Annotated in this window: 57 protein-coding genes, 2 tRNA genes and 1 pseudogene (1 of these 60 running past the window's edge); 35 read left to right on the top strand and 25 right to left on the bottom strand. The window is 34.7% G+C overall.

What is annotated here, in order from left to right; genetic code table 11:
- From D9R05_RS13160 to D9R05_RS13125, 8 genes are all read left to right on the top strand, one after another.
- Nucleotides 1–222 carry the 3' portion of a four helix bundle protein gene (locus D9R05_RS13160; protein ID WP_121667691.1) on the top strand. It extends 147 nt beyond the left edge of the window, so 222 of the gene's 369 nt are visible here — the last part of the coding sequence; the start codon falls outside the window, past its left edge; the stop codon is at nt 220–222.
- 73 nt (nt 223–295) lie between these two features.
- A complete protein-coding gene (locus D9R05_RS13155; protein ID WP_121667690.1) occupies nt 296–1,456 on the top strand; it encodes a 3-hydroxyacyl-CoA dehydrogenase NAD-binding domain-containing protein in 1,161 nt (386 codons plus the stop codon).
- A 1-nt stretch (nt 1,457) separates the two neighbouring features.
- A complete protein-coding gene (locus tag D9R05_RS13150; protein WP_121667689.1) occupies nt 1,458–1,868 on the top strand; it encodes a hypothetical protein in 411 nt (136 codons plus the stop codon).
- A gap of 27 nt (nt 1,869–1,895) precedes the next feature.
- Nucleotides 1,896–2,321 (top strand): hotdog fold thioesterase, encoded by a 426-nt coding sequence (locus tag D9R05_RS13145; protein ID WP_121667688.1) that lies wholly within the window; start codon nt 1,896–1,898, stop codon nt 2,319–2,321.
- 289 nt (nt 2,322–2,610) lie between these two features.
- Entirely contained in the window at nt 2,611–3,816 is a 1,206-nt protein-coding gene (gene pcaF, locus D9R05_RS13140) for a 3-oxoadipyl-CoA thiolase (RefSeq protein WP_121667687.1), read from the top strand.
- 11 nt (nt 3,817–3,827) lie between these two features.
- A complete protein-coding gene (gene paaZ / locus D9R05_RS13135; RefSeq protein ID WP_121667686.1) occupies nt 3,828–6,365 on the top strand; it encodes a phenylacetic acid degradation bifunctional protein PaaZ in 2,538 nt (845 codons plus the stop codon).
- 253 nt (nt 6,366–6,618) lie between these two features.
- The gene (locus tag D9R05_RS13130; RefSeq protein ID WP_121667685.1) at nt 6,619–9,816 is read left to right on the top strand and encodes a T9SS type A sorting domain-containing protein; all 3,198 of its coding nucleotides are present in this window, start codon (nt 6,619–6,621) and stop codon (nt 9,814–9,816) included.
- Nucleotides 9,817–9,825: 9 nt separating this feature from the next.
- Complete coding sequence (locus tag D9R05_RS13125) at nt 9,826–10,068, top strand: PID-CTERM protein-sorting domain-containing protein (RefSeq protein WP_162984989.1); 243 nt, start codon at nt 9,826–9,828, stop codon at nt 10,066–10,068.
- Between the two features lie 29 nt (nt 10,069–10,097).
- Here D9R05_RS13125 and D9R05_RS13120 read toward each other — a convergent pair whose 3' ends face one another.
- On the bottom strand, nt 10,098–11,240 hold the full coding sequence (locus D9R05_RS13120) for an acyl-CoA dehydrogenase (protein WP_121667683.1): 1,143 nt from the start codon (nt 11,238–11,240) through the stop codon (nt 10,098–10,100).
- A 96-nt stretch (nt 11,241–11,336) separates the two neighbouring features.
- Here D9R05_RS13120 and D9R05_RS13115 point away from each other — a divergent pair, with 96 nt between their 5' ends.
- The 13 genes from D9R05_RS13115 to D9R05_RS13055 all read left to right on the top strand — a co-directional run bounded on the left by D9R05_RS13115 (nt 11,337) and on the right by D9R05_RS13055 (nt 20,347).
- On the top strand, nt 11,337–12,401 hold the full coding sequence (locus D9R05_RS13115) for an anhydro-N-acetylmuramic acid kinase (protein WP_121667682.1): 1,065 nt from the start codon (nt 11,337–11,339) through the stop codon (nt 12,399–12,401).
- 84 nt (nt 12,402–12,485) lie between these two features.
- Nucleotides 12,486–13,712: a Glu/Leu/Phe/Val dehydrogenase dimerization domain-containing protein gene (locus D9R05_RS13110; protein ID WP_121667681.1), complete on the top strand. Its 1,227-nt coding sequence runs from the start codon at nt 12,486–12,488 to the stop codon at nt 13,710–13,712.
- A gap of 40 nt (nt 13,713–13,752) precedes the next feature.
- On the top strand, nt 13,753–15,222 hold the full coding sequence (gene nhaB / locus D9R05_RS13105; protein ID WP_121667680.1) for a sodium/proton antiporter NhaB: 1,470 nt from the start codon (nt 13,753–13,755) through the stop codon (nt 15,220–15,222).
- 84 nt (nt 15,223–15,306) lie between these two features.
- On the top strand, nt 15,307–16,008 hold the full coding sequence (locus D9R05_RS13100) for a MotA/TolQ/ExbB proton channel family protein (protein ID WP_121667679.1): 702 nt from the start codon (nt 15,307–15,309) through the stop codon (nt 16,006–16,008).
- Between the two features lies 1 nt (nt 16,009).
- Nucleotides 16,010–16,402, top strand: a complete 393-nt coding sequence (locus D9R05_RS13095; RefSeq protein WP_121667678.1) for an ExbD/TolR family protein — start codon at nt 16,010–16,012, stop codon at nt 16,400–16,402.
- Nucleotides 16,403–16,415: 13 nt separating this feature from the next.
- Nucleotides 16,416–17,282, top strand: coding sequence for an energy transducer TonB (locus D9R05_RS13090; RefSeq protein ID WP_121667677.1), 867 nt, complete (start codon nt 16,416–16,418; stop codon nt 17,280–17,282).
- 8 nt (nt 17,283–17,290) lie between these two features.
- Entirely contained in the window at nt 17,291–18,511 is a 1,221-nt protein-coding gene (locus D9R05_RS13085; protein ID WP_121667676.1) for a bifunctional folylpolyglutamate synthase/dihydrofolate synthase, read from the top strand.
- Nucleotides 18,512–18,579: 68 nt separating this feature from the next.
- Nucleotides 18,580–18,654, top strand: a tRNA-Val gene (locus tag D9R05_RS13080).
- A 57-nt stretch (nt 18,655–18,711) separates the two neighbouring features.
- Nucleotides 18,712–18,786 (top strand) — tRNA-Val (locus D9R05_RS13075).
- 28 nt (nt 18,787–18,814) lie between these two features.
- Nucleotides 18,815–19,258, top strand: a complete 444-nt coding sequence (locus D9R05_RS13070) for a hypothetical protein (protein ID WP_121667675.1) — start codon at nt 18,815–18,817, stop codon at nt 19,256–19,258.
- A gap of 58 nt (nt 19,259–19,316) precedes the next feature.
- Nucleotides 19,317–19,736: a DoxX family protein gene (locus tag D9R05_RS13065; RefSeq protein ID WP_121667674.1), complete on the top strand. Its 420-nt coding sequence runs from the start codon at nt 19,317–19,319 to the stop codon at nt 19,734–19,736.
- Between the two features lie 70 nt (nt 19,737–19,806).
- Nucleotides 19,807–20,100, top strand: coding sequence for a Bor family protein (locus D9R05_RS13060; RefSeq protein WP_121667673.1), 294 nt, complete (start codon nt 19,807–19,809; stop codon nt 20,098–20,100).
- Between the two features lie 49 nt (nt 20,101–20,149).
- On the top strand, nt 20,150–20,347 hold the full coding sequence (locus D9R05_RS13055) for a hypothetical protein (protein WP_121667672.1): 198 nt from the start codon (nt 20,150–20,152) through the stop codon (nt 20,345–20,347).
- Between the two features lie 52 nt (nt 20,348–20,399).
- Here the strand turns inward: D9R05_RS13055 and D9R05_RS13050 are convergent, their stop codons facing one another.
- From D9R05_RS13050 to D9R05_RS13040, 3 genes are read right to left on the bottom strand one after another with little or no spacing between them, the layout of a single operon-like run.
- The gene (locus tag D9R05_RS13050; protein WP_121667671.1) at nt 20,400–21,467 is read right to left on the bottom strand and encodes a flavin-containing monooxygenase; all 1,068 of its coding nucleotides are present in this window, start codon (nt 21,465–21,467) and stop codon (nt 20,400–20,402) included.
- Nucleotides 21,468–21,527: 60 nt separating this feature from the next.
- Entirely contained in the window at nt 21,528–22,676 is a 1,149-nt protein-coding gene (alr, locus tag D9R05_RS13045) for an alanine racemase (protein ID WP_205589294.1), read from the bottom strand.
- Entirely contained in the window at nt 22,673–23,797 is a 1,125-nt protein-coding gene (locus tag D9R05_RS13040; protein ID WP_121667670.1) for an amidohydrolase, read from the bottom strand. Before D9R05_RS13040 ends, alr begins: the two co-directional genes overlap by 4 nt.
- 96 nt (nt 23,798–23,893) lie before the next feature.
- Between D9R05_RS13040 and D9R05_RS13035 the strand changes: the two genes are divergently transcribed.
- The gene (locus D9R05_RS13035; RefSeq protein WP_121667669.1) at nt 23,894–24,718 is read left to right on the top strand and encodes a zinc-dependent peptidase; all 825 of its coding nucleotides are present in this window, start codon (nt 23,894–23,896) and stop codon (nt 24,716–24,718) included.
- Here the strand turns inward: D9R05_RS13035 and D9R05_RS13030 are convergent, their stop codons facing one another.
- The 5 genes from D9R05_RS13030 to D9R05_RS13010 form a co-directional block, all read right to left on the bottom strand.
- Complete coding sequence (locus D9R05_RS13030) at nt 24,719–25,117, bottom strand: GlcG/HbpS family heme-binding protein (RefSeq protein ID WP_121667668.1); 399 nt, start codon at nt 25,115–25,117, stop codon at nt 24,719–24,721.
- 73 nt (nt 25,118–25,190) lie between these two features.
- Entirely contained in the window at nt 25,191–25,919 is a 729-nt protein-coding gene (locus D9R05_RS13025; protein ID WP_121667667.1) for an NYN domain-containing protein, read from the bottom strand.
- 134 nt (nt 25,920–26,053) lie between these two features.
- A complete protein-coding gene (locus tag D9R05_RS13020; RefSeq protein ID WP_121667666.1) occupies nt 26,054–27,040 on the bottom strand; it encodes a YpdA family putative bacillithiol disulfide reductase in 987 nt (328 codons plus the stop codon).
- Nucleotides 27,027–27,686, bottom strand: a complete 660-nt coding sequence (gene rpe / locus D9R05_RS13015) for a ribulose-phosphate 3-epimerase (protein WP_121667665.1) — start codon at nt 27,684–27,686, stop codon at nt 27,027–27,029. Before rpe ends, D9R05_RS13020 begins: the two co-directional genes overlap by 14 nt.
- A 47-nt stretch (nt 27,687–27,733) precedes the next feature.
- Entirely contained in the window at nt 27,734–28,138 is a 405-nt protein-coding gene (locus D9R05_RS13010) for a BLUF domain-containing protein (RefSeq protein WP_121667664.1), read from the bottom strand.
- 132 nt (nt 28,139–28,270) lie between these two features.
- Between D9R05_RS13010 and D9R05_RS13005 the strand changes: the two genes are divergently transcribed.
- Nucleotides 28,271–29,275 (top strand): lipoate--protein ligase, encoded by a 1,005-nt coding sequence (locus tag D9R05_RS13005; RefSeq protein WP_121667663.1) that lies wholly within the window; start codon nt 28,271–28,273, stop codon nt 29,273–29,275.
- A 98-nt stretch (nt 29,276–29,373) separates the two neighbouring features.
- On the opposite strand, the gene D9R05_RS13000 is transcribed toward D9R05_RS13005, so the two are convergent.
- Nucleotides 29,374–30,237: a sigma-70 family RNA polymerase sigma factor gene (locus D9R05_RS13000; RefSeq protein WP_121667662.1), complete on the bottom strand. Its 864-nt coding sequence runs from the start codon at nt 30,235–30,237 to the stop codon at nt 29,374–29,376.
- A gap of 171 nt (nt 30,238–30,408) precedes the next feature.
- On the opposite strand from D9R05_RS13000, the gene ffh reads away from it, so the two are divergent.
- Together ffh and D9R05_RS12990 are read left to right on the top strand one after the other, a co-directional pair.
- Nucleotides 30,409–31,737: a signal recognition particle protein gene (ffh, locus tag D9R05_RS12995; RefSeq protein WP_121667661.1), complete on the top strand. Its 1,329-nt coding sequence runs from the start codon at nt 30,409–30,411 to the stop codon at nt 31,735–31,737.
- 144 nt (nt 31,738–31,881) lie between these two features.
- Nucleotides 31,882–32,775 (top strand): bifunctional 5,10-methylenetetrahydrofolate dehydrogenase/5,10-methenyltetrahydrofolate cyclohydrolase, encoded by an 894-nt coding sequence (locus tag D9R05_RS12990; protein WP_121667660.1) that lies wholly within the window; start codon nt 31,882–31,884, stop codon nt 32,773–32,775.
- Between the two features lie 53 nt (nt 32,776–32,828).
- Here the strand turns inward: D9R05_RS12990 and D9R05_RS12985 are convergent, their stop codons facing one another.
- The 9 genes from D9R05_RS12985 to D9R05_RS12945 all read right to left on the bottom strand — a co-directional run bounded on the left by D9R05_RS12985 (nt 32,829) and on the right by D9R05_RS12945 (nt 38,308).
- Nucleotides 32,829–33,227, bottom strand: a complete 399-nt coding sequence (locus D9R05_RS12985) for a YkvA family protein (protein ID WP_121667659.1) — start codon at nt 33,225–33,227, stop codon at nt 32,829–32,831.
- Nucleotides 33,228–33,236: 9 nt separating this feature from the next.
- Entirely contained in the window at nt 33,237–34,265 is a 1,029-nt protein-coding gene (locus D9R05_RS12980; RefSeq protein WP_121667658.1) for an AI-2E family transporter, read from the bottom strand.
- A 6-nt stretch (nt 34,266–34,271) separates the two neighbouring features.
- Nucleotides 34,272–34,697 carry a VOC family protein gene (locus tag D9R05_RS12975; RefSeq protein WP_121667657.1) on the bottom strand — a complete coding sequence of 142 codons (426 nt, stop codon included), beginning with the start codon at nt 34,695–34,697 and terminating at the stop codon, nt 34,272–34,274.
- Between the two features lie 6 nt (nt 34,698–34,703).
- Nucleotides 34,704–34,943, bottom strand: coding sequence for a DUF7218 family protein (locus D9R05_RS12970; RefSeq protein ID WP_121667656.1), 240 nt, complete (start codon nt 34,941–34,943; stop codon nt 34,704–34,706).
- A gap of 54 nt (nt 34,944–34,997) precedes the next feature.
- Nucleotides 34,998–35,813 carry a 23S rRNA pseudouridine(2604) synthase RluF gene (rluF, locus tag D9R05_RS12965; RefSeq protein ID WP_121667655.1) on the bottom strand — a complete coding sequence of 272 codons (816 nt, stop codon included), beginning with the start codon at nt 35,811–35,813 and terminating at the stop codon, nt 34,998–35,000.
- A 5-nt stretch (nt 35,814–35,818) separates the two neighbouring features.
- Entirely contained in the window at nt 35,819–36,658 is an 840-nt protein-coding gene (locus D9R05_RS12960; protein ID WP_121667654.1) for an alpha/beta hydrolase, read from the bottom strand.
- Between the two features lie 12 nt (nt 36,659–36,670).
- A complete protein-coding gene (locus tag D9R05_RS12955) occupies nt 36,671–36,853 on the bottom strand; it encodes a hypothetical protein (protein ID WP_121667653.1) in 183 nt (60 codons plus the stop codon).
- An 83-nt stretch (nt 36,854–36,936) separates the two neighbouring features.
- Nucleotides 36,937–37,560 (bottom strand): inorganic diphosphatase, encoded by a 624-nt coding sequence (locus tag D9R05_RS12950; protein WP_240463074.1) that lies wholly within the window; start codon nt 37,558–37,560, stop codon nt 36,937–36,939.
- A gap of 190 nt (nt 37,561–37,750) precedes the next feature.
- Nucleotides 37,751–38,308, bottom strand: a complete 558-nt coding sequence (locus D9R05_RS12945) for a hypothetical protein (protein ID WP_121667651.1) — start codon at nt 38,306–38,308, stop codon at nt 37,751–37,753.
- A 131-nt stretch (nt 38,309–38,439) separates the two neighbouring features.
- Between D9R05_RS12945 and D9R05_RS12940 the strand changes: the two genes are divergently transcribed.
- From D9R05_RS12940 to D9R05_RS12920, 5 genes are all read left to right on the top strand, one after another.
- Nucleotides 38,440–39,072: a 7-carboxy-7-deazaguanine synthase QueE gene (locus tag D9R05_RS12940; RefSeq protein WP_121667749.1), complete on the top strand. Its 633-nt coding sequence runs from the start codon at nt 38,440–38,442 to the stop codon at nt 39,070–39,072.
- 71 nt (nt 39,073–39,143) lie between these two features.
- Nucleotides 39,144–39,473, top strand: coding sequence for an ArsR/SmtB family transcription factor (locus D9R05_RS12935; protein ID WP_121667650.1), 330 nt, complete (start codon nt 39,144–39,146; stop codon nt 39,471–39,473).
- 55 nt (nt 39,474–39,528) lie between these two features.
- Nucleotides 39,529–40,041, top strand: coding sequence for a DUF6428 family protein (locus D9R05_RS12930; RefSeq protein WP_121667649.1), 513 nt, complete (start codon nt 39,529–39,531; stop codon nt 40,039–40,041).
- A 10-nt stretch (nt 40,042–40,051) separates the two neighbouring features.
- Nucleotides 40,052–41,092, top strand: a complete 1,041-nt coding sequence (gene arsB / locus D9R05_RS12925) for an ACR3 family arsenite efflux transporter (protein WP_121667648.1) — start codon at nt 40,052–40,054, stop codon at nt 41,090–41,092.
- A gap of 8 nt (nt 41,093–41,100) precedes the next feature.
- Nucleotides 41,101–41,730 carry a low molecular weight phosphatase family protein gene (locus D9R05_RS12920; RefSeq protein WP_240463072.1) on the top strand — a complete coding sequence of 210 codons (630 nt, stop codon included), beginning with the start codon at nt 41,101–41,103 and terminating at the stop codon, nt 41,728–41,730.
- 168 nt (nt 41,731–41,898) lie between these two features.
- Here D9R05_RS12920 and D9R05_RS12915 read toward each other — a convergent pair whose 3' ends face one another.
- Nucleotides 41,899–42,441 (bottom strand): DUF2911 domain-containing protein, encoded by a 543-nt coding sequence (locus D9R05_RS12915; RefSeq protein ID WP_121667647.1) that lies wholly within the window; start codon nt 42,439–42,441, stop codon nt 41,899–41,901.
- Between the two features lie 232 nt (nt 42,442–42,673).
- Between D9R05_RS12915 and gyrB the strand changes: the two genes are divergently transcribed.
- From gyrB to secDF, 4 genes and pseudogenes are all read left to right on the top strand, one after another.
- A complete protein-coding gene (gene gyrB, locus D9R05_RS12910; RefSeq protein WP_121667646.1) occupies nt 42,674–44,611 on the top strand; it encodes a DNA topoisomerase (ATP-hydrolyzing) subunit B in 1,938 nt (645 codons plus the stop codon).
- 118 nt (nt 44,612–44,729) lie between these two features.
- Nucleotides 44,730–45,710 (top strand): annotated as a pseudogene (locus D9R05_RS12905) (DUF6588 family protein); the annotation flags it as partial.
- 136 nt (nt 45,711–45,846) lie between these two features.
- Complete coding sequence (gene mdh / locus D9R05_RS12900) at nt 45,847–46,773, top strand: malate dehydrogenase (protein ID WP_121667644.1); 927 nt, start codon at nt 45,847–45,849, stop codon at nt 46,771–46,773.
- A gap of 240 nt (nt 46,774–47,013) precedes the next feature.
- Nucleotides 47,014–50,028 (top strand): protein translocase subunit SecDF, encoded by a 3,015-nt coding sequence (gene secDF / locus D9R05_RS12895; RefSeq protein WP_121667643.1) that lies wholly within the window; start codon nt 47,014–47,016, stop codon nt 50,026–50,028.
- 411 nt (nt 50,029–50,439) lie between these two features.
- Here the strand turns inward: secDF and D9R05_RS12890 are convergent, their stop codons facing one another.
- The 5 genes from D9R05_RS12890 to folE all read right to left on the bottom strand — a co-directional run bounded on the left by D9R05_RS12890 (nt 50,440) and on the right by folE (nt 54,286).
- Complete coding sequence (locus D9R05_RS12890; protein WP_121667642.1) at nt 50,440–50,943, bottom strand: DUF192 domain-containing protein; 504 nt, start codon at nt 50,941–50,943, stop codon at nt 50,440–50,442.
- The gene (gene lgt, locus D9R05_RS12885; protein WP_121667641.1) at nt 50,936–51,769 is read right to left on the bottom strand and encodes a prolipoprotein diacylglyceryl transferase; all 834 of its coding nucleotides are present in this window, start codon (nt 51,767–51,769) and stop codon (nt 50,936–50,938) included. The genes D9R05_RS12890 and lgt overlap by 8 nt, the downstream gene beginning before the upstream one ends.
- An 80-nt stretch (nt 51,770–51,849) precedes the next feature.
- Nucleotides 51,850–52,086 (bottom strand): membrane protein insertion efficiency factor YidD, encoded by a 237-nt coding sequence (yidD, locus tag D9R05_RS12880; protein ID WP_121667640.1) that lies wholly within the window; start codon nt 52,084–52,086, stop codon nt 51,850–51,852.
- A 1-nt stretch (nt 52,087) separates the two neighbouring features.
- A complete protein-coding gene (cysS, locus tag D9R05_RS12875) occupies nt 52,088–53,572 on the bottom strand; it encodes a cysteine--tRNA ligase (RefSeq protein WP_121667639.1) in 1,485 nt (494 codons plus the stop codon).
- A 36-nt stretch (nt 53,573–53,608) separates the two neighbouring features.
- Complete coding sequence (gene folE, locus D9R05_RS12870) at nt 53,609–54,286, bottom strand: GTP cyclohydrolase I FolE (protein WP_121667638.1); 678 nt, start codon at nt 54,284–54,286, stop codon at nt 53,609–53,611.
- Nucleotides 54,287–54,544: 258 nt separating this feature from the next.
- Here folE and D9R05_RS12865 point away from each other — a divergent pair.
- The coding region (locus tag D9R05_RS12865) for a choice-of-anchor L domain-containing protein (RefSeq protein WP_162984988.1) at nt 54,545–57,671 on the top strand (3,127 nt) is incomplete at its 3' end.

Here is a 57,671-nt window from a genome sequence, read left to right as displayed (position 1 = left end):
GAAGCTATTGCTGCTCAATCAGCAAGGGATTATATTCATAAGATGCAAATTTGTCTGAAGGAACTAAGAGAGTCTAAAACAAATTTAAGAATTCAAAAAGGAGCAAGTCTACTGAAACAGATTGAGAAATTAGATGAATTAATAGATGAGTCTAATCAACTTATTTTAATATTTTCTAAAAGTATTTCTACCTCAAAAAAGAAAAATAAATTAATAAATTAAAAGACATAAAAATTCGGTTTAGAACAAAGCTAAAATTGAATTTTGAAATGAAACCTTAAAAATTTGAAATAATATGAACGTAGGAATAATAGGTTGCGGAACAATGGGAAGCGGAATTGCACAAGTAGCAGCTACTGCCGATTGTTCTGTAATGGTTTACGACACAAAGCAAGAAGCCTTAGATACAAGCAAAGCGAAACTCGAAAAAGTTTTATCGCGTTTAATTGAAAAAGGAAGAATTGATGAAGCCGAAAAAAACAGAATTCAAGGCAATATCTCTTATGTAAATTCATTAAAAGATCTCGCAAATGCGAATTTAACGATTGAAGCTATTGTTGAAAACTTAGAAATTAAAAGAAAAGTTTTTCAAGAATTAGAAAGCTATCAATCACAGGATGCAATCATCGCATCCAACACTTCTTCATTATCGATTGCTTCTATTGCAGCTTCTTTAGAAAATTCTGAACGCGTAATTGGCGTTCACTTTTTTAATCCGGCTCCATTAATGCCGCTAGTTGAAATTATTCCGGCAATTCAAACTTCAGAAGAAGTCAAAAATAAAGTAGTTCAAATTATTTCCGATTGGAAAAAAGTAGGCGTGTTGGCAAAAGATACACCAGGTTTTATCGTAAATCGCGTAGCGCGACCTTTTTATGGGGAAGCACTCCGAATTTATGAAGAAGGAAAAGCAGATTTTGCCACTATCGATTGGGCGTTAGAAGAATTAGGCGGCTTTCGAATGGGGCCTTTTCAATTAATGGATTTTATTGGGAACGATGTCAATTACACGGTTACTGAAACCGTTTTTAAAGAGTTTTATTACGATCCGCGTTATAAACCATCGTTCACTCAAAAGCGTTTAGCCGAAGCCGGTTATCTCGGTAGAAAATCCGGAAAAGGGTTTTACGATTATGGAGAAGATTCGAAAAAAGCCACGCCAAAAAAAGACGAGGAATTAGGACAAGAAATTTTAGATCGTGTACTGGTGATGCTTATTAATGAAGCAGCCGATGCACTTTTTTTGAACATAGCTACCGCAAAAGATATCGATTTGGCGATGACCAAAGGAGTAAATTATCCAAAAGGTCTTTTAGCTTGGGCAAACGAAAAAGGAATCGATTGGTGTGTGAATAAAATGGATGCACTTTATAACGAATATCATGAAGATCGTTACCGTTGCAGTCCGTTGCTAAGAAAAATGAATAAAGAAGAAGCTATCTTTAATTTATCATAAAATGAGCGTTGTATTAAGAAATATCATAGCGGTAATTGTTGGAGCTGTCATTGGCGGGATTGTTAATATGGGAATTATTTCTATCAGCGGTTCTATAATTCCTCCGCCAGAGGGAGCAGATTTATCAACTACCGAAGGTATAAATGCAGCTGCAGATTTGATGCAACCTAAGCATTTTATTTTTCCTTTTTTAGCACATGCTTTGGGAACCCTTGTAGGTGGATTGGTTGCTGCCGCTATAGGAAAAAGTAGTCAATTAGTATTAGCTTTAATAGTAGGGTTCTTGTTTTTAATAGGGGGAATCTCTATGACTTTTATGGTTCCCGCCCCAACTTGGTTTATAGCGCTCGATTTAATTGTGGCATATATTCCTATGGCTTGGTTAGGCTACAAAATTAAACAATCAATTTAAGATTCATTTATTCAAATATAGACCCGAATGAAAGATATAAATGCATTTTCACCCACAGAAATCCCACATTATATGTTGGAAAATGACGCGTTTAGTCAATGGTTAGGGATTGAAATTGTGGAAGTGCGCGAAGGCTATTGCAAAGTAAAAATGACACTCAAGAAAGAGATGTTGAATAGCATGAAAAAAGCACACGGCGGTATCACGTATTCATTGGCAGATACTGCTTTTGGCTTTGCTTGTAACACTTACGGAAAAAAAGCAGTGTCAATAGAAACCTCGATTAATCATATTGAAGCTTTAGAAGAAGGCGATGTAATTACAGCAGAATCTGATGTAAAAAGTCAAAAAAATAAACTAGGATTTTATATTGTAGAAGTAAAAAAAGAAGATCAACTGGTAGCGCTTTTTAAAGGAGTTACCTATAGAACAAGTGTAGACTGGGAAAAGTAAACAAGTGATTTGGGCACAACCCTAACGGGTCGGGCTCTGGCAAGTCGCTTTTTTAATTCCTGCTTAGGCAGGAATCTCAAAAGAGCTCCAACAAATTGCTCCATCCCTTGCGCAATACGTGAAAACCGAAAAATTTAAAATGTACAAGTGAAAACTAATCGCTATAACCTAATAGTTTCACTGCTCATTTAATATTGAAATTTATAATTGAATAACCGATAATGTAAAAATCATAATACTAAGGTTTTATAACTTTAAACTTTTACATTTATCATTTAAAATTTATACTTTGAAAAATACATATATCATAGACGGCATTAGAACGCCCATCGGAAATTACAAAGGAACTTTATCTCCTGTGAGAGCAGATGATTTAGGAGCTTTAGTTATCAAAGAAATTCTAAAGCGAAACCCGAACATTCCTAAAGAAGCATTTGATGATGTTATTTTAGGCTGTGCTAATCAAGCCGGAGAAGATAATAGAAACGTTGCGAGAATGTGTTCATTGTTAGCAGGTTTACCGCATTCAGTTCCAGGAGAAACCGTAAACCGATTATGCAGTAGTGGTCTTTCAGCAATTATTCATGCAAATCGTGCCATTAAAGCCGGCGACGGAGATCTATTTATTTCCGGAGGAGTTGAGCACATGACTCGCGGACCTTACGCAATAGCTAAACCATCCAGTGCATTTGGAAACGATGCTAAAATGTACGATACCAGTTTTGGTTGGCGTTTTGTCAACCCAAAAATGCACGAAATGTACGGTACCGATGGAATGGGGGTAACCGCAGAAAATTTAGTTGATAAATATAAAATTTCAAGAGAAGATCAAGATGCCTTTGCGTATTGGAGTCAGATGAAAGCTACCAAAGCACAAGAAAACGGAAGATTAGATAAAGAAATCGTTACGGTAGAAATTCCACAGCGGAAAAAGGATCCAATACAATTCAGTAAAGATGAATTCATAAAACCGACCAGTACAAAAGAGATTTTAGCGAAGTTGCGTCCGGCTTTCCGTAAGGACGGAAGCGTAACTGCAGGAAATTCTTCGGGCTTAAACGATGGCGCAGCTGCTACGATTATAGCTTCAGAAACTGCTGTAGAAAAATACGGTTTAAAACCTATGGCAAAAATTTTAAGTTCAGCGGTAGTTGGGGTTGAACCTAGAATTATGGGAATCGGTCCGGTGGAAGCTTCTAACAAAGCTTTGAAAAAAGCCGGATTAACGATGGACGATATGGATGTAATTGAATTAAACGAAGCTTTCGCCGCACAATCTTTAGCGTGTACAAGAGCTTGGGGCATAAAAGATGACGATCCCAGATTAAATCCAAATGGAGGAGCAATTGCTATTGGTCACCCGCTTGGCGTAACCGGAGCAAGATTAGCAAATTCAGCTGCCTTAGAATTACAATTGACCGGAAAAAAATATGCTTTGGTGACCATGTGTGTGGGTGTAGGACAAGGCTATGCTGCTGTAATTGAACGTGTTTAAAAAATTAAGAGATGCAAAAAGTACAACATTATATACAAGGACAATGGATTGATGGTAAAGGAGAAGGAAACCCTATTTTTGACTCGGTTACCGGAGAACATTTCACCAACATCACTACCGAAGGAATAGACGTTCCAGAAGTATTACAATACGGAAGAACAAAAGGAGATACGCTTCGGAAAATGACTTTTATCGAGCGTGGAAATATGCTTAAAAAATTAGCTTTTCACCTTCAAAAACATAAGCGAACTTTTTATGATATTAGTTTTAAAACCGGCGCTACAAAAATAGATAGTTGGGTTGATATCGAAGGAGGTTTCGGAAACCTTTTTGCGAATGCTTCTTTACGAAAATTATTCCCTAATCAGCCGTACCACGTGGAAGGAGAACCGATTGATTTATCACGTGGTGGACGCTTTATGGCGCATCATATTATGGTTCCAAAAACAGGAGTTGCGGTTCATATTAATGCTTTTAATTTTCCGGTTTGGGGAATGTTAGAAAAATGTGCGGTAAACTGGATGGCGGGCGTTCCTGCTGTAGTTTTACCGGCACCACAAAGTGCTTATTTAACAGAAGCAGTAGTAAAAGTTATTATTGAATCTGGAATTTTACCGGAAGGCGCGTTACAATTAATTAGCGGAACGCGAAAAGATATTTTAGATACGGTAGAATCGCAAGACATTGTCACTTTTACCGGTTCGGCTTCAACCGGACGCAAATTAAAAACACATCCGCGTTTAATTGAAGAATCTGTTCCGTTTACGATGGAAGCCGATTCGTTGAATGCTTCTGTTTTAGGAGAAGATGCAAAGCCAGGAACACCTGAGTTTGATCTTTTCATTAAAGAAGTTCGTAATGAAATGACTTCAAAATGCGGTCAAAAGTGTACTGCAATCCGAAGAATTATTGTTCCGGAAAATATAATGGAAGATGTTCAAATTGCACTTGGGAAAGCCTTGGATAAAGTGACTTATGGAGATCCTCGTCTAAAGGAAGTCCGTATGGGAACGTTAATTGACAAAAAACAAGTAGAAGCCGTAAAAAATAGTGTAAAAGAAATCGCGAAGACCGCCGATATTGTATATGGCGATTTTGAAAACGGAGAAGCTGTTGGCGCTGATTTTGAAAAAGGTTCATTTATCAAGCCAATTTTATTACGTGAAAATGATCCGTTTACCAATGAGGCTGCGCACGTAACTGAAGCTTTTGGGCCGGTAAGTACGTTAATGCCTTATGAAAGCTTAGATCAAGCGGTCGAATTATCCAGAATGGGTAGAGGTTCTTTGGTGAGTTCTATTGCTACAAACGACGATAAAGTTGCTAAAGATTATACTGTTAGAGCCGCAACGCACCATGGAAGAATTTTGGTTTTAAATCGTGAAAGTGCTAAACAAAGTACCGGTCACGGTTCACCATTACCCAACCTTATTCACGGTGGTCCTGGACGTGCCGGAGGTGGTGAAGAAATGGGCGGTGTTCGCGGAATTAAACACTATTTACAGCGTTGTGCGGTACAAGGTTCACCAACAACCTTGACAGAAGTTACCGGGATTTATCAACCAAATGCCGATTATAAAGAAGCAGAAAAGCATCCGTTTGCATATCATTGGGAAGATATAGAACCGGGAATGTCCTTAAAAACACATAGCCGAACCCTTACCGATACCGATATTATCAATTTCGGGAATTTAACCTGGGATCATTTTTACGCGCATACCGATATTACTTCGCTGGAAGGAAGTATTTTTGAGCAACGTACAGCGCACGGTTATTTTATTATTTCTGCAGCAGCAGGATTATTTGTATATCCAAATAAAGGACCGGTTGCTGCAAATTATGGATTAGAAGAAATTAGATTCTTACGTCCGCTTTACCATAATGATACCATTCACGTTAGATTAACCTGTAAACAAAAAATAGATCGCGATCAAAAAGGAAAAGAATTACCAAGCGGAATTGTAAAGTGGTATGTAGAGGTTTTTGATACCGATGTCACCAAAGGAAATATCCCTGAAAGTGAAGAGGAAGAGAAAGAAGCTTTAGTTGCCATCGCCACTATTTTAACGATGGTTCAGAAAAAGCAAACGACCTTTAAAGAAATTACCGATGAGGTTTTTGAAAAGGCGTTACATAATTTAAAAGAAGATACAAAACCAGCATGGGGAATGATGACGCCGCAGCATATGGTTGAGCATTTGGAGGATAGCTATCGAATTGCTTCCGGCGAAATTCAGGATTTTGAAATCGCTACGCCTGAAAAATATATAGATGAGGTTAAGGAAACTCTATATAACTATGAACCAATGCCTAAAAACTATAATTTTCCCTTTTATAAAGAAGGAGAGTTATTCAGCTTGAAGCACGAAGACTTAGCAACAGCAAAACAAAAATTAAAGGAAGCCAAAAAGCAATACACAAACTTTTTTGTTGAAAACCCCGATGCGGTTACTAAAAATGCAGTATTTGGAGAACTAAGCAAATTTGAGTGGAAATTGATGCATAGAAAGCATATTAATCATCACTTTAAGCAATTCGGTATTATATAATCGCTTATTTCAAAAGGTGAAAAAAGGAGAGTTTTTAAAAGACTCTCCTTTTTTATTTAAAATGAACTACGCTATACAAACGTTATGATTTTGCAGTTTATCGTTAATAATGGAGTTCTTACCTAAGAATTGCAAAAAAGCTTTTTGTCAGTTTCATTTCTATATAATTTAACACCCTGAAACACAATGTGGGGGAGCTTACAATTGAATTATTTGTAAGTACATTGTTTTAAGAACTTAATAAATTATTGGAATGAAATTTATAAGACCAACTTTAAAAACAGTTGTACTTTTGGCTACGCTGTTGCTTTTTTTTGGTGAAGGTTTTTGCCAAACAAATGCTTGGATAAATGAGCTGCATTATCAGAATACAGGGATTGATGATAATGAGGCAATAGAAATTGTTATAGAAAGTCCTGGAACACTTCAAGATTATGAAGTTTTACTATACGATGCCAGTGGGAATATCTACGATTCACAAACGGTAGATCAATTTACAGAAGGAGCTACTTCCGGAAATTTCACTTTGTTTTTTTGGGAGCCGACCTCAATACAAAATGGTACAGGAGGAATTGCGTTAACCTATTTAGGTAGTTTAATTTCCGGTCAGTTTTTAAGCTATGGAGGAGTTGTTACGGCTGTTTCCGGTGCTGCTATTGGAGAAACTTCAATTGATATCGGTTCTTCAGAGGATGCTTCAACCGGTGTGACAAGTTCACTTCAATTATTGGGTTCAGGTGGAACTTATCAAGATTTTATATGGTTTTCTTTCAATACACAAACTTTTGGAGCAAATAATATGGTCCAAACGTTTACAGGTTCAGCAAATGGAAGCCCTTATATAGAAAGTATTACTCAAAATCCTATCGCAAATAATGTAACATCTTCAAATAGTGTAAGTGTTACAGCTCGAGTTTTAGATAGTGATGGATTGGCTTCAGTTGTTTTAAAGTGGGGACTTACCAGTGGAAGTTTGTCAAATCAAATAACCATGTATTTTACGTCAGCCCATAAGTATGTAACTGGAACTTCTATTCCTGCCCAGAGTGAGAACACGAGTGTTTATTATAGAATTGAAGCTACGGATAATAATGGTCAGAAAACGACAAGTTCTCTAAGAAACTATACTGTTTTACCGGATAACCCGTTAGGCTTAGCTTTAAATACAACTAACCAGCGCTTTTTAATCAATTTTGATATTACTATTCCAAATGTCAATAATGGAAAATTCACCGGAAATGGGTTGAAAAGTAATCCTGCTACAGGAGCATTAGATAGTGATACTTTTAAGATTGAAGGTTTTTCTAGCAGTCCAATTCCATTTGGAGGAGATTATACAACTTTACCTAAATTATCAAGTGGTGTTTCTTCGGGGGGAGTAAGTGAGGCCAATTCAGGTTTGTATGCGTTTACGGTTAGTAACGGAAATAATGCTTTAGGGGTTCAGTCAAGTGGAGGAACTGATGATTTTAATCCCGGAAAAATAATTTTCAGGTTTCAAAATATTACCGGATCGACCATTACTTCATTATCAATTTCGTATAAAGTATATGTATATAATGATCAGGCAAGATCTACACGTGTTGATTTTTATCACGGTGATGCAGAAAATAATTTAACGCAAGAAGCTAATTTAGAATTTGCAACACCAGAAAATGCGGATGCTGATGTGCAGTGGAAAAGTACTTACTTAAAAACTGATTTAGAAAACTTATCCATCCAAGATGATGAAGTGTATTACCTAGTTTGGAATTCTGAAGATAATTTAGTTAGTGGAAGTGGTGCTAGAGATGAATTTGCTATTGATGATATTGAGTTAATTGCAAACCCTACCTCTTTGACTAGTCAAATAGAAGGCGTGGTTAGCGATATGCGTATTGATGGAAATGTGTCGGTTAAAACTCCGACGCAATTAACAGGAAAACTTTCTATAATTAGCGGAACGTTAACGACTAATAATATATTAACTTTTAAGAGTTCAGCAGATAAAACAGCAACTGTAGGAGATTTAAGTAATGGTAATATTTCAGGTCAAGTAATAACAGAGCGTTATTTTTCTGCAAAACGCGCCTTTCGCTTTTTTTCAAGTCCGGTAAACTCAATCGGCTCTATTCAAGAAAACTGGCAAGAGGGAGGCATAGATAAAGACGATAATCCTACACCCGGCTTTGGAACTCATATTACAGGTTCAATAACAGGGGGAAATGGATTTGATGCAACACCAACGGGAAACCCTTCGTTGTTTGGTTATGATAATTCAACTCAACAGTGGGAAACATTCCTGAATACAGATACCGCTCAAATTGAAGCTGCAAAAGCTTACCGGTTAATGGTGCGCGGGGATCGTTCTATAGATGTAACAGACAATTCAGCAACACCGACATCAACTGTTTTACGAACAAAAGGAAATTTGCTGAAAGGAGATGTAAGTATCAATTTAAATACTTCTGCAGATGCCTATAATTTTGTGGGCAATCCTTATTTAGCAGTTGTAGATATGGCTAGTGTGATGTCAAACTCAACAAATGTAAATCCGAATAATTATTATGTTTGGGATGTTTCTTCAACTGAACGAGGGAAATACATAATAATAGATTTGTCGGAACCTACAGATTATCATTTTATACAACCGGGCCAGGCTATTTTTGTAAGAACATTCAATAATGGTTCGACTTCTATACTATTTAAGGAAAGTGACAAAGTACTTGAAGAAACTGCTAATACTGTTTTTAAACCAGTAAATAAAGCCAAGATGAAAGTTGAATTATTTTCGGATGAAAACCTTCTGAATAATTTAGCTAATAATGATGAAGTTACTATAAACTTTGCTGAAAATGGTGAAGATGATGTAATAGCAAACGATGCCCCTAAAATGGGAAACCCGGATGAAAACTTGGCAATTATTAACGGATCAAAATATTTGAGCTTGGAATACCGATCTATGCCAGATGAGGAAACTGAATTGCCATTATTTTTTAATCAGTTAAGAACTAGTCATTATACTTTTAAAATAGAAGTTAGTTATATAGAAAACTATACGGCATATTTCGTTGATACATATTCCGAAGAAGAATATGAGTTAGAAAATAATACGGCTAATTTTGTCGCTTTTGAAATCGATGAAAGCATTGAAGAAAGTTTTGCGCCAGAGCGGTTTAAAATTATTTTCAAGGAAAATCAATTATCTATTTCACCTAAAAGTACAATCTCTTTTACAATGTACCCGAATCCTTTACAAGGGAATCAATTAAATATTATTTCATCAATTTTTGAAGGAAATACCACTCAGGTGCATATTTATAATCAACTAGGTCAATTGGTTTTTAATAAAAATGTGCAGGCTAACAACAAGCGTTTAGTCCTTGAGAATTTAAACTTGTCTAGCGGTTTGTTTGTACTTCAACTGAAAAATGAAGAGGGAGTTTTTACAAAAAAATTAATTTTTGAATAAAAGAGGATGATGATGCAGTCAGTAAGGATAAAAAAACGGTTTATTATTTGTGGATTTTTACTATTGTTTAGTAGTCCGCTATTTGCTCAGTTTGATGGAACCCCAATAGATTTTGATAATGATGTGAATGATTCAGGAGCAGCTGCAGCACCAATAGATGGTTTTGTAGGCATAGCTTTTTTAGCAGGCGTTGTTTTTGGAGTAAAAAAGCTACGTGGAGAAAAAATGAATAAAAAAAACCCCTTTTTTTAAAAAGGGGTTTACTAGTTTAAAGATTGTTTTTAATCTTGTAAAAGGCTTCTGGAAATAACAATTTTTTGAATTTCAGAAGTTCCTTCATATATCTGTGTAATTTTTGCATCACGCATTAAACGCTCTACATGATATTCTTTTACATAACCATTACCTCCGTGAATTTGAACAGCTTCCACAGTAGCATCCATAGCAGTTTTAGAAGCGTATAATTTTGCCATAGCTCCAGAAAGGTCATAATTCTGTTTTTGATCTTTATCCCAAGCGGCTTTCATTACTAAATGACGAGAAGCTTCAATCTCTGTATACATATCGGCTAATTTGAAAGCAATGGCTTGGTGATTGCAAATTTCTGTACCAAAAGCTTTTCTGATTTTAGAATAATCACGTGCCAATTCATATGCACCACTGGCAATGCCTAAGGCTTGTGCCGCAATACCAATTCTTCCGCCAGAAAGTGTTTTCATAGCAAATTTGAAACCGAATCCGTCTTCGCCAATTCTATTCTCTTTAGGGACTTTTACATCATTAAAGTTTAGCGTATGGGTATCACTTCCTCTAATTCCTAATTTATCTTCTTTCGGGCCAATTTCAAATCCTTCCCAGTCTTTTTCAACAATAAAGGCATTAATTCCACGGTGTTTTTTCTCACGATCGGTTTGTGCAATTACTAAGTAATAATCAGCACTCCCGCCGTTAGTAATCCAGTTTTTTGTTCCGTTAAGAATATAATGATCTCCTTTGTCGATAGCAGTTGTTCTTTGCGATGTTGCATCACTTCCTGCTTCAGGTTCGCTTAAACAAAAAGCTCCTATAGATTCTCCTGTCGCTAATTTTGTAAGGTATTTTTTCTTTTGCTCTTCTGTACCAAAAGTTTCAATTCCCCAGCAAACAAGCGAGTTGTTTACAGAAACAATTACTGAACAAGAAGCGTCAACTTTAGAGATTTCTTCCATAGCAAGCACGTAGGAAATAGTATCCATTCCGCCGCCGCCATATTCTGGAGAAACCATCATTCCTAAGAAACCAAGTTCTCCCATTTTCTTCACTTGTTCTGTAGGGAATTCTTGTTTTGTATCACGTTCTATTACTCCGGGAAGCAATTCATTTTTTGCAAAATCTCTTGCAGTATCCCTTATCATTAAGTGCTCTTCTGTAAGCTTAAAATCCATTGTGCTTTTATTTAATTATGATAATTTGAATTGAAAGGCTACAAAGATACTTTTTAAGTACTAAATTTTCAACGATTATTAGTTATTTTTACGAATATGAAAAATACAAATTACTCAGTTATAGGCGTAATGTCGGGTACATCCTTAGATGGTATCGATCTTACTTTAGTTAATTTTTATAAAAGTGAGAATCGATGGAATTATAGAATAGAGTTTGCTGAAACCGTAGCCTATACTGAAGATTGGAAAGATAAACTAGAAAAGGCTTCTTCAATAAATAAACTTGAATTACAGGCTTTAGATGAAGCATATACAAATTATTTAGCCGAAAAAATTCGATTTTTTATTGATAAAAATAACATAGGTAAAGCTATAATTTGCTCCCATGGACATACCGTTTTACACCAACCGGAACGTCAAATTACCTATCAAATAGGGAATCTTCCGAGTTTAGCAAAAAAGACCGGAAAAAAAGTAGTTTGTGATTTTAGAGTACAAGATGTAGCGTTGGGCGGTCAGGGTGCACCTTTAGTTCCTGTTGGAGATGAATTGTTATTTAAAGAATTTGATTATTGTTTAAACCTTGGGGGATTTGCTAATATATCATTTAAGAAAAATGATGAGCGAATAGCTTTTGATATTTGTCCGGTAAATACAGTTTTAAATTTTTATGCCCAAAAATTTGGAAAAGAGTATGATGTGGATGGAGATATTGCTCGAAAAAATAAGCTAGATGAAAATTTGCTTCAAGAATTAAATGCGCTTTTGTTTTATCATTTAGAACCGCCAAAATCTTTAGGAATAGAGTGGGTGCAGACAGAGGTTTTTCCATTATTAGAGAAATCGAGACTTTCTTCAGCAATAATTATCGCAACTTTTACAGAGCATGTTGCGAAGCAAATAGCTAACGTTTGTGAAAATTCATCGACAAAAAAAATGTTGATTACCGGTGGCGGTGCTTTTAATAAATATTTGATTTCACGTATTCAAAATTATTCATCCGTTCAAATGGTTGTGCCTGAATCTTTACTGATTGAGTACAAAGAAGCCTTGTTGTTTGGTTTTCTGGGGGTTTTAAAAATACGCGGAGAAATAAATGTATTAAAAAGTGTTACCGGAGCAAAGCAAGATCATTCTTCAGGAAAAATCTATTTGCCGTAAAATTATAAGGCTCAAATACTTTCACAACAATGGGTTTGTGTATATTTGTGCAGCAAAAAAAATTACCCAAAAAATATACTACTCGTGAAAGATTTATTAAAACTATACGAAAACAAGCAACCCGAAATTGTATTTAACTGGAAAGACGCTGAAACTGAAGCAGAGGGCTGGACAGTTATCAACTCTTTGAGAGGCGGTGCTGCTGGTGGCGGAACCAGAATGCGCAAAGGTTTAGATATGAATGAAGTGCTTTCTTTGGCAAAAACAATGGAAGTAAAATTTACGGTTTCCGGTCCTGCAATTGGAGGAGCAAAATCAGGAATTAATTTTGACCCGAATGATCCACGAAAAAAAGGTGTTTTAGAACGTTGGTATAAAGCGGTTTCGCCTTTATTGAAAAATTATTATGGTACAGGAGGCGATATGAATGTTGAGCAAGGAAGCGAAGTTATTCCTAATACTGAGAACGCTGGTCTTTGGCATCCGCAAGAAGGTGTTTTTAACGGGCACTTTAAAACTTCAGAAGCAGAGAAAATTAATAGAATTGGGCAATTGCGTAATGGTGTAATTAAAGTGTTGGATAATCCTAAATATACACCAGATGCCGCAAGAAAATATACCGTTGGAGATATGATAACCGGTTTTGGTGTTGCCGAAGCAGTACGTCATTATTATAAAATTTACGGGGGAGACGTAAAAGGAAAAAGAGCTGTAGTACAAGGCTTTGGTAATGTAGGTTCTGCAGCCGCTTATTACTTAGCACAAATGGGAGCTAAAGTTGTTGGTATTATAGACCGAGATGGCGGGTTGATTAATAAAGATGGTTTTTCTTTTGAAGAAATTAAGCAATTATTCTTACATAAAGATGGTAATGCTCTTGTTGCCGATAAGATGATTTCTTTTGATGAAATAAATGAACAAATATGGGATTTAGAGACGGAAATTTTTGCGCCATGTGCAGCTTCTCGTTTAGTGAAAAATGAGCAAATCTCTAAATTGATTAAAAACGGATTAGAAGTAATTTCTTGCGGAGCAAACGTTCCTTTTGCAGATAAAGAAATTTTCTTTGGTGATATTATGGAAGCTACCGATGAGCAAGTAAGTTTAATTCCAGATTTTATTTCTAACTGTGGTATGGCAAGAGTTTTTGCTTACCTAATGGAAAGCCGAATAGAAATGACCGATGAATCTATTTTTAATGACACCTCAAATGTTATTAAAAATGCCATTCAAAATATATTTGATAAAAGTAGTTCTAAAACGAATATTTGTAAAACTGCTTTTGAAATTGCTTTAAAACAACTTGTTTAATGTAACACAAGATTAATAACCCTATTTATTATCCCAACCCATGTTAAAAAATTTTTTGGGCAACAGTCCCAAGTGGTTTAAATATGCTATTTGTTTTTTCTTAGCATTTAATGTTCTTTCATATTTTGTATTAGGACCCGTAGTCACAGCTTGGTTTTTTATAGCTGAATTTATTTTCACCTTAGCAATGGCGTTAAAATGCTATCCACTTCAGTCTGGTGGTTTGCTTGCTATTGAGATTTTGATTTTAAATTTAACATCGCCCGAAGCAGCCAAAGAGGAGGTGATTCAAAATTTTGAAGTTATCTTTTTGCTGATGTTTATGGTGGCCGGTATTTATTTTATGAAACCTTTATTGATGTATATTTTCAGTAAAGTCTTCACGAAAATAAAATCGAAACTTATCCTGTCAATATTATTTCTATTGCTTTCTGCTATCCTTTCTGCATTTTTAGATGCGCTTACAGTTACGGCAGTATTAATTAGTGTTTCGGTTGGCTTTTATGGAGTTTACCATAAAATTCAATCAGCTGACACCGATTATAATGATAGTGGGATTTTAGACCGAAAAGAACTTAGTGGAGAAACCTTAGATAAGTTTAGAAGTTTCCTCAGGAGCTTAATTATGCATGGCGTAGTAGGTACCGCACTTGGTGGTGTTTGTACTATTGTAGGCGAACCACAAAACCTACTAATTGGAGAAAAAATGGGTTGGGATTTTATTGATTTCTTCGTGAAAATGGCGCCAATTACGCTACCGGTTTTATTAGCCGGTTTGCTAACAACTATTGTTTTAGAAACCACAGGCTGGTTTGGTTTTGGGCAAAAACTTCCTAAAGTGGCTCGTACTATTATAGAAAATTATACTGATGAAATGGATGAAAAACGTACTTCATCAGAGAAATATGGACTTTTAGTACAAAGTATAGCAGCTATTTTATTAATAGGTGGTTTAGCACTTCATATAGCTTCTGTTGGTTTCATCGGTTTAGGACTTATTGTAGTTCAAACTGCTTTTATGGGAATAACCGAAGAGCACAGTTTAGGTAAAGCTTTTGAAGAAGCCTTGCCATTTACCGGATTAATTGTGGTGTTTTTTGTGATAGTAGCCATGATCCATGAGCAGCATCTTTTTCATCCTATTATTGATTGGGCGCTGAGTTTAGATCCGTCAGATCAACCTGCCGTATTTTACGTAGCCAACGGTGTTCTCTCCATGATTAGTGATAATGTATTTGTAGCTACGGTATATATTGGTGAAGTTCAAAACGCCTTTCTCAGTGGAAATATTTCTCAAGAACAATTTGATAAATTAGCTATAGCAATTAATACAGGTACTAACTTGCCAAGTGTAGCAACCCCAAATGGACAAGCCGCATTTTTATTTTTATTGACTTCGTCTTTAGCACCTTTAATCAATTTATCTTACTTAAAAATGGTAAAAATGGCCTTGCCTTACACCATTGTATTGGCAATAATTGGTTATTTAGGCGTTGTGTTTTTTTTGTAATCAATAGGAAATAACTTAGCTTTATACCTTTATAATATACTTAATAAGAAGATTAACCGTTATCCAATTTAAACGAATAAACTTATGCTAACAATATTCTTGCAGGAGACCGCTAATGAAATGAAAGATGCGGCAGAACAAGTACCCGAAGAGAAAACACTATCACTTTTTGAATTAATTACGAGTGGCGGTGTTGGCGGAACTATCATCATTGCTATTTTATTTGTATTGTTAGTTGTGGCCATGTATATTTATTTTGAACGCCTATTAGCGGTAAAAGCAGCTTCTAAATCTGACCCCAATTTTATGGCGCAAATTAAGGATAATGTTGCTAGCGGAAATATTGAAGCGGCTAAAATTAGATGCGCACAGGAAAATTCGCCTGTAGCACGTTTAACTGAAAAAGGGATTTCAAGAATTGGAAGTCCACTAGAAGACATTAACACTGCCATTGAAAATGCAGGAAGATTAGAAGTATATAAGCTAGAAAAAAACGTAAGTATTTTAGCAACAATTGCCGGAGCAGCTCCTATGATTGGTTTTTTAGGAACAGTGATTGGTATGGTTTTGGCATTTCACGAATTGGCAACTAGTAGTGGTCAAGCAGAAATGGGATCTTTAGCCCAAGGAATTTACACAGCCATGATGACAACTGTAGCAGGTTTAATAGTTGGTATTATTGCATATATTGGTTATAATCATTTGGTGGTGAAAACAGATAAAGTTGTTCATCAAATGGAAGCAACCGCAGTAGACTTTTTAGATCTATTAAACGAACCGGCTTAATATGAATTTAAGAGGAAGAAATAAAGTAAGTCCAGAATTTAGCATGTCTTCCATGACAGATATTGTATTTCTGTTATTGGTATTTTTTATGTTGACTTCTCCGGTAATTACACCAGAAGCTTTAGATCTTATTTTACCTAAGGCCAAAGGGAAAACTACCAATAAGCAAAACTTGGCGGTAAGCATTACCAAAGATTTAGAAGTTTATATCAATGAAGAAAAAATTTCAAAAAACAATTTGGAATTAGAATTGCAAAAGCGATTAAGAGGAGAAGAAGAGCCAACTATAATTTTAAGAGCAGAAGAAAGCGTTCCGATTCAAGATGCGGTAAATGTAATGGATATTGCAAAACGGAATCAATATAAAATAGTATTGGCTGTAAAACCACAATAAATAATTTAAGTATATGGCTTTGTTTGAAACCAAACATGAAAAACGATCGTTGATCATTACTGTGGTCATCAATACGCTATTGCTTTTATTGTTGTTTTTTTTCGGATTAACTTATTTAGATCCACCACCGGAAAACGGAATTGCTGTTAATTTTGGAACCTCAGAAGTCGGTTCTGGGACAGAACAACCTACAGAACCGGTAAAATCTGCGCCACAACAAAGTACTTCTCAGTCAACTTCAACCCCACAAAGCGAACCAGAAGTAAATGAAGAAGTAGTTTCTCAAGATACAGAAGATGCTCCGGTGATTGAAGAAAAGAAAGAAGAAACTAAACCAACGCCAACAGAGAATCCAAAAGAAGAAGAAAAACCGGCTGAAGAAAAAACTGAACCAAAAAAAGAAGAGCCTAAAGAGGTTGAAAAACCGGATCCAAAACCCGATAAGTCTACTTCAGATGCGATGAATAGTATTTTAAACGGACCAGAAAAAGATGGGCAAGAAAATGGAGGAGAAGGTAACGATAATCAAGCAGGCGATAAAGGAGATCCAAATGGTGATCCCAATGCTTCTTCGTATTACGGACAAGGAAAAGGACTTGACGGTGACGGTAACTATCGTTTAGGTGGAAGAAAAGCACTTAATAAAGAGAAATTTGTTCAGGACTGTAATGAATCTGGCGTAGTTGTCGTTAAAATAGAAGTTAGCCAACAAGGGAAAGTTATTAATGCCGTTGCTGGAGTTAAAGGGACAACAAATACAGCTTCTTGTTTACTTGAACCTGCACGAAGAGCTGCGTTAGCTACGAAATTTAATAGTGATGCTGAGGCGCCTGTAAAACAAGTTGGTACAATTATCTACGAGTTTAAACTTTCCGATTAAAATACTCAATGAATTATCAAGAAACCTTAGACTGGATGTTCCAGCAGTTGCCTATGTATCAAAAACAAGGTAAGTCTGCTTTTAAAAAAGATTTAAGCAATAGTTTATTATTTGCTGAGCATTTGGGAGTTCCGCATAAAAAATTTAAAAGTGTACACGTTGGCGGGACAAATGGAAAGGGGTCTACTAGCCACATGCTCGCTTCTGTACTGCAAGAATGCGGTTATCGAGTCGGGTTGTATACTTCACCGCACTTAAAAGATTTTAGGGAGCGCATAAAAATAAATGGAGTAGAAGTATCTGAAAATTTTGTAGTAAATTTTATTGAAGGTAATAATGATTTTTTAAAAGAAAAGCAACCTTCTTTTTTTGAAATGACCGTTGCGATGGCATTTCAATATTTTGCTAAAGAAAATGTGGATATAGCCATTATAGAAGTAGGTTTAGGAGGACGTTTAGATTCAACCAATATTATTACGCCAGAACTTTCTGTAATTACCAATATAGGTTTAGACCATACGCAGTTTTTAGGGAACAGTATTGAGGCTATAGCTCAAGAAAAAGCCGGAATTATAAAAAAAGGAATTCCTGTTGTTATCGGTGAAAGTACAGAAATAACAAAACCTATTTTTGAAAAAACAGCTCATCAAAAAGGTTCTTGTATTTCTTTTGCAGATGAGTTTAATATTTCAGCCTCTTATCCTTCAGATTTATTAGGGATATATCAGAAGCATAATAAAAAAACAGTATTGGCAAGCTTAGAGATTATGCGTTCTTTAGGCTGGGATATTACAGATGAAAATCAGAAAAAAGGAATTTTACATACTATTAAAAATACGGGCTTACGAGGGAGATGGGAGATTTTATCAAATCACCCTAAAGTGATTTGTGATACCGCCCATAATGTTGAGGGGTTAACCTATGTGATGAAACAATTAAAAGAAGAGAAGTATAATAAATTACATATAGTTTTAGGTATTGTAAACGATAAAGATGTTAGTCAGATATTACCTTTGTTTCCTAAAAAAGCAACCTATTATTTTAGCAAACCCTCAATACCTAGAGGGATGAATGAGCTTGTGTTGAAAAAACATGCAGAAAGATTTCAGTTGAAAGGAAACACTTTTAAAACTTTAAAAGGAGCTTATTTGGCTGCAAATGAGAATGCTAAAAAAGACGACTTAGTGTTTGTTGGAGGAAGTACTTTTAGTGTTGCAGAAATAATTTAAACTTTTTTTAAAAAATACTTTGTGAAATGTAAAAATGGTTTATATTTGCATCCGCATTGCAGTAGCAAGGGCGCGTAGCTCAGTTGGTTCAGAGCACTTGGTTTACACCCAAGGGGTCAGGGGTTCGAATCCCTTCGCGCCCACAGAAAAATCCGAAGTAAAATTTTACTTCGGATTTTTTTATATTTATAGTTTAAAACGGGTCATTAACTCAGTTGGTTCAGAGTGTTACCTTGACAGGGTAGAAGTCACTGGTTCGAATCCAGTATGACCCACTACTTTTTAATTTAAAAAACTTACAAAATGAATAAATATTTAATTATTGCGTTAGTGTTTACCTCCGTCACTTTATTATCTTGTAATAATTCAGAAAAGTCTAGTGAAAAAAAATATGAATCGGCTATGACTCATGTTTTAGAAGTACACGATGAGGTAATGCCAGAGATGACTAAACTAAATAACTTAATTTCTAAACTACAGGAAAAGATTGATACTAGTGACACTAAGGAAAAGGCCAAGTTATATCAGAATGCTATGAATGATTTAAAAGGTGCTCATGCTTTTATGATGGAGTGGATGCGAGATTTTGCTGAAAAATTTCCAAATGCTTTAAAAGAACCAAATTATACTGAAAAAGAGTATGAAGAAAAGTTAAATACGCTAGAAGCGGAAGAGAAAGAGGTAAAGGAAATGAAACGAAGAGTAAATAATAGTATCAAGGAAGCAGAAAAATTACTTGCTGAATAAGTATACCGCCAAATTAATTTTCTTAACTTTCGGAAACTAATTAAACAACTCTAAAGTTATGAAAAACACATATTCAACTAATATCAATTTACCACAAATAGATTTTGCTCTGTTATTTTTTAGAGTAGGAGTTGGGGCTCTTATGCTTGTTCATGGTATTAGTAAACTAAAAATGCTTTTTGGAAGCGAGGAGATTGCCTTTGCAGATCCTTTTGGTTTTGGTCCCGAAGCAAGTTTAGCTTTAACGGTTTTAGCCGAATTTATTTGTTCAATTTTAATTATCATCGGTCTAGGAACAAAATTGGCTGTAATTCCATTAATTGTAACGATGGCTGTTGCTGCATTTATGATTCATTCAGCAGATGGATGGGGTAGGCAAGAACTTCCTGTCTTTTACCTGTTAAGTTATCTTTTTCTCTTTTATACCGGAAGCGGAAAATTTTCTTTAGACCATTATTTATTAAAGAAGAAAAAATAACGGATTATATTTTTTGACGTTAACGGATATTTTTTAATATTTATAACGTTATTAATTAAAACCAATTTTTATGAAAAAATTTAGCAAGTTATTTGCAATGCTTTGCGTGTTCTCATTATTATTAAGTTCATGCCATTCTTACACTACCGTTGTTGGTGAAGGAGCTCAAGGAAATACGGAAGAAAAAAGCTGGAACCATTATGTTATTGCAGGTTTGGTGCCGGTTGGTGTTTCTGATGCAAAAGAGATGGCTGGTGGTGCAGAAAACTATACTGTAACTACAAAACAGAGTTTTGTAAATGGTTTAGTAGCTGCATTAACATTTAGTATCTATAGTCCAACAACAACTATAGTGAAAAAATAATTTACATTTTAAGGCTGGTTTTTAAAACCAGCCTTTATTATTTCCAATTATGAAGAAAATACTTTTTTACCTGTTTATACTTGTCTTGCTTTATTTAGTAATTACAATTATTAGTATGATAATTGAATTTAGTAGTTTAAGTAATTTTGGCTATGGATATTTTGCAGGAAATATTTTCTTATTTGTGTTTATTGCCAGTATTGAGTATTGGTTGTATAAAAAAGTCTATTCTCAGAAAAAAAGCTAATTATCTAGTAAGTGCAATAAAATTTGAGAATTAAACATTAATCACCAAATCACTAAACTGTTGTTAAGATCTTATCCGCTTTCTTTTTTATCTTTTTAGCTAAATAGTGGGCATCTTTTTTTATACCGCCCAAAGTAGCAGATCCTCTTGTGTGTAACCAAGGAAGTCCTATAAAGTATAATCCTTTCATTTTGCTAACTCCGCGATGATGTCTTGGGTAACCATTGGTGTCTAATTCTAAACCTTCAATCCAGTTAAAATTTGGTCGATAGCCTGTTGCCCAAATAATATTTTTAACATCAGTTAAAGTTTCATTTTCTGTTTCAATTTCTGTTTTGTGGGCATCATTGGTTCTTCCTACAGAAACCACATTACTGCGGTTTAAAATTTCTTTTACGTCAGTTCCGATCACAGGTTGTTTGGAATGACTGATTTTTCTTCCAATCCACGATTTTTTGCTGAAGCTTAAAAATCCTGTTTTGGTAAACCACCACCAAAGCGTTTTTCCTAAAATTTCTTGCGGAAGCGTTTTTACATCAGTATCTCCAGAATAATAAGTTTTTCTACTCCAATCTGCAGAAACTTCATCTAGTATTTGAAATCCGCTATCGCCTGCGCCTACGACCATCGCTGGTCCTTTTTGTAATTGAGACGGATTCTTGTAAAAATTACTATGAATTTGAAAAATTTCTTCAGCAATTGATTTTGAACAAGGCGGCGTATATGGTATATGAAAAGGTCCTGTGGCAATAACCACTTGTTTCGTTTCTAATACCTCACCACTTTCGGTTGTTACAAAAAAGTGCTGATCTTCTTTTTTAATCTTGGTTACTAATGTATTTAACTGAACAGGGAAATTAAATTTTTCAACATACTTTTTAAAATAGTCTGCCACTTCATACTTGTCTGGATAATGTCCCTTAGGAGCAGGAAAATCCATTCCTTCTAAATGGTTGAATTGTGTAGGGGTAAAAAGTGTGAGCGAATCCCAGCGGTTTAACCAAGAAGCACCAATTTCTTCTTCTTTGTCTAAAATCAAAAAAGATTTATTCATTTTCTTTAACTGATAAGCTATAGATAATCCGGCTTGAGCAGCTCCTACAACAATAAAATCTAACATTTTTTACGTATAATTATTTGGAGCATTATACATTTTTAAATGCTTATAAACAAATAAAATTTATATTACTACACGAGGAATACTTTTATCTAAACGGGTTAGCAACTCATAATTTAATTGTTCACTTAAATTTCCGAAATATGAAACGTTAATAGTTTGGTTCCCATCCTTACCAATAATAGTTACAGTATCTCCCACTTCAACATTTACGTGGGTTACTTCAATTAAAAACATATTCATATTAACCGTTCCAACCACACTTAACCGTTTGCCGTTTACAAGCACACGCCCTGTGTTGCTTAAACTTCTACTAAATCCATAGCCATAGCCTACGGGAACACTGGCAATTTTCATATCGGTTTCAGCAAGAAAAGAAGTTCCGTAACCGACAAATTCTCCTGCTTTTACAGTTTTTATATCAATAATACTGGAACGCCAACTTAAAACACTTTTTAAATCCAGTTCAGTTTTTTTCTGAACATTATACATTAATTGAATTTCTTTACTTGGCCATAACCCATAGGTTATAATTCCTACGCGAACCATATCATAATTAAATTTCGGATACGCCATAATACCTGCGCTACACGAAGTGTGCAATTTTTCAGCTTGTAAACCTTCTTGTGAGAAGCGTTTTACATTAGTTGAAAATCGTTCTTGTTGATCTTGGATTCGCTTGTAATTAGTACTGCTTTCTGCTCCGGCAAAATGAGTACAAATGCCTTTTAAATTATAATGACTTTTATGTTCGTGTAATAATTTAAATAAATGATTTAACTCTTGTTCGTCAAACCCGTGGCGATTCATACCGGTTTCTAATTCAATATGAATATTAATTTTTTTATCTAGTTTTTTGGCTTCCTTTACCAGCGATTGAAAAGTCTCTGCGTTGTACACAAAAAATTCGATCTCATTTTTTACCACCCATTTTTTGTCTTCTACGGTTATATCACCCATAATCATAATAGTCGAATTTTTCTCGGTGTATTGATGGGCAATTTTTGCTTCAAATGAGCTAAATACTGAAAAATGATTCACCCCTAAACGCTCTAATTCGGGCACCATTTGTTTAATTCCGTGGCCATAAGCATTTCCTTTAATAACGGTAGACAATTGCGTACTTTCTTTTATTAAGCTTCTTATAAACCTTAAATTATTGGCTAGCGCTTCTCGGTTTAATTCAATTATAGAACTATGATTAATAATCATGACAATACTTTTTTTGCTAGTGAATAAAACATATTGACGCCAGTTTCGGCAATTTCATCTGGAAAATCATAATCAGGATTGTGTAATTCGGGGCAATCTTTTCCTGCTCCTAAACCAAACATCGCTCCGTTGTATTGTTGTGTGAAGCTTCCAAAATCTTCTCCCCAAGAAAAAGGCATTTTTGTTTCTATAAAATCTAATTTGTTTTCTTGAGCAACTTCTTTTATCATATTAAAAGCTTCACCTGAATTTAGATTGGCTTGAAAAGCTTCTTTCCAATTCCACTGAATAGGGAGTTGATGATTTTTTGCGATTGTATTAATTTTATCGATCAACAAAGTCTTCTTTGTCATAAAATCATCGTGATTCCAAGTTCTAAAGGTGTAACTGATTTTCGCTTCGCCTGCGGATGTTCCGTAAGCCGGTTTTCCCATTTTTAGTTGAATTGGGGTAGCAAGAAAATAATTTCTATCGGTAGTATTTTTACAATCAAGCTCGTTTAAATATTGAATTATTTCTGAAACGGCTAAAGCGGGATTTATTCCTTTTTCCGGCATTCCCGCATGACTGGTTTTTCCAAGCAATTGAATATCGACACTTTCTACTGAAGGCGTAAAACTTCCGGGTTTTGTAACGATGGTATTTTTTTTATAACCCGGTACATTGTGCAATGAAAGAACATAATCAATAGAAAAATCGGCTAATTTTTTTGAAGCTAAAATTCGATCAGCACCTTCTCCTGTTTCTTCAGAAGATTGAAAAAGCAGCAATATTTTTCCGCAAGAAATTGGTTCTTTTTCTAGTCTTTTAGCTAAAAACAATAGCATGGTCATATGACCATCGTGACCGCATTTGTGCGATACATTTTTTTTGGTAGAAGTGTAAGAAAAATCGTTTTCTTCTTTTATAGGTAACGCATCTAATTCTGCTCGAAATAAAACGGTTTTACCGGGTTTTTTACAATTGATTTCCGCTAATAAAGAATGCTCTGAAAAACCTTGATGAACAGTACAGGATTCAATTTTTTTTAAGTGATTTAAAAGATATGAACTGGTGTTTTTTTCTTCTCCAGAAAGTTCGGGATATCGATGTAAATAATGTCTAATTTCTTTAAAATCCATAAAATTGAAGTTACTTTTTTTCAAATAAATCTCAAGAAAAAGGGCGTTAATCTCGGGTTAAAATTTTTTGAAGTATATTGAAACTTTTTCTTATTTATGAAAATTCTTATCATCATTTTTATTGTAGTTTTAATAAGTTGCTTATTGGCTGTTATTATTTCTAGAAGTATAATTTTACTAGATCACCTCTATCTTTTTATATTTAAAAAACCGGCTTTTACACATGCGGTTTTAGGAAAAGTGAATCGACTTTCTAAAAAAGATCAAGAATTTTTAATTGAAAATTTTTCATTTTACAACCAACTTTCAGCAGATAAAAAGAAGTTTTTTGAGCATCGAATTATTTCATTTATTTCAACTAAAAAATTTGAAGGAAGAGAACAAGTTGTAGTGACCTACGAAATGAAACTTTGGGTTGCAGCAACGGCAATTATGCTAACTTTCGGGATGCGAAATTATAAATTGCCTATGTTGGAAATTATATTAATTTATCCTGATATATACCTATCTACCGTCACCAAAAATTACCATAAAGGAGAATATAATCCATATATGCGTGCGTTGGTTTTTTCCTGGAAGCATTTTAAAGAAGGTTATGCAGATAGTAATGATAACTTGAATTTAGGAATTCATGAGTTTATACATCTTATTCAAATAAATAGTTATAAAAAAAATGATATTAGCGCGGTTATTTTTACAGACACCAGTAAAGAACTTATTCGTTTGCTAGCAAATCCTAGTATTCGAGAAAAACTATTAAAAGAAGATTATTTTAGAAATTATGCCTATACCAATCAGCTTGAATTTTTAGCGGTTTTAGTTGAATATTTTATAGAATCTCCGACTATTTTTAAACAAAAATTTCCTGATTTTTATATCAAAATCAGGAAAATGTTGAATTATAATTTTGTGGGGTATTAATTATAGATTTTTTGCAGCATAGCTTGCAACTTCGTGATCATTTTCTACGCTACTCCCAGATACACCGATAGCACCAATAATTTCTCCGGCCTTATTTTTTACCAAAACACCACCTGGAAAAGAAATTAGCCCTTCATTAGAATGTTCTATATTAAAAAGTGGTTTTCCGGGTTGAGAAAGTTTACCAATTTCGCCGCTATCCATGTCAAAATAACGAGCGGTTTTTGCTTTTTTAATTGCGATATCTGCAGAACCGAGCCAAGCACCATCCATCCTGATGAAAGATTTTATATTCGCTCCGCTATCTACCACGGCAATATTCATTTTTACATCAAGTTCTTTTGATTTTTTAATTCCTGCTTCAAGTGCTTTTTGAGCTTGTTCTGTAGTAATGTTCATAACTTTATTTTTTAGTTTTTTCTAAAGTAGTGAACAGCTTACGGTTAAGCAGTCCTTTTAAGAGGATTATAACTTATTTATTTCTAACGTAAATGAGTTTAAATTTTCCGTTTTGATTTTCTCTTGACTCTATTTCAAACTTATCAATTGAATGAATCATGGGTGTTAATTTTTGGAAACCATAATTTCTAGAATCAAAGTTGGGCTGTTTTTTTTGTAATAAGCCACCTACGTCGCCCAAAAATGCCCAGCCGTCTTCATCGGCTACATCAGAAATGGTGCTTGAAATTAGCTTGATAACTTTTGGCGTAATTTTATCGACATCACTTTTCTTAGAAGTTTGTTCTTTTCCGTTATTGCTGCTGGCTTCTTTTTGTTTTAAAATTTCTATATAGATAAATTTATCGCAAGCAACAATAAAAGGTTCCGGAGTTTTTTTCTCACCAATACCAATTACTTTTTTACTGGCTTCGCGTAAGCGTGTTGCCAATCTTGTAAAATCACTATCGCTGGAAACCAGGCAAAAACCATCTACTTTATCGGCATATAAAATATCCATCGCATCAATAATCATAGCAGAATCAGTTGCATTTTTTCCTTGCGTATAGCCATATTGTTGAATGGGATTAATAGCATTTTCTAGCAGCACATTTTTCCATTTGGTAAGATGTGGTTTAGTCCAATCGCCGTAAATACGTTTAATTGTTGGGTTTCCGTATTTGGCAATTTCTTCCATCATTTCTTTGACGTAAGCCGATGGAATATTATCACCATCTATTAATACCGCAAGATTTGTTTCCATTAAAATATTTTTTATAAAGGTAAGTTTTTTTAGCGATTTATTTGCACCGCCAAAGGGTTTGATGCCCCGAGCTTTGCCTCGAAATTGAAAAATTTGTTTTCAATGAATTACTCATGGCCTTCTGCTGGGGAAGTTTACTTTTTTGCAGCAATGTCTTCCATAATCATATGGGCGTGAATGCGAGAATTCTCAATAAACCATTTATGGGTTTCCGTTCCGCCGCAAATAACGCCGGCTAAATAAATTCCTTCAATATTGGTTTCCATGGTTTCATCGTTATAATTCGGAATTTTCTTACCATCTTCAGAAACAGAAATCCCTATTTTTTTTAGAAACTCAAAATTTGGACGATAACCGGTTAATGCTAATACAAAATCATTTTTTAAGGTTGATTTTTTTCCGTTTGTATCTACAATATCGACTTCTTGTTCTCTTATTTCTGTAATTTCTGTATTAAAATAAGCTTGAATACTTCCTTCAGCAATCCTATTTTCAATATCGGGTTTTACCCAATATTTTACCCGTTCACCAATAGATTTTCTTCGAATAATCATCGTGACATTTCCGCCTTTTCTATAAATTTCTAGCGCGGCATCTACTGAAGAATTACTCGCGCCGACAACAACTACATTTTGACAAGCAAAATAATGCGGATCTTTATAATAATGGTAAACCTTTGGAAGGTTTTCTCCGGGCACATTCATGTAATTCGGAATATCATAAAAACCGGTAGCTACAACTACATTTTTAGCAGAATAGGTTTGTTTAGAAGATTCTACTTGAAATTCGTTTTCGCTTTTTCTAACTTTTTCAACTTTCTCAAATAGATTAATGTTTAATTTATTTGAAGTTGCAATTCTTCGATAATATTCTAAAGCTTCTGCTTTTGTTGGTTTTGGATTATTACTGATAAACGGAATTTCATCGATTTCTAATTTCTCTGAGGTTGAAAAAAAAGTCATATTGGTAGGGTAGTGGTAAAGCGAATTTACCAACGGACCTTTTTCGATTACAACATAAGAGAGGTTTTTGTGTTTTGCTTGTAATGCACAGGCAATACCAATGGGCCCGCCACCAATAATTAAAACATCTAAAGTTTTTTCTTGTTTATTTGTTTGCAAGAGCTCTTAAATCTTTTATAGTTTCTAACGGATTGGCAGATTTAAATACAAAACTACCGGCGACTAACACATCGGCTCCGGCTTCGACTAATTGCTTCGCATTTTGATCGGTTACACCACCGTCAATTTCAATTTGGGTTGAGGCATTATTATCGGCAATTATTTCTTTTAATTGTTTTACTTTTTTATACGTGTTTTCAATAAAACTTTGTCCGCCAAAACCAGGGTTTACACTCATTACACAAACTAAATCTATATCATTAATTACATCTTCTAAAAGGCTTACGTTAGTGTGCGGATTTAAAGCAACTCCGGCACGCATTCCTGCAGCTTTTATAGCTTGCAAAGTTCTATGTAAATGGGTGCAAGCTTCGTAATGAACGGTCAAAATATCAGCACCTAAATCAGCAAAAGTTTGTATATATCTATCAGGATTAACAATCATTAAATGCACATCAATCACTTTTCCGGCATGTTTGTTTATAGCTTCCAAAACAGGCATTCCAAAAGAAATATTAGGAACAAAGACGCCGTCCATAATATCTATATGAAACCAATCTGCTTCACTGTTATTTACCATTTCTACATCGCGCTGTAGGTTGGCAAAGTCTGCTGCTAAAATTGAAGGTGCTACAAGTTTACTCATCTTTATGAAATGTTTTTAGAATTGCAAAAGTAGCAAGAATATACCAATTATAATTTTATAAACGAAGCAAGTATATTTTTTACCGCTTGCCGTGTTTCAGAATCTAGCATTTGGAGGTGTTCAATATAATGTTGAATTTTATGAGAATTAAAATTCATATTTTCAGAAATAAAATCGCTTTCATACTTTTTGTATGAATCTTTAGAAGCGGTACGTTCAAAAATCTGTATTAAATTAAAATGCCGGCGATCTAGTCTAATTTTTTTATATAATTGATCGATCAAATTTTCTGAGCCCTCTATAATTTGCAAAAAGTTTCCGCCAGAATACAATAGTAATCCTGTAATTCCCGCATCATTATTTTTTAATTGACTTTTAACTAAAAGGTTTTCTACCTCCTCTTTAGCAATACCGGGGGAAGCGGTACTAACATAGCAAATTGCTTTATGCATTTTTAGGGTATTGTTACAAGCTTCTAAAAGTAAATAATATCTACATAACTTTTACTAAAGAAACTTATAAATAACATTTTTTTATAGCACTCATCGTATTTTTTGTACTTTAGAAATAAAAACTTTTTAAATATGGTTTTCATTGATAATGAAGGGGTTACAAATCCTTATCTTAATTTAGCTTTAGAAGAATACATTTTAAGAAATTTTGATAATGCTGCAGACTATTTATTATTTTATGTAAATGAACCTTCTATAATTATAGGGAGAAATCAGAATACATTAGAAGAAATAAACCACGAATATGTGGAAGAAAAAAATATTCACGTGGTGAGAAGAATTTCGGGTGGTGGTGCAGTATATCACGATTTTGGAAACTTGAACTTTAGTTTCGTAACCGACTATGACGTAAAAAGCCTTAACAACTTTAAAAAATTTACTGAGCCGGTCATAAAAGTACTCAACCGAATGGGAGTTCCGGCAGAATTAAAAGGAAGAAATGATATTGTAGCCGATGGTAGAAAAATATCTGGAAATGCCCAATTTTCAAGTGTAAAGCGCATGTTTAGTCACGGAACACTATTACTTGATAGCGATCTAGATGAAGTTACCAGAGCGCTGAATGTAAAAATGAGTAAAATTCAGTCTAAAGGACATAAATCAGTACGAAGTCGTGTAGCAAATATTAATGAGTTTTTGGAGAAAAAGTTGAAAGTAGAGGAGTTTAGAAAGAAAATTTTAACCGGTTTGTATCAAGATCGTGAAGATTTTGAAACCTATAAATTATCACCTGAAGATTGGGAGGGGGTGCATAAATTAAAGCAAGAAAAATATGATCAATGGGATTGGAATTATGGTAAATCGCCAAAGTTTAATATTCATCGTACCAAACGTTTTCCTATTGGCGAAATAGATTTGCGCATTTTTGTAGAAAAAGGTGTCATAAAAAATTTAAAAATTTATGGCGACTTTTTTGGAAAAGAACCCGTAGCCAATATTGAAGAAACATTAGAAGGAACGCGTTATGAGCTAGCTAGTATTAAAAATGCTTTACAAAATTTTGATCTCAACTTATATTTTGGTGACATTGATAAAAAAGAGTTTGAAAAACTAATTTTTGGGGCAGATGAAATTTAAAAAAATTAAACCCCGGTCATCACTCCGGGGTTTATTCATCAATCAAAAAACGAACAGTTATAATTACAAAAACTGTTTTTAGAGCAAACTTAATAAATTTAGCCCAAATATGTTTTTAAAATTTTACTTCGTGTAGTATGTTTTAATCTTCTAATGGCTTTTTCTTTTATTTGTCTAACTCTTTCTCTAGTTAAATCAAAAGTTTCGCCAATTTCTTCTAAGGTCATAGGTTGTTGATCTCCTAAGCCAAAATAAAGACGAACCACATCTGCTTCACGTAACGTAAGGGTTTCCAAAGCACGCTCAATTTCAGTTTTTAAAGAATCATGTAACAAATCTCTATCAGGATTTGGTGATTCTCCAGAACGTAAAACATCGTATAAGTTAGAATCTTCACCTTCAATTAAAGGTGCATCCATAGAGACATGACGTCCAGAATTTTTCATCGATTCTTTTACATCATTAACCGTCATGTCAAGTTCTTTGGCAATTTCTTCAGCACTTGGCGGGCGCTCGTGAGATTGCTCAAGAAAAGCAAAGGTTTTATTAATCTTATTAATAGATCCAATTTTATTTAATGGTAAGCGTACAATTCTAGATTGTTCTGCTAATGCCTGTAAAATAGATTGCCTAATCCACCAAACAGCGTAAGAAATAAACTTAAATCCTCGCGTTTCATCAAAACGTTTTGCAGCCTTTATCAAACCTAAATTTCCTTCATTAATCAAATCCGGTAAGGTTAAACCTTGGTTCTGGTATTGCTTAGCAACAGAAACCACAAAACGTAAATTGGCTTGGGTTAACTTTTCTAAAGCACGGTCGTCTCCGGCTTTAATGCGCTGGGCTAATTCTACTTCTTCGTCGGCTGTAATTAAATCTACTTTTCCGATTTCTTGCAAATACTTGTCCAGCGAAGCAGTTTCTCTATTGGTAACTTGCTTCGTAATTTTAAGTTGTCTCATTGAGTGTCTCCTGAAATTTAAATGAATTAAGAGCTGTATGATATTATACGAGAGAAGCATTAAAAATGTTACAGAATTGATTATTTTTTTTGCTAAAGAAAAATTCAAGTCAAGTTTAATGTTAGCAATCAAATTGTTAACTTTGCAATTCTCAAAAACAGACGAAAGATTATGTTTGATAATTTAAGTGATAAGCTCGACAAGGCCTTTCATGTCTTAAAAGGACACGGGCAAATAACAGAAGTAAATGTTGCTGAAACCTTAAAAGAGGTAAGAAGAGCATTGGTAGATGCAGATGTAAACTACAAAATTGCCAAAGATTTCACCAATACGGTAAAGAAAAAAGCTTTAGGGCAAGATGTACTAACAAGCTTAAAACCGGGAGAAATGATGGTGAAGCTTGTGAAAGACGAGCTTACCGAATTAATGGGTGGTGATGCAGAAGGATTAAATCTTTCCGGGCAACCAAGCGTTATTTTAATGTCTGGTTTGCAGGGTAGTGGTAAAACAACATTTTCTGGAAAACTTGCTAATTACTTAAAAAATAAAAAGACTAAGAAGCCACTTTTAGTAGCTTGTGATGTGTATCGTCCTGCGGCCATAGATCAGTTGCACGTTGTTGGTGAACAAATAGGTGTAGAGGTTTTCTCTGATAAAGAAAATAAAGATCCGGTAGATATTTCTGAAAAGGCAATTGCCTATGCTAAAGAAAACGGATTTAATGCTGTTATTATTGATACCGCTGGACGTCTTGCTGTAGATCAAGCGATGATGACAGAAATATCTAACATTCACGCAGCAATAAAGCCGGAAGAGACACTTTTTGTAGTAGATTCCATGACCGGTCAAGATGCAGTGAATACTGCAAAAGCATTTAATGATGTTTTAAATTTTGATGGTGTTATTTTAACCAAATTAGATGGTGATACGCGTGGTGGTGCAGCTATTTCAATTAAATCTGTGGTTAATAAACCAATCAAATTTATTGGTACAGGAGAAAAAATGGAAGCGATAGATGTATTCTATCCTTCCCGTATGGCCGATCGTATTTTAGGAATGGGAGATGTTGTTTCCTTAGTAGAACGTGCCCAAGAACAATATGATGAAAAAGAGGCTAGAAAACTTCAGAAAAAAATAGCAAAAAATCAATTCGGTTTTGATGATTTCCTTAATCAGATTCAGCAAGTGAAAAAGATGGGGAACATGAAAGATTTAATGGGGATGATTCCCGGTGCCGGAAAGATGATGAAAAATATGGATATTGATGATGATGCTTTTAAACATATAGAAGCAATTATTCATTCAATGACACCTGAAGAACGCCAGAAGCCATCGGTAATTAATGCAAGTAGAAAAAGACGAATTGGTAAAGGTTCAGGAACATCGGTCACAGAAGTAAACCAGCTGCTTAAGCAATTTGACCAAATGGGCAAAATGATGAAGATGATGCAAGGCGGTGGCGGTAAGAAGATGATGCAGATGATGAAGGGAATGAAATAAAATAAAATAAACCTTTATTACAAACAAAAATACTCTTCAGGATAAAACCAAGGGTTATAATATTTTTCATTTTGAGGTAAACTTAAGCGTGTTTTAAATTTGGTTAAAAAAACAGCTTGGTATTATTTCTTTAAAATGTATAGCATGAAATTATTAGACGGAAAAAAAGTTAGCAATGATATTAAAGATGAAATTGCTGAGGAAGTAAAAAAAATGAAAGCCAGAGGAGAAAAAGTTCCTCACCTCGCAGCCATTATTGTAGGGAATGATGGCGCAAGTCTTACCTACGTAAACAGTAAAGTGAAATCTTGTAAACGCGTTGGTTTTGAGTCGAGTTTAGTGCGAATGTCGGCAACGACTAGTGAAATTGAATTGCTAGATAAAATTGAAGAACTAAATCAAGATGATGATATAGATGGTTTTATCGTTCAATTGCCGTTGCCACCGCAAATTGATACACAAAAAATATTGATGGCGGTAGACCCTGATAAAGATGTTGATGGTTTTCATCCCGAGAATTTCGGTAAAATGTCTTTAGATATGACGTCTTTTATTCCGGCAACTCCTTTTGGAATTCTAGAATTATTAGAGCGTTATGATATTCCAACTAAAGGAAAGCATACGTGTGTTATTGGGCGTAGTCATATTGTGGGTAGGCCTATGAGTATTTTAATGGGACGCAGTGGTTTTCCAGGAAACTCTACAGTTACCTTAACACACAAGTACACGAAAAATATTACACAAATTACTTCGCAAGCAGATATCATTATTATTGCTGTAGGAATCCCACATTTCTTAAAAGCAGAAATGATTAAGGATGATGCTGTAGTGATTGATGTAGGAATTACCAGAGTGCCAGATGAAACTACTGAAAAAGGATATGTGATTACTGGTGATGTAGATTTTGATAATGTGAAGAAAAAAGCTTCTTACTTAACACCGGTTCCTGGTGGAGTGGGACCAATGACAATTGCCATGCTGTTAAAAAACACTTTATTGGCAAGAGAACGTCATCAAAAAAGAGAGCAGAGTAAATAATTTATAGTGTTTCAATAAAAAAAGGGGAATTAAACTTTATTCCCCTTTTTTTATTAGTCTTCCTCTAACTTCCAGTCTAAATATTCGTGTAAGTCGGTTTCAATAAATCGTAAACCAATGCTAAGAACACTTAAATCATCTATGTAGCCTAAACCTGGAATAAAATCTGGAATCAGATCAAATGGGTTTAATACATACAATAGAGCAAAAACAATAGAAGCAATGGTAAACCAAGGAACGTTGTGGTAAATTCCTTTTCGGTAATCTTTTAGCATGCTAAGCATCAGTTTTCCTAATTCGGCATATTTTTCGAGCATCCCGGAATTCTGAATTTTATCTGCAATTTTTTCTTCCTGCTCCAGAGCTTGATCTAAATCTTCAGTTGAGGTCTGTTCTGCTTCTTTACGAACATATTCTTCATCAACTTCTTTATTTCTTTTATTGAATAACATAATATCTTTTTAAATTTTTTCTGTGTTATGAACTTCTTTTCCGTATTCCTTTTTATAGATTTTCACAATCAATAAAAATAATGAAATTAATAAGGGTCCAAAAATTAAGCCAATAAATCCAAATAGTGGTACGCCAACGACTACTCCAAAAAGAGTGATTAAAGGGTGAACATCTGAGAGTCTTTTTAAAACATACAAGCGAATAATATTATCGGTAGAACCTACAATTACAACTCCGTAAATTAAAATAGCTACTGCATTCCAATTATGTCCTTGCGCAAATAATAAAATAGTGACCGGTATAATTCCTAAAGCAGTTCCTACAAATGGAATCATAGAACCTATAGTGGTAATTACAAACCAAAAGAAAGGATCGGGTACACCGAAAATTAAAAAACCAATAAGTGCAATTATTCCTTGGCATAAGGCAACTAAGGGTATTCCGATAGCATTAGCTTTAACCATTGAGCGGCTTTCTTTTCCTATTAAAAAAAGGTTTTCGTGATTTAAAGGAATATAATTTTCTAATGATTCGTGTAATTTTTTTCCGCTGATAAGCATATAATATAGCATGAAATACATGATACCAATGGCTATAAAAGCGTTAAATGTTCCGCCGGCTAGGCTTTGTAAATTATTAGAAACCCAATTGGTGATTTGCGCAGTATCTATTTGGCTGCTAATCTCATAACCAAAAGAATGTTCCCAATCATTTACTTGATCTTTTATAGCTTGGACAACACGTTCTGAATTATTAACTGCTTTACCAATTTTAGAACTCAGTAATAAGACAATTCCTGCAATAGGAACTAAAATTCCGATAAAAGAACCTAACATGAGAGCACTTGCCGCAAGATCTTTGTTCCATCCTTTTTCTACGAGTCTTGCCATCCACTTCCTGAATAGAACATATAATGTGACAGCTCCTAAAACACCTGTTAAATATGGTGTGATTTCGCTGAAAATCAGGATTCCAAAAAAAAGAATAAGCAACAAGATAAAAAGTTGCCTTACTAAACTGGGTTGAATTCTTGCCATAGTTGGTTAGTTTTTAGCAAAAAGCTGTGATTGATTTTTAAAAGCTTTAAACTCTAATGCGTTTCCGCTAGGATCATAAAAGAACATTGTGGCTTGTTCGCCTGTTTCTCCTTTAAATCTAATATAAGGTTCAATTTGAAAAGATACCTTTTTTTCTTCAAGATTTTTGGCAAACTGATGAAAATCTTCCCAGCTTAAAACTACACCAAAATGTGGAATTGGTACAGCCTTACCATCAACTGTATTGCTTGGCAACTTTGGCGAATGATTTTTGTCTTCGTGAATAACAAATTGGTGTCCGAAAAAATCAAAATCTACCCAATGATTACTGCTTCTGCCTTCGGTTAAGCCTAAAGTGACTTTATAAAATTTTCTAGCTTCTGTCAAGTTTTGGACAGGAATTGCTAAGTGAAATGGTTGAATTTTTTTCATAAAAAATTAATTGTTGCGAAGCGCTTTAATCAATTCACTTTTATTCATTTTAGATCGCCCGGAAATACCGACTTTTTGTGCTTGCTGATATAACTCGTCTTTACTCCATTCTTCATATTTAGGAGCTTTCCCTCCTTTTTTACCTGCGTTTGAGGTATTTGCAATACGGGCGGCTTTTTCCTGGCTGTAACCCTTATCACGCAAAGCTTCATATTGATCTTCGTTCTTAATGCTCGGTCGTTCCATGTCTTTTTTCTATAAATTTACCAAGATTAAGGGGATAATATGCTTAAAAATATGTTAGGATTTACCGCCTCTACTTTTTCTGTTTTTAGGAGAGAATTTTTTTGGCTTTTCTTTTTTAGACGTTAAATTTTCTTCTGAGCTATCAGCGGTTTTACGAGAACTGCTGATTAAAGTGTTAAGATTACGAAGTTCTTTTTTGGTTAGTTCGCGATATTCACCAACGGGCAAATCGAGCTCAATATTCATGATTCGCACTCTTTTCAGTTGAACAACCTCGTAGCCTAGATACTCACACATTCTTCTAATTTGCCGATTTAAGCCTTGGGTTAAAACTATTTTAAAGGTGTATGTTCCTGTTTTTTCGACCTTGCATTTTTTGGTTATTGTATCTAAAATGGGAACACCTGAACTCATTTTTTTTACAAAATCATCGGTTACCGGGCGGTTAACTTTTACCCAATATTCTTTGTCGTGATTGTTTCGTGCTCGTAAAATTTTATTAACAATATCTCCATCATCTGTCAGTAAAATTAATCCTTCGCTGGGTTTGTCTAATCTTCCTATGGGAAAAATTCGCTTATGATAATTAATAAAATCGATGATATTGTCTTTTTCAACACGCGTATCGGTTGTGCAAACAATACCTACCGGTTTATTAAACGCTAAATAAACAAAGGGGTCTTTTTTTTCTGAAACAGGTTTGCCATCAACACAAACTTCATCTTCAGGGCTTACTTTTGTGCCCATTTCAGGAATACTGCCATTAATAGTAACTCTACCGGCTTCAATAAGTTTATCGGCTTTTCTGCGCGAGCAAAAACCAACTTCGCTTAAATATTTATTGATTCGGGTAGGATTTTCAGTACTCATAAATTTTATTGATTTAAAAACTGAATAATTTCAGTATTAATAAAATTGTTATTCAAGGAATGGCCTGCGCCTTCAGTTTCGATTAAATTTGATTCTCTCCAGTTTTCATGAATTGCTCTTGACGCTTGAACGGGCGCAATTTTATCATATTTATCATGAATTATCAAACCTTTTTGCGATAATTTTTCTGCAAAACCGGCAATGGAAAATTCTTTAAATTTATATCCTAAAGTAGTATGAAAATGATTTTCTAAATCTTTCATAACGCGAGGTTTTAGCTTGAGTATTTTCTGAAAATCATTCATAATTTCAGTTAATTCAGAAGGAGGTCCCAGTAGTACTAATTTTTCTAAGGTTTTCTCAGGCTTTTTATGTTGATTGAAAACTGTAGTCATTGCGCCAATGCTATGACCTACAATAAAATCGGGCTGAAATTCTTTGAGCATGGTGTTAATGCAAGCGCTGTAAAGAGGGACATGAATGTATGTGCCTTCTGAATGTCCATGTGCTGGCGCGTCAAAAGCAATAATGTTGAATTCTTCGGCTTGTAGTTTTTCTATCAAAGATTTCCAGCGGTATGAATTGCTTTCCCAACCGTGCACCAATAAAACGGTTTTACCTTTTCCTGGCCAGTGATAAGTTTGTAAAAAGTGCTTTTCGTGCTTTACCTTTTTGGCTTTTGCTTGTGCTAAAAAAGGAGCTTGTTCTGGTTTTACTTTTCCGCGTCTTGGTGAGCAGAATAGATAAAATGTTTTGTTTACAGCTTTTTTGGGTTTAACCAAATGCAACGAATTAAGCTGAACGCCAATAATTTTTGGCAAATACTTATTGATGGTTTTTTTCATACAAAAAGCAGACTACACCTCGTCTGTGTCTTTTTTTCTTTTAATGATGCCAATTCCTGATAAGAAAAAAATTAGTCCTACAATGGCAAAAGGCCAAGCTCCCGGAATATTAATGCTTCCAAAAATCCCGAAAATACCTAAAATTAGGCCAATCATTCCGACAACGGTAAGTACAATTCCTAGTATTTTAATCATAGTGGTTTGTATTAGTTAGTGATTAAAGATACTGAGTTATTGATGAAGCTGAAGAAGGATTAACATTTTCTAAAGACTTGAAATTATTTTTGCCAGCGCTTTATTTCTTTTTTAGCGGCGTGTTCTCCACCCCAGTTTTTTATAATAACCTTATCATTTGGGTCATATTCTTGAAACCAAATTCCTATTACCTTTCTTATTTCAGGATAATTAACGGAGAGTTCGTTAAAATTTTTCGCCTGTATAATTTGCTGAGCACTGTTTGTTGGAACCGCTAGAATTTTGTAATCGCTTTCGCCTTCATCAATTAACCTGATTAATGCAATCGGGGTAACTTGCATAACGGTTCCTGTAGGTACGCTTTCTGATAAAACTAAAATATCTAACGCATCACCATCGCCTCCCTTTTTTGGATCAGAAAAAGTAGAAGGGATAAATCCGTAATTTCCTAAATAAGGTAGAAAATCGATAACTCTAGCTTTCCCGTTGATGCTGTCTGTTATAAATTTTTTCTTAATAGGATTGTATTCAATTTTGTGGTTTGTACCTGCCGGAATTTCAATAACCGCTTGCAAAACACTATCTTTAGAAAAGCTAGGGAGCTTATAAAAATCAGTCTTTTCAATTGTATTTGTTTCTTCCGTTTTAGCTTTTTCAGCACAAGAAAAAAATAACATAGCTATACCAATAAAAATTAAATTTTTCACGCGAAAAAAATTGACTAGGAACTCATTTTGATTTTTAGTATTTAACCGAAAATGAAGTGAAATTTGCATAGATGAGATAATTTTTTGAAAGGCATCGCATTGTTACGGCTAAAAAAATTAACGAAATATAGGGGGATTTCAATTATTTTTTAGAAAATGAAAAAAGTCAAGATGAGTTCTATAAAAAAAACTATTTCCAACCAATCCAAAAATGTTTAATTTTTGCATCATCAGGTATTTGTGATGGTTCAATTTTTACATCGGTATTATAGCGCGCTGTTCCTGAAATTGATTCTTTATCTATGGTAACATAGGCATTTATTTCATCAATAAAAATAACAGCGGTTTTTAAAGTATTCTCTATTCTAGAAATTTTATAATTTTCGTTAATGTCTTTAAAAGTACTTTCAGAATTTAATCCTTTAAGGGTTTTAAAACGCGGATCTTTTATTTCTATATTAGCAATAGTACTGGTGCTGTCAAAACTTTGTACTGGATCTAACAATAACAATTCCTTTCCTTTATTATCATACACATAGATTTCGCTTCCGGCACTAAATCCTTGGTTTCTACTTTTTTTAACAATAGAGTCATTTGCAAAAATTGAATCTAATTGTTTTACTTGAACTTCTTTTGTTAGTAACCCAATGTTGGTTTTGGTGATTGAAAACGGATCGGTTTTTTCTTCAGTGGTGCAGCTGGTAAAAATAAAACCAAAACAAAAACTTGCTAAAAGGAGCTTTTTCATAATTCAAATTATTTTCCGTAAAAATAGGAATAGTTAAGCGCTTGTAGAAATTATTTTTCGATTTTAAGAAAAGCCTCAAAAAAGAATAAAAGTCTAGGGTGCTCTTTTCTTGAATGACTATCTTTGTACCCATGAAAAAGGCAGATATAGAAAAGCTTGTAGAAGAAGGAAAAATGCTTCCGTTAATGGAGGAGTTTTATACCATTCAGGGCGAAGGTTTCCACAAAGGAACTGCGGCTTATTTTATTAGAATTGGCGGTTGCGATGTAGGCTGTCATTGGTGCGATGTAAAAGAAAGTTGGGATGCCGAAAAACATCCACCAACCGTTACCGAAAGAATTGTAGACAATGCAATAAAATATAGTGATACCGTTGTGATTACCGGTGGAGAACCACTTACGTGGGATATGACTGAAATAACCAGTCGATTAAAAGAAAAAAATGCTCAGATTCATATAGAAACTTCCGGTGCTTATAAACTTACTGGGATTTGGGATTGGATTTGCCTTTCTCCAAAAAAAATAAAACTTCCACAGCCAGAAGTTTATGAAAAAGCGAATGAATTAAAGGTGATTATTTTTAATAAACACGATTTTAAATTTGCTGAAGAGCAAGCTGCAAAAGTTAATAAAGACTGTATTCTCTACTTACAACCGGAATGGAGCGTTCGCGATAAAATTATTCCGCTTATTGTAGATTACGTAATGCAAAATCCAAAGTGGAAAGTTTCGCTACAAACACATAAATACTTGAATATTCCATAGTATAAAAAAAATCAGCCGAAAATTTTTATAAAAAAATTATTCATCGTAATATTGCAATGAATAAATGAATTATGGGAATCACCAAATCAGAAATATTTACCGACGCTCAAAATGAGTTAGCAACCATAGCCAAAGTAATAGGTCACCCTGCACGAGTAGCAATTTTGCAATATCTTTTTGAAAAGAATTCTTGCGTTTGTGGCGACTTGGTAAACGAAATTGGTTTGGCACAACCTACTATTAGTCAGCATTTGCGTGAATTGAAAAATGTTGGTTTAATAAAAGGAGATATAGAAGGTACGCGAGTTTGTTATTGTATAGATTCCGATAAATGGTTAGAGGTTCAAAATCTATTGATGCATTTTTTTAATAGAAATCCTGCTGACAATTCTTGCTGCTAAAAAAATTTAAATCAATTAATCGTAATATTGCGATATAACAATAATCAAAAGTGAAATGAATACATCAGAATTTTTAAAAGAATTAGAAAAACAACCGACAGCTAATTTACTATTCGCATACGAAGAAGGAAATTTTGCACGCGCAGATTTTCATTTAACAGAAATTAAAAATGTGAATTTTGATACCGTAGATTGTGGTGGAAAGCAAAATAAATGGGAAGAAACCCATGTGCAAATTTGGGAAAATCCGGTTCCTGAACCACAGCACGCCGTAAGCGCAAAAAAGGCTATAGAGATTTTTCAATTGGTGCATAAAATTAGACCGATAAACACTAAAGCTGACTTAAAATTTGAATATGGAAATCAAACTTTTCATACCGCAGTTTTACCGGTTCGTGAAATTCAGCATAAAGAGAATTTAATTATTGTAAAACTCGGGGTAGAAAATACAACCTGTAAAGCAAAAGATCGAGCAGAAACTCCAGAAGAAGCAGCACTTGCTTGTTGCGCGCCGGTTCCAGCTTCAGAAGAAAAATCAACTTGTTCACCAAACAGCGGATGTTGCTAAATACAGTACAATGACAAAGAGTAATAAGAAAATGTCTTTTTTAGACCGGTTTTTAACCGTTTGGATTTTAGTGGCAATGTTAATAGGGGTTGGGTTAGGTTATTTTTACCCGGATTTTCCAGAGCTTATTAACTCATTTAGTTCAGGTTCTACCAATATTCCAATAGCTATCGGATTAATTTTAATGATGTATCCGCCTTTAGCAAAAGTGAATTATAAATTACTGCCTAAAATCTTTAAAGATGTAAAAACCTTAGGCTTATCTTTATTTTTAAATTGGATTGTCGGGCCGTTGTTGATGTTTGGGTTAGCGTTAATTTTTCTGCAAGATCACCCGGAATATATGGTGGGACTAATCTTAATTGGTTTAGCTCGTTGTATTGCAATGGTATTGGTTTGGAATGATTTAGCTGAAGGAAGCTCGGAATACGGAGCAGGTTTAGTTGCGTTAAATAGTGTTTTTCAGGTGTTTGCTTATAGTTTTTACGCGTGGCTTTTTATTACCAAATTACCCCCGCTTTTTGGTTTTGAAGGTGCAATTGTAGATATTTCAATAGCAACAATTGCAGAAAGTGTTGCCATTTATTTAGGCGTTCCATTTATAATGGGAATTCTCACCCGATTTATAGGTGTAAAGTTAAAAGGAGAACATTGGTATAACACGGTTTTTATACCAAAAATTTCCCCTGTAACTTTAATAGCTTTATTGTTTACTATTGTTATAATGTTCAGCTTAAAAGGAGAATTAATTGTCACTATTCCTTTTGATGTGCTATTAATTGCAGTACCGCTGATTATTTATTTTATCGCTATGTTTATCATCGGTTTTTTTACCAGCAAAGCTATTGGCGCTTCTTATCCGGTAAATGCTTCTGTAGCCTTTACAGCTTCGGGAAATAATTTTGAATTAGCGATAGCTGTAGCAATTGCTGTATTTGGTTTAAATAGCGGACAAGCCTTTACCGGTGTTATTGGTCCGTTGGTTGAAGTTCCGGTACTCATTGCTTTAGTTCGCGTAGCTTTTTGGTTGAAGAAAAAATACTATAAATAAAATTACAGATGAAATTACACGCAAGTAATACACAGCTAGAAGAATTGATTCAAGAATTGTTAAATCAAATGACATCAATTTCAGAAACGCGAAGAACGCAATTAGATAGTTTGGTAGAAGCTATAAAAACTGATATTTCTTCTTTTGAAAAAGCAAAGGTAATGATGATTTGCACGCATAACTCTAGAAGGAGTCAGTTGGGAGAAATTTGGATCAATACCTTGGCTGATTATTATAAAAAAACAACAATTGAAGCATTTTCCGGAGGAACAGAAGCTACGGCTTTTCATCCTAATATGGTTAAAGCATTAAGTTTAGTAGGTTTTGAGTTTCAACAAATAACTGAAGAAGAGAATCCGAAATATAAATTAACCTCACTAAACGATGAAGCTTACGCAAACCTACTTTTTTCGAAGCGTTTTGAGAATAAATTTAATCCTCAAAAAAACTTTATAGCGGTAATGGTTTGTTCGCAAGCAGATGGCGGCTGTCCTTTTGTGCCAGGTAGTTCGCATAGAATTTCGTTGACCTATGAAGATCCTAAGGTTTACGATAAACAACCAAATGCTATAGAAAAGTACAAAGCAAAAATCTATGAAGTCGGTAGAGAAATGCTTTATGTATTTTCTAAACTTTAATCAATAAAAAGAGGCTGTCTAAAAAGATTAAAAAAGCGTCATTCTGAATTTATTTCAGAATCTCATATTGCTGAAATACAAATTAGTATGAGAACCTGAATCAAGTTCAGGTTGACAAAAGTTAACTTTTTAGACAGCCTTTTTTTTATTAATAGGTTTAATAGAAAGTTACTTCTCTACATTTTGAAAAGGAACTTCAACAAATTTATCATCCCAACCCATTAATAATTTTGTACCGTTTTCAGTGGGTTGAAAAGTTACAGAGAAATTTTCAATAGTAGCGGCTGCAGTTCTTGCAGGTGCTTTAATACGTACTAAATCTTGTTCTTTTTTGTAATTACTAATAGTTCCCCAGACATTAATGTTTTTATTTAAAATAATAGTCCATTCACTTTTTCCGGGGATAGTGTAAAGTGTATATGTACCCGATGGAATTTTATTTCCGGCAATTCGCATATCATCATAGAAAGTGATTTCCGTAGCCTCGTTTGCACCGGTACGCCAAACCTTATCATAAGGTACTAGATCACCAAAAATTTCCCGTCCTTTTTTTCGCGGACTGCTATAAATAATACGTGCCATTGGTGAGTGGTCTGTATTTCTAATAATTGCCACTTCCATCGGACTTTTGTCTAAATCAGAAAAATCTTGCGCGTTTGTGCCTAAAACGGTGAAAACGCAAATACATACTAAACTGAAAAATTGTTTCATAATAAAATTTGTTTTCAGAAAAGATAATATTTAGAGTAATAAACACTTGTTAAGAGAATACTTTATTTATGTTAAAAATAGATTTTTATTGCGGTCACCTATAAATACAATTTTTTTCGGGAGTTTTTTACAAATATTGTTAATAACTTCAAGAGTGGCAGGGAATTTAGGTTTCCGTAGAACCCCTTGTTTTTCTATATTTGTGTTCTTACTATGTTAATTTTTGAATTGTATGAGTGAAGAAGTAAAAAAGAATTATTCTGCCGATAGTATTCAGGCGCTAGAAGGAATGGAGCACGTAAGAATGCGTCCATCGATGTATATTGGAGATGTAGGGAATAGAGGATTGCATCACTTGGTTTATGAGGTGGTAGATAACTCTATTGATGAAGCTATGGCAGGTCATTGCGATGCAATTGATGTCGTTATTAACGAAAACGGTTCTATTACTACCAAAGATAATGGGCGAGGGATTCCTATAGATCTTCATAAAAAAGAAGGGGTTTCAGCTTTAGAAGTTGTTATGACTAAAATTGGAGCAGGTGGTAAATTTGATAAAGATTCTTACAAAGTTTCCGGTGGTTTACACGGAGTTGGGGTAAGTTGTGTTAATGCACTATCAGAGCATTTGCATGCCTATGTTCATAAACAAGGAAAAGTTTGGGAGCAAGAATACGAAAGAGGAAAACCATTATATCCGGTTAAAAGTACCGGAGATACAGATTTTACAGGTACGGTAGTTACTTTTCAGCCGGATCCTACAATTTTTAAAGATGGCACGCGCTATAATTATGATACGCTTGCCAGCAGGTTAAGAGAATTAGCATTCCTAAATAAGGGAATCAAAATTTCTTTAATTGATAAGCGAGAGAAAGACGAAAAAGGTGAATACCGTAGTGATAAATTCCATTCTGAGGAAGGTTTAAAAGAGTTTATTCGCTTTTTAGATGCTACGCGTGAGCCAATTATCGGCGATGTTATTGCTATGGAAGGGGAAAAGAATGAAATCCCTGTAGAAGTAGCCATGATTTATAACAATTCTTATGGTGAAAATTTACATTCGTATGTAAATAATATTAATACACACGAAGGCGGAACGCACTTATCTGGTTTTAGAAGAGGTCTAACATCAACATTAAAGAAATATGCCGACGCTTCGGGAATGTTAGATAAGCTAAAGTTTGAAATTTCGGGAGATGATTTTCGTGAAGGCTTAACTGCAATTGTTTCAGTGAAAGTAGCTGAACCTCAGTTTGAAGGACAGACCAAAACAAAATTAGGAAACCGAGAAGTAACTTCAGCGGTTTCACAGGCTGTTTCTGAAATGCTGGATATTTATTTGGAAGAAAACCCAAATGATGCAAAGACCATTGTACAAAAAGTGATTTTAGCAGCGCAAGCGCGTCATGCAGCTAAAAAAGCTAGAGAAATGGTGCAACGTAAAACCGTGATGAGTGGTGGCGGACTTCCGGGTAAACTTTCAGATTGTTCGGAACAAGACCCTAAAATTTGCGAAGTGTTTTTAGTAGAGGGAGATTCTGCAGGAGGAACAGCAAAACAAGGAAGGGATCGTAACTTCCAGGCTATTTTACCGTTGCGAGGGAAAATTTTGAACGTGGAGAAAGCCATGCAACACAAGGTTTTTGAAAACGAAGAAATTAGAAATATTTATACCGCTCTAGGTGTTACTATTGGTACAGAAGAAGATAGTAAAGCTTTAAATTTAGATAAATTACGTTACCATAAAATTGTCATTATGTGTGATGCGGATGTCGACGGAAGTCACATTGCTACCTTAATTCTTACATTTTTCTTCCGGTATATGCGTGAATTAATTGAAGCGGGGCATATTTTTATAGCAACACCTCCTTTATACTTAATTAAGAAAGGAAGTAAAAAACGTTATGCGTGGAATGAGAAAGAGCGTGATGCAATTGCAGCAGAGTATGCCGGCGGTTTAAATATTCAACGTTATAAGGGGCTTGGAGAGATGAATGCTGAACAATTGTGGGATACAACCATGAATCCTGAATTTAGAACGTTGCGTCAAGTTACAATCGACAATGCAAGTGAGGCAGATCGTATTTTCTCTATGTTAATGGGGGATGAGGTGCCACCTCGTCGAGAGTTTATCGAGAAGAATGCTGTATATGCTAATATTGATGCATAAAATATATTAAATACCTTTTTTTAAAACTCGTGCTTTTTCTTTTTAAGCACGAGTTTTTTATTTAAAAACTTAAACTCTAGTCAACCATGAAAAAAATCACTTTTATTTTACTTCTTTTTTTACACAAGTTTTTTTTGCACAAACTAATATTGGAGAAGTAGTAACCTATGCTATCGAGAATATTACAAAATTCGGAAAATCATATATTTCGCCGGCTGCACAAGGGGTAATGTATAACGTTAATAATGGATGGTATAATAGTGCTGCATCTAAAAAGTTTTTAGAGGTAGATGTTGATTTGATCGGTAATTTGACTTTTGTAAAAAGAGAAGAAAATTCCTTCTTAGTGAATACAAATGATTATAATAATATTAGGTTTAAAGACGGAGCTATGGAAAAAGACGTGGCTACAATTTTTGGAAGAAATGATCCCGATATCATTGCTTTAATTGATTACGAAACCGATCAAGGAACGGAAGCTTTAGAAGTGGAATTGCCTCAAGGGATTGATGAAGGAGAGGTGAATAGTGCGCCAAATGTTTTTTTACAAGCAAGTGTGGGACTTATAAAAGGGACAGAGTTGAAAGTTCGGTATGCGCCAAAAATAAATTACGGAGATGTGGAAAAGAAATTATATGGGGTAGGGCTTCAACACGAGATAACGAGTTGGTTGGCAGAAGAAAATAAATTTCCTTTGCATATAGCGGCTTTGGCAGGATATACAAAGTTTAATGGATTTTATGATATTAAAGAATCTGGTGAGCAAAATACTGATCAAGGAATAGATTCAGAAATGGATACGTGGACGTTTGCAGTGCTTACTTCAACAAAATTTTCTAAGCTTAATTTTTATGGAGGTATCGGATATTTAACAGCAAATTCAAAGACAAAGTTTAAAGGAGTTTATAAATTGGCAGAAGAAGATAGTCAATTCCAAAACTTGTTAGATAATTATACCGTAAAAAACGAAGTGAATGGTTTTAATGCTACGTTAGGAGCAAATCTTAGTTTGGGGGCATTTCACGTTAATACAGCTTTTAATATTCAAGAGTTTTATAATATAACCCTAGGAGTGGGGTATCGATTTAATGCAAAATAATTGCATTTTTTGTTTTATTAAACATTGATGGGTAATATTCAAGCTTTTAACCCTTTGTTATTGATTTAAATAATTTCAATTTCGTATTTTAGCGTTTTGGTTAAAATTCATAATAATTAATTTTAAAGATAATATAATGAAAGTTACAGTAGTAGGAGCAGGAGCCGTAGGAGCAAGCTGCGCAGAGTACATTGCAATTAAAGATTTTGCTTCAGAAGTAGTTTTACTAGACATTAAGGAAGACTATGCTGAAGGAAAAGCAATGGATTTAATGCAGACCGCTTCATTAAACGGTTTTGATACAAAAATTACGGGAAGCACAAACGATTATTCCAAAACAGCTGGTAGTGATATAGCGGTAATAACTAGTGGGATTCCACGTAAACCGGGAATGACTAGAGAAGAATTAATCGGAATTAATGCCGGAATTGTAAAAGAAGTTTCTTCAAACATTATTAAGCATTCTCCTGATGTAACTATTATTGTGGTAAGTAACCCAATGGACACAATGACCTACTTAGTGCATAAATCTACAAACCTTCCTAAAAACAGAATTATAGGTATGGGTGGTGCTTTAGATAGTGCACGTTTTAAATATCGCTTAGCCGAAGCATTAGAAGCGCCAATTTCTGATGTAGATGGAATGGTAATTGGTGGTCATAGTGATAAAGGAATGGTTCCTTTAACAAGATTAGCAACAAGAAACAGTGTGTTGGCTTCAGAATTTTTAGAAGAAGATCGCTTAAATCAAGTTGCTGATGACACCAAAGTAGGAGGTGCAACCTTAACTAAAATGTTAGGAACAAGTGCTTGGTATGCTCCTGGAGCTGCAGTATCTGGATTAGTGCAAGCCATCGCTTGCGATCAGCAAAAAATGTTTCCTTGTTCTGCCTTGTTAGAAGGAGAATATGGTTTAAACGATTTGTGTATTGGCGTTCCTGTTGTTTTAGGGAAAAACGGTATCGAGAAAATTGTTGAAATTGAATTAAATGATGCTGAGAAAAATAAGCTTAAAGAAAGTGCCGAAGGGGTGAAAAAAACCAATGGATTATTAGATATATAAGTTCTAGTTAGCTAAATTTTAAATGTGAGTATAGATAAATTGAGCTTTAAAAAGCAAGTTTGATACTTCATTTGAGTATTTAGTTGGGATAATAATCATAAATTAATAAAAAGCCTGTTGATAAATCATACATCAACAGGCTTTTTTGTGAAATTTATCTTAAAAAAATTATTGTCATTTCTTTTTTGAAACCCTATATTTGTCCGTTTTAAATTTAAAAATAAATAATTTCAAGGAATAATGCAGAATAAGGGACTAATTAGGCTATTCGCGGTTTTATTTGGTTTGGTGTGTATTTACCAACTATCATTTACCTTCATAACCAATAAAGTAGAAGGAGATGCAGAAACATTTGCTAAACAACAGGTAAGTGAAGATGTAGAAGATTACTCAAGTAAAAGGGAACAGGTAGAAACCAGGTATTTAGATTCTATTGGTAAGAATAATATTTTTGCCGGAATTACTTACGAAACTGCAAAAGATAAAGAACTTAACAAAGGACTTGATTTAAAAGGAGGTATCAATGTTATTCTTCAAATATCGGTGAAAGATATTCTGGTAGAATTATCTGATAATTCTACTGATCCTGCATTTAGAAAGGCTTTAGCACAAGCTGATCAAGCGCAGTCTGATAGTCAAGATGATTATTTAGATCTTTTCTTTCAAGAATTTACTGAACTTCCTGATGCAAAATTAGCTTCACCGGATATTTTTGCCAATAAAAACTTGAGTGATGATATCAACTTCGAAATGTCTAATCAACAAGTTCAACAAGTTTTAAAAAGAAAAGTTGACGAAAGTATTACCTCTGCATTTGAAGTTTTACGTAAACGTATCGATAAATTTGGGGTTACACAACCAAATATTCAGCGTTTAGGAGATTCAGGAAGAATTTTAGTCGAGCTTCCAGGAGCAAAAGATATTGAGCGTGTAAAAGACTTACTACAAAGCACCGCACAATTAGAATTTTGGCATGTATTTAAAGGACAAGAATTTAATTCATTCTTAGCGCAAGCAAATGCTAAATTGAAACAAGTTTTAGCTCCAGAAAAAGCGGAGGCTGAAACAGAAAAAGATACTACAGCAGCTTTGCAAGAAGAAGATATAGATGATTTATTAGCTGATGCGGAAGCAGAAGAGGAAGAGGTTGCACGCCAACCACTTGCTAGCATTATGCAAGGAGGTCCTCGTGGGCCGGTAATTGCAACTTTTGCTTTAAAAGATACAGCTACGGTAAATAAATATATGAGAATGCCTCAAGTGCGTTCTTTATTATCAGCAGATAAAAAGTATGCAAAATTTGTTTGGGGAATTCCATCTTCTGTGGAAGGTAATGAACTTATTGATTTATATGCTTTAAAAGCTAATAAGCAAAATGAGCCGGATTTAAGCGGAAGTGTAATAACTGATGCTACGCAGACCTATGATCAGTTAGGTAGAATTGCTGTTTCTATGGAGATGAATGGCAAAGGTGCGAAGAAGTGGGAAGAAATGACCGGAACAGCTTATAAACAAGGTTCTCAAATCGCCATTGTTCTAGATGATATTGTATATTCAGCACCTGGAGTTACTACAGGTCCAATTTCTGGAGGACGTAGTGAGATTTCAGGAGATTTTACAGTAACAGAAGGGCAAGATTTAGCAAACGTATTAAGAGCGGGTAAATTGCCTGCTTCTGCAGATATTGTACAGAGCGAAGTGGTTGGACCATCTTTAGGACAAGAAGCAATAGATAGTGGAGTTATGTCTTTCTTAATTGCTTTAGCTTTTGTGTTAGTTTGGATGGTTTTTTATTATGGAAAAGCCGGGGCTTTTGCAGATGTCGCTTTAGCGGTAAACATATTGTTTATTTTTGGTGTTTTAGCAGGTTTAGGAGCGGTTTTAACTTTACCGGGTATAGCAGGTATTGTGTTAACAATTGGTATGTCGGTAGATGCTAACGTACTTATTTTTGAGCGAATTCGTGAAGAACTAGCGAAAGGAAAAAGTCAAGCTGAATCAATTAAAGACGGGTTTAGTAATGCACTTTCGTCAATTCTTGATGCAAACATCACTACAGGTTTAACCGGAATTATCTTATTAGTTTTCGGAACAGGTCCAATTAAAGGTTTTGCAACCACCTTATTAATAGGTATATGTACATCATTGTTTACAGCTATTTTCGTAACACGATTATTTATTGATGGCTACGGTAAGAATGGAAAATCATTAGCTTTTTCTACAGGAGCAACTAAGAATCTATTCCAAAATATGAGCATCAAATTTATTGCAAAGCGAAAAGCAGGTTATGTGATTTCTTCTATCTTAATTATTGCGAGTTTAGCTTCATTAGCGATTAGTGGTTTAAATCAAGGAGTTGATTTTGTTGGAGGAAGAACTTATACTGTTCGTTTTGATCAAGATGTAAATGCAACGGAGATTGAAAAAGATTTAGTGGCCACTTTTGGTAGTGCAGAGGCGAAAACTTTCGGAGCTGATAATCAATTAAAGATTACGACAAAATATAAAGTGGAAGAAGAAGGAACTGAGGTTGATAACGAGATTTCAGAAATGATGTTTACAACACTTCAGCCTTTTTTACCTAGTGGGTTAACTTATAACCAATTTAAAACAGTGGATGATGATAGCGCAGCAGAGGTAGGGGTTATGTCTTCTATGAAAGTAGGTCCGACTATTGCTGATGATATTAAAAAAGCTTCAATTTGGGCTGTTCTTGGATCTTTAATTGTAGTGTTTTTATATATCTTATTTAGATTTAGAAAATGGCAATTTAGTTTAGGAGCTGTAGCGGCAGTTTTCCATGATGTGTTAATCATTTTAGGAATTTTCTCTATCGCAAAAAGCTTTATGCCGTTTAGTATGGAAATTAATCAGGCTTTTATTGCGGCGATCTTAACAGTTGTAGGTTATTCCTTGAATGATACAGTAGTTGTATTTGATAGAATTAGAGAGTTTTTTAAAGAGCATTCTACTTGGGCATTCCATAAAACAATTAATTCAGCATTAAACAGTACGATTAGCCGTACCTTGAATACTTCATTAACTACTTTAATTGTATTATTAGCGATCTTTATTTTTGGAGGTGAAAGTATTAGAGGCTTTATGTTTGCTTTAATTATTGGTGTACTTGTTGGTACATATTCTTCACTTTTCATTGCAACGCCAATTATGTATGATACGGCGAAGAAAAAGAGTGATGAGTTGTTACGTGCAAAAGAAGAAGAGAAAGAAGAGGAAGAGCCGGTACAAGCGTAAAATTCTCTTTAATCTGATATATTTTAAAAAGCCGTCTAAATTTTAGACGGCTTTTTAGTGTTAGTGTTTAAAAGAATAATTGCTTGCAGATTGGTGTTTTTTAAATTACATTACAATGATATTGATATTTTACCTATGTTTAAAGCCTAGCTTATAGAGGTATTCGTGCTACTAAGTCCACACTGAAACTATAGCGTAACTATGTTTGTCTGTATAATAGTAGATTCAGTGTAAACCTACATTGTATTTTCTGTGCTTTAATAAGTTGATTGCTATGGAGAAAGCTTTACTTAGACCTCAAGTAGATATGCAATAAAGACCCCTTGGTTTATTGAATGCTATATGTAAAGTCTTTTGAGGTTTTTATCAGAAGAAAATAATTTTATCAATGAAATGTAAAGAATGTATAACTTATTCTCTGTTAAAAATTGCACGATCACCAAGGCTTATTTTCCATTGATCTGCCATTCCTGCATTGACTTCTAATACATATTGAGAAGCAGCTTCAGAAGGAATTGGGCTTTCGTCCATCGGCTTTGCGTTTCTATTAATATCTACAATCTTATTTGCGCTGTTAATATAAATAAGGTCTAAGGGAATGTAGGTGTTTTTCATATAAAAATTTGGTCGGGCAAGTTCTTCACTATATATGAAAAGCATTCCTCGGTCTTCTTTCATTGACTTACGATACATCAATCCGGTTTGATGCTCATAGGAATTGTCAGCAATTTCTATCGCTATGTTTGCGATGGTGTCGTTTGATTTATTTAGAAACAATAGCGTTCCTTCTTTTTTGAAGCTAGGTTGTTTAGTGGTTACTTTTTTTAAGTTTTTATCGGTATTATTCTTACAAGAAATATTGCACATAGCAAGTATCCCTACGAAGCATAAAACAGTAAAGCATTTTTTATACATGTTGATTGGCTTTTAATTGCTTTAGGGATCTGAAAATTAAAAACAAACCGATTAAAATAAAGGGGATGCTTAACCATTGACCGGTATTTAAGGCCCACGTGGCGCGTTCGCCAACTTGTGCTTCTTTTACAAATTCTACAAAGAAACGAACGGTCCATAGTAACACTAAAAATAAACCAAAAATAAAGCCTGTGTTCTTTCGTTTATCAGTTTTCCAATAAATTATCCATAGAATTAAAAAGACAATAATATAACAACCTGCTTCGTATAATTGGGCCGGATGTCTAGGAAAGGATTCACCTAATTGCTTAAATATTACTCCATAATCCGTTCCTGTAGGCTTTCCTATAATTTCTGAATTTATAAAATTCCCTATTCTTATGAAGACACCTCCACTAGCTACGGGAATTACAATACGGTCTAATATCCATAGCATTGGTTTTTTCAATACTTTTTTGCTGTAAAAATACATTGCAATGATTATTCCGATTGCGGCACCGTGACTTGCTAAACCTTGAAACCCGGTAAATTCAAACTCGGGCACAAAGCGAGCAGGTAATACTATAGAAAGCGGATCTTGCCAAATTAATTCGGTTTGGTAAAATAAAACGTGACCTAAACGCGCACCAATTAGTGTTGCTAAAACTGTATAAATGAACAAAGGATCTAATTTTTCCTCAGCTATTTCTTCACGCTTATAAATTTTTTTAATAATAAACCAGCCAAGAGTAAAGGCAATAAGGTACATTAAACTGTAGTAGCGAATAACATAAAAACCGAGATCAATTCCTTTTGAAGGATCCCAAACAATAGCTGAAGTAAGCATGAGTAGGTTTTAAAAAATTAGAAGTGTAAAGATAAATATTTGATTGAGTTTAGAGCAGTTCTATACTGAAGATTTTAAGGCTAATCTTTTTTAGGAGGAACCGGATCGTACCCGGAACTACCCCAAGGATGACATTTGCTTATTCTTACTATACTTAAACCTATACCTGCTAAGAGTCCGTGTGTTTTTAAAGCTTTTAAGCAGTAAGAGGAACAGGTCGGTTGAAATCTACACGAGGCGGGAGCTAAAGGAGAAATAAAGTATTGATAGATTTTTATTAAAAAAATAAATGGCGCTATCAATACCTTTTCTAACATGTTAAAGGGAATAAGTTGTTTTGCCTTTTTTGTCTTTTAAACTGATGCCATTAGCTGCTAGCTTATCTCTAATTTTATCGCTTGTAGCGTAATCTCTATCTGCTCGCGCTTGATTCCTTAAATCGATTAAGAGCTCAACAATATTGCCTAAGCGTTCAGTATCTTGATTATTTTCTAGTACTGCTGTAGCTTCTAGGCCTAAAACATCAAAAGTAAATGCTTTGATAGTTTGTTCGAGCGTTTCTAAATCATTTTTATTAATGCTGACTTTACCGGCTTCAATAGCATTGATCTGTTTTACAGCTTCAAATAATTGAGCAATTAAAATCGGACTATTAAAGTCATCGTTCATGGCGTCATAGCAAGTCTGTTTCCAAGATTGTACGTCAAAAGATGATTTTTCTGAAGTCGGTAATTTTGGAAGTAATGCAATGGCATCCATTAATTTTTGAAAGCCTTTTTCTGCAGCAGTCAATGCTTCATCAGAAAAATCTAAAATACTACGGTAGTTAGCTTGTAGCATGAAAAAACGAGCAACACTCGGGGCAAAAGCTTTTGACAAAACATCATTATCTCCCGAAAATAAATCTGTGGGTAAAATATTATTACCGGTACTTTTTGCCATTTTTTTACCATTTAAAGTAAGCATATTAGCGTGCATCCAATAATTTACCGGATTTTTTCCGGTAGCTGCTTTTCCTTGCGCAATTTCACATTCATGATGTGGGAATTTTAAATCCATACCACCACCGTGAATATCAAACTCATTTCCTAAATACTTAGAACTCATAACTGTACATTCTAAGTGCCATCCCGGGAAACCCACACTCCAAGGCGAAGGCCAGCGCATAATATGCTGTGGTTCTGCTTTTTTCCATAAAGCAAAATCTTGTGGATTTTTTTTATCGTCTTGAGCGGTAAGTTCGCGCGTATTGGCAATCATATCTTCTAGCTTTCTTCCGCTTAAAATTCCGTAGTGATTTTTTTCGTTATATTTTAATACATCAAAATAAACCGATCCGTTGGCTTCGTATGCAAATCCTTTCTCTATGATTTCTTTGATTATTTCAATTTGCTCAACAATATGTCCTGTAGCTGTAGGCTCTATACTAGGTGGAAGGTTGTTGAATTTTTGTAAAATTTGATGAAAATCTACTGTATATTTTTGAACCACTTCCATTGGTTCAATTTCTTCTAATCTTGCTTTTTTGGCAATACGATCTTCACCGGTTTCGGCGTCATTTTCTAAATGTCCTGCATCGGTAATATTACGGACATAGCGCACTTTATAGCCTAGGTGTTTTAGGTAACGAAAAACCAGATCAAAAGAAATAAACGTACGACAATTCCCAAGGTGAACATTGCTATATACTGTTGGTCCACACACGTACATTCCTACGTAGCCGTCAGTTAGCGGTTTAAAAAGTTCTTTTTCTCCGTTTAATGAGTTGTAAATTTTTAAGTTTTGTTCTTCGTACAAAGCCATTGATTCTTATTTTTTAAGAAATAAAGTGAGTGCGGTTTAAAAGTCGGTATCGAGTTTTATGTAGTCTAAAAATTCACGACGGGTGGCATTTTCTTTAAATTTACCGCCAAACTCACTAGTTACTGTGCTGCTTTCAATATCGCGAATCCCACGACTGTTCACGCAAAGATGCTTAGCGTCAACAACGCAAGCCACATCTTCTGTGCCTAATACTTCTTGTAATTCTTTTACAATTTGCATAGTCATGCGTTCTTGAACTTGCGGGCGTTTAGCAAAATAATCTACAATTCTATTCATTTTAGAAAGGCCAACGACTGTTCCGTTAGAGATATAGGCAACGTGAGCTCGACCAACAATGGGAAGTAGATGGTGCTCGCAAGTAGAGTAAACGGTGATGTTTTTTTCAACCAGCATTTCCCCGTATTTGTATTTATTTTCAAATACAGAGGCTTTGGGTTTTCTGTCGGGATGAAGACCGGCAAAAATTTCGTTTACAAACATTTTTGCTACACGTTGTGGAGTACCTCTTAAACTGTCGTCAGTTAAATCCATCCCGAGTGTATGTAGAATACGGTTTACATCTTCTTTAATGGAAGCTATTTTTTCTAAGTCGCTTAATTCAAAAGCATCTTTTCTAATAGGGTTTTCTTGACTAGAACCTACGTGGTTGTCTCCCACTTCTTCAATATCATCCAATATATTATCTATTTTCATGTGTTTAGTCCTCTAAAACATTTAAGAATGCAAAGATACAGATTTTTCGGCTTTTAGCATAGTTCACTGTAATTACATTAAAAGAGATGCCTACTTTTTTTTAGAAGCAAATAATTTATTACTTTTCCAGAATTAATAATTTTCTGATGATTTTTTAACAAAATTACCAGGGGGATTTTAAAAGATAAATTGTTTTACTAATAGCAACTAGGTTAAAAAATCTGTAGTTGTGTGTTTTTTTATTATAAAATTTAACTTATGAAAATAAAATTACTATTCTTTTTCTTCATCTTTGGTATGAGCTCTTCTGTATTTGCACAAGACATATTAATGCAAGATGGAGAATTTCAACAATGTTCTGGAAACTTTTACGACGAAGGTGGGCCAGATGCTACTTACTCCTCTTTTTCGGGGGAAGAAACGCAAGTCTTAACCTTATGTCCTGAAGGTGATATGCGTGTTCGAGTAGATTTTACGGAATTTCTTATTGCTGGGGCTTCTGATTATTTATACATTTATGATGGAGACTCTACGGATGCACCTTTAATCGATGATTATACCGGAGCGAATAATCCGGGAACTGTCATCGCAAGTGGAGGAAATCCTACAGGTTGTTTAACCTTTGAGTTTGTCCCCGATGGGAACTTTTCTCCTTTAGCAGGCTGGGAAGCAGAAATCTCTTGTGAAGAACCTTGTCAGGAAATTGATCCGGAGTTGATTAGTGTTTCTCCTTCAGACTTAATAGCCCCCGGTACATACGAAGTAGCGGTTTTAGAGGAAATTACTTTTGAAGGGACTGCTGTTTTTGAAAATAGTGGAGAGAATGCTACCTATGAATGGGATTTTGACGATGGAACTTCTGCTTTTGGCGAAACGGTAAGTCATGAGTTTGATGCTACTGGAACTTATGAAATAAACTTGATTGTCACTGACGACTTTGGATGTTCGCATACCCTTATTTTTGAAGTAGTAGTAGAATTCTTTGTTTTGGAAGTAGATACTACAACTTATACGGTTCCGGAATTGGTTGAAGATGTACTCATTGATAATCCCTGTGCAAATATTTCTAATATAACTTGGAGTACAGGTACAAATTTTGGTGATGTAAATGGAATAGGGTATTTCAATCAAAATAATTCATCGTTTCCAATTGAAGACGGTGTTGTTTTGTATTCGGGAGATGCTTTAAACGATGTTCCCGGAGCTACTGGGTCTACCCCGGCCACTCAAGGAGAGACTGGTTCGCAAAGTTCTGGTGGCACAGGTTGGCCTGGTGATGCGGATTTGACAGATTTAATTCAAGAAATTGAAGGAAATACTACTTCAGATTCTGAAAATGCTAGTATTATAGAATTTGATTTCGTTTCCTTTGCAGATCAAATGAGTTTTAACTTTTTATTTGCATCGGATGAGTATGGTGGGTTTCAATGTTCTTTTTCTGACGTATTTGCTTTTTTTCTAACAGATTCTAATGGAAATACAACTAATTTAGCGGTAGTTCCCGGGACTAATACACCTGTTGCTGTTACTACAGTTAGGGATGATACATATAATGGTGGTTGTGCATCCCAAAACGTGGGGTATTTTGATACTTTTTATGGTGCTGGAGGCGCAAACCCTTCTTCAGCTCCTATTAATCTTAGAGGAAATACCGTGATAATGACAGCTCAGTCTACGGTAATTCCAGGTGAACAATATCATATTAAATTAGCTATTGCAGACAGAAATGATACTGCACTTAATTCTGCCGTATTTTTAGAAGCCGGAAGTTTTGATATTGGTTCTGTTGACTTAGGATCAGATATTACTGCTGTAAATGGTACCGCTACTTGTGAAGGGCAAACGGTAACCTTAGATGTAGGCTTAAGTGTGATTGATGGCGTTACTATAGAATGGTACCAGGACGGAGAGCTTCTTCCGGGAGAAGATCAAGCTACTTTAGAAGTTACAGAACCCGGAAATTATGAAGCTGTTTTTCAGTATCTAGATGATTGTGTGAGCTCCGATGTTATTTTGGTTGAGTTTTTACCTACACCAGATGCTTTGGCCAATAATCCTGAAGACCTATTCTTGTGTAGCAACGAAACAGAAGAAACACTTTTTGATTTAACCGCTAATGATGATAATGTTTTAGGTGATCAAGATGCAGAAGACTTTGAGATTACGTATTATACTTCAGAAGAAGATGCAGATGACGCAACTTCTCCTATCCTAAACCCAACTGAATATGTTTTTACAGGATCTGCTGATGTGTGTGAAGAAATATTTGTTAGAATTGAAGGTGTAGCTGAAGGAGAGTTGACAAACTGTTATGATACCGCAAGTTTTGAATTATGTATCGGCGGAATAAATGTTGGCGACATGCAAGACCTTACCGAGTGTGACCCGGAGAATGATGATGTTACAGAATTTGATTTAACAGAGAATGACGCTGCGGCATTAGATGGTTTAGCTTCTGATGAATATACGGTAAGTTATTACGAGAGTCAAGCTTTAGCAGATGCGGGAGACACACCAATTGGGACTCCTACTGCCTATGAAAACACTTTAGCAAACCCGCAAGAGATCTTTGTTCGTGTAGAAAATAATGAAAGCCCAAACTGCTATGCAGCGGATAACAGCTTTTTCATAGAAGCGATTCCAAGCGGAATAGCCAACACGCCAGATTTGATTAACTACTGTTATGTAGATGGTTTAGAAGAAGTAGACTTAACGCAAAATACAGTTGTAGTATTAGGCGCTCAAGATTCTAATGATTTTACGGTAAGCTATTATGAGAATAGTGCCGATGCAGAAGCAGGTACCAATGTTATTTCTGCACCTGATGTTTATCAGCCAGGTTTAGCAGAAGGCTGTATGACCATCTATGTGCGCATAGAAAACAATGCAGATACTAGTTGTTACAACACAACAAGCTTTGAAGTCTGTACAATCATTACAGAGGTAGTGAGTGTTGATAACCTAGAAGAATGCGATTCGGACAGTAATGGGAGTGCAGTATTCGATTTAACTCAAAACGATTCGGTAGCATTAGGCGCAGACCAAGGGTCTTCCGATTACAGTGTAAGTTATTATGAGGATGAGGCTTCAGCTGAGGCGGGCACACCTGCAATAGGCACTCCAACAGCTTATGAGAATAGTGCAAGTCCTCAGACGATCTGGGTACGCGTAGAGAGTAATACGCTAACGAGCTGTTATGCCGTAGCTAGTTTTACGATCACTAGTTATGAGAATGGAATTGCGAATCCGGTTCCGGATTTAAGTTATTGTGATACCGATACCAATGGAGATGCTGTATACGATTTAACACAAAATACGCCTATTTTATTAGGCGCACAAGATGCGAATGATTTTACGGTAAGTTATTATGAGACCATAGCGGAAG

This window comes from Mesonia aquimarina, assembly GCF_003667275.1.
GTDB classification, from domain to species: Bacteria; Bacteroidota; Bacteroidia; order Flavobacteriales; family Flavobacteriaceae; genus Mesonia; species Mesonia aquimarina.
Note: the sequence above shows the minus strand (reverse complement) of the source record. Positions and strands in the feature narration are given on the sequence as shown.

Coding starts and splice junctions, on each gene's coding strand:
- D9R05_RS13155 (WP_121667690.1), top strand. CDS start 296: ATGAACGTAGGAATAATAGGTTGCGGAACAATGGGAAGCGGAATTGCA.
- D9R05_RS13150 (WP_121667689.1), top strand. CDS start 1,458: ATGAGCGTTGTATTAAGAAATATCATAGCGGTAATTGTTGGAGCTGTC.
- D9R05_RS13145 (WP_121667688.1), top strand. CDS start 1,896: ATGAAAGATATAAATGCATTTTCACCCACAGAAATCCCACATTATATG.
- paaZ (WP_121667686.1), top strand. CDS start 3,828: ATGCAAAAAGTACAACATTATATACAAGGACAATGGATTGATGGTAAA.
- D9R05_RS13130 (WP_121667685.1), top strand. CDS start 6,619: ATGAAATTTATAAGACCAACTTTAAAAACAGTTGTACTTTTGGCTACG.
- D9R05_RS13125 (WP_162984989.1), top strand. CDS start 9,826: ATGATGCAGTCAGTAAGGATAAAAAAACGGTTTATTATTTGTGGATTT.
- D9R05_RS13120 (WP_121667683.1), bottom strand. CDS start 11,240: ATGGATTTTAAGCTTACAGAAGAGCACTTAATGATAAGGGATACTGCA.
- D9R05_RS13115 (WP_121667682.1), top strand. CDS start 11,337: ATGAAAAATACAAATTACTCAGTTATAGGCGTAATGTCGGGTACATCC.
- nhaB (WP_121667680.1), top strand. CDS start 13,753: ATGTTAAAAAATTTTTTGGGCAACAGTCCCAAGTGGTTTAAATATGCT.
- D9R05_RS13100 (WP_121667679.1), top strand. CDS start 15,307: ATGCTAACAATATTCTTGCAGGAGACCGCTAATGAAATGAAAGATGCG.
- D9R05_RS13095 (WP_121667678.1), top strand. CDS start 16,010: ATGAATTTAAGAGGAAGAAATAAAGTAAGTCCAGAATTTAGCATGTCT.
- D9R05_RS13090 (WP_121667677.1), top strand. CDS start 16,416: ATGGCTTTGTTTGAAACCAAACATGAAAAACGATCGTTGATCATTACT.
- D9R05_RS13085 (WP_121667676.1), top strand. CDS start 17,291: ATGAATTATCAAGAAACCTTAGACTGGATGTTCCAGCAGTTGCCTATG.
- D9R05_RS13070 (WP_121667675.1), top strand. CDS start 18,815: ATGAATAAATATTTAATTATTGCGTTAGTGTTTACCTCCGTCACTTTA.
- D9R05_RS13065 (WP_121667674.1), top strand. CDS start 19,317: ATGAAAAACACATATTCAACTAATATCAATTTACCACAAATAGATTTT.
- D9R05_RS13060 (WP_121667673.1), top strand. CDS start 19,807: ATGAAAAAATTTAGCAAGTTATTTGCAATGCTTTGCGTGTTCTCATTA.
- D9R05_RS13055 (WP_121667672.1), top strand. CDS start 20,150: ATGAAGAAAATACTTTTTTACCTGTTTATACTTGTCTTGCTTTATTTA.
- D9R05_RS13050 (WP_121667671.1), bottom strand. CDS start 21,467: ATGTTAGATTTTATTGTTGTAGGAGCTGCTCAAGCCGGATTATCTATA.
- alr (WP_205589294.1), bottom strand. CDS start 22,676: ATGATTATTAATCATAGTTCTATAATTGAATTAAACCGAGAAGCGCTA.
- D9R05_RS13040 (WP_121667670.1), bottom strand. CDS start 23,797: ATGGATTTTAAAGAAATTAGACATTATTTACATCGATATCCCGAACTT.
- D9R05_RS13035 (WP_121667669.1), top strand. CDS start 23,894: ATGAAAATTCTTATCATCATTTTTATTGTAGTTTTAATAAGTTGCTTA.
- D9R05_RS13030 (WP_121667668.1), bottom strand. CDS start 25,117: ATGAACATTACTACAGAACAAGCTCAAAAAGCACTTGAAGCAGGAATT.
- D9R05_RS13025 (WP_121667667.1), bottom strand. CDS start 25,919: ATGGAAACAAATCTTGCGGTATTAATAGATGGTGATAATATTCCATCG.
- rpe (WP_121667665.1), bottom strand. CDS start 27,686: ATGAGTAAACTTGTAGCACCTTCAATTTTAGCAGCAGACTTTGCCAAC.
- D9R05_RS13010 (WP_121667664.1), bottom strand. CDS start 28,138: ATGCATAAAGCAATTTGCTATGTTAGTACCGCTTCCCCCGGTATTGCT.
- D9R05_RS13005 (WP_121667663.1), top strand. CDS start 28,271: ATGGTTTTCATTGATAATGAAGGGGTTACAAATCCTTATCTTAATTTA.
- D9R05_RS13000 (WP_121667662.1), bottom strand. CDS start 30,237: ATGAGACAACTTAAAATTACGAAGCAAGTTACCAATAGAGAAACTGCT.
- ffh (WP_121667661.1), top strand. CDS start 30,409: ATGTTTGATAATTTAAGTGATAAGCTCGACAAGGCCTTTCATGTCTTA.
- D9R05_RS12990 (WP_121667660.1), top strand. CDS start 31,882: ATGAAATTATTAGACGGAAAAAAAGTTAGCAATGATATTAAAGATGAA.
- D9R05_RS12985 (WP_121667659.1), bottom strand. CDS start 33,227: ATGTTATTCAATAAAAGAAATAAAGAAGTTGATGAAGAATATGTTCGT.
- D9R05_RS12980 (WP_121667658.1), bottom strand. CDS start 34,265: ATGGCAAGAATTCAACCCAGTTTAGTAAGGCAACTTTTTATCTTGTTG.
- D9R05_RS12975 (WP_121667657.1), bottom strand. CDS start 34,697: ATGAAAAAAATTCAACCATTTCACTTAGCAATTCCTGTCCAAAACTTG.
- D9R05_RS12970 (WP_121667656.1), bottom strand. CDS start 34,943: ATGGAACGACCGAGCATTAAGAACGAAGATCAATATGAAGCTTTGCGT.
- rluF (WP_121667655.1), bottom strand. CDS start 35,813: ATGAGTACTGAAAATCCTACCCGAATCAATAAATATTTAAGCGAAGTT.
- D9R05_RS12960 (WP_121667654.1), bottom strand. CDS start 36,658: ATGAAAAAAACCATCAATAAGTATTTGCCAAAAATTATTGGCGTTCAG.
- D9R05_RS12955 (WP_121667653.1), bottom strand. CDS start 36,853: ATGATTAAAATACTAGGAATTGTACTTACCGTTGTCGGAATGATTGGC.
- D9R05_RS12945 (WP_121667651.1), bottom strand. CDS start 38,308: ATGAAAAAGCTCCTTTTAGCAAGTTTTTGTTTTGGTTTTATTTTTACC.
- D9R05_RS12940 (WP_121667749.1), top strand. CDS start 38,440: ATGAAAAAGGCAGATATAGAAAAGCTTGTAGAAGAAGGAAAAATGCTT.
- D9R05_RS12935 (WP_121667650.1), top strand. CDS start 39,144: ATGGGAATCACCAAATCAGAAATATTTACCGACGCTCAAAATGAGTTA.
- D9R05_RS12930 (WP_121667649.1), top strand. CDS start 39,529: ATGAATACATCAGAATTTTTAAAAGAATTAGAAAAACAACCGACAGCT.
- arsB (WP_121667648.1), top strand. CDS start 40,052: ATGACAAAGAGTAATAAGAAAATGTCTTTTTTAGACCGGTTTTTAACC.
- D9R05_RS12920 (WP_240463072.1), top strand. CDS start 41,101: ATGAAATTACACGCAAGTAATACACAGCTAGAAGAATTGATTCAAGAA.
- D9R05_RS12915 (WP_121667647.1), bottom strand. CDS start 42,441: ATGAAACAATTTTTCAGTTTAGTATGTATTTGCGTTTTCACCGTTTTA.
- gyrB (WP_121667646.1), top strand. CDS start 42,674: ATGAGTGAAGAAGTAAAAAAGAATTATTCTGCCGATAGTATTCAGGCG.
- mdh (WP_121667644.1), top strand. CDS start 45,847: ATGAAAGTTACAGTAGTAGGAGCAGGAGCCGTAGGAGCAAGCTGCGCA.
- secDF (WP_121667643.1), top strand. CDS start 47,014: ATGCAGAATAAGGGACTAATTAGGCTATTCGCGGTTTTATTTGGTTTG.
- D9R05_RS12890 (WP_121667642.1), bottom strand. CDS start 50,943: ATGTATAAAAAATGCTTTACTGTTTTATGCTTCGTAGGGATACTTGCT.
- lgt (WP_121667641.1), bottom strand. CDS start 51,769: ATGCTTACTTCAGCTATTGTTTGGGATCCTTCAAAAGGAATTGATCTC.
- yidD (WP_121667640.1), bottom strand. CDS start 52,086: ATGTTAGAAAAGGTATTGATAGCGCCATTTATTTTTTTAATAAAAATC.
- cysS (WP_121667639.1), bottom strand. CDS start 53,572: ATGGCTTTGTACGAAGAACAAAACTTAAAAATTTACAACTCATTAAAC.
- folE (WP_121667638.1), bottom strand. CDS start 54,286: ATGAAAATAGATAATATATTGGATGATATTGAAGAAGTGGGAGACAAC.